Origin of the sequence: Sphingobium sp. 22B, from assembly GCF_001580035.1 — a bacterium.
Classification (GTDB): Bacteria; Pseudomonadota; Alphaproteobacteria; order Sphingomonadales; family Sphingomonadaceae; genus Sphingobium; species Sphingobium fuliginis.
Genome location: NZ_LTAB01000008.1, coordinates 166263 through 213430, shown reverse-complemented (window position 1 = coordinate 213430; position 47168 = coordinate 166263). Strand labels below are relative to the sequence as shown.

Annotated in this window: 52 protein-coding genes and 1 pseudogene; 35 read left to right on the top strand and 18 right to left on the bottom strand. The window is 65.5% G+C overall.

The genetic code is table 11. The features are described 5' to 3' along the window. The 5 genes from A0J57_RS10285 to A0J57_RS10265 all read left to right on the top strand — a co-directional run. Positions 1-188, top strand: a 188-nt coding sequence (locus tag A0J57_RS10285) for an HK97 family phage prohead protease (protein WP_201030931.1), incomplete at its 5' end; no start/stop codon positions are given. A 128-nt stretch (positions 189-316) separates the two neighbouring features. Then, the gene (locus A0J57_RS10280; protein WP_061935520.1) at positions 317-1429 is read left to right on the top strand and encodes a phage major capsid protein; all 1113 of its coding nucleotides are present in this window, start codon (positions 317-319) and stop codon (positions 1427-1429) included. Between the two features lie 124 nt (positions 1430-1553). Then, complete coding sequence (locus A0J57_RS10275) at positions 1554-2039, top strand: phage head-tail connector protein (protein WP_044662598.1); 486 nt, start codon at positions 1554-1556, stop codon at positions 2037-2039. 19 nt (positions 2040-2058) lie between these two features. Further along, complete coding sequence (locus tag A0J57_RS10270; protein WP_061935492.1) at positions 2059-2262, top strand: hypothetical protein; 204 nt, start codon at positions 2059-2061, stop codon at positions 2260-2262. Then, positions 2259-2654, top strand: coding sequence for a DUF3168 domain-containing protein (locus tag A0J57_RS10265; RefSeq protein WP_048578077.1), 396 nt, complete (start codon positions 2259-2261; stop codon positions 2652-2654). Before A0J57_RS10270 ends, A0J57_RS10265 begins: the two co-directional genes overlap by 4 nt. A 202-nt stretch (positions 2655-2856) precedes the next feature. Here the strand turns inward: A0J57_RS10265 and A0J57_RS10260 are convergent, their stop codons facing one another. Continuing rightward, complete coding sequence (locus tag A0J57_RS10260) at positions 2857-3186, bottom strand: hypothetical protein (RefSeq protein ID WP_025552306.1); 330 nt, start codon at positions 3184-3186, stop codon at positions 2857-2859. A gap of 58 nt (positions 3187-3244) precedes the next feature. On the opposite strand from A0J57_RS10260, the gene A0J57_RS10255 reads away from it, so the two are divergent. From A0J57_RS10255 to A0J57_RS10220, 8 genes and pseudogenes are all read left to right on the top strand, one after another. Next, positions 3245-3652, top strand: a complete 408-nt coding sequence (locus A0J57_RS10255; RefSeq protein WP_025552304.1) for a phage tail tube protein — start codon at positions 3245-3247, stop codon at positions 3650-3652. After that, a complete protein-coding gene (locus A0J57_RS10250) occupies positions 3649-3975 on the top strand; it encodes a gene transfer agent family protein (RefSeq protein ID WP_235600835.1) in 327 nt (108 codons plus the stop codon). Before A0J57_RS10255 ends, A0J57_RS10250 begins: the two co-directional genes overlap by 4 nt. Continuing rightward, positions 3972-4169, top strand: coding sequence for a phage tail assembly chaperone (locus A0J57_RS10245; protein ID WP_061935489.1), 198 nt, complete (start codon positions 3972-3974; stop codon positions 4167-4169). Before A0J57_RS10250 ends, A0J57_RS10245 begins: the two co-directional genes overlap by 4 nt. Before the next feature lie 82 nt (positions 4170-4251). Beyond that, positions 4252-4794, top strand: coding sequence for a hypothetical protein (locus A0J57_RS10240; RefSeq protein ID WP_061935486.1), 543 nt, complete (start codon positions 4252-4254; stop codon positions 4792-4794). Continuing rightward, positions 4791-5936: pseudogene (locus A0J57_RS10235) on the top strand (TIGR02217 family protein); the annotation flags it as partial. The gene A0J57_RS10240 and the pseudogene A0J57_RS10235, both read left to right, overlap by 4 nt. 19 nt (positions 5937-5955) lie before the next feature. Beyond that, positions 5956-6156, top strand: a complete 201-nt coding sequence (locus A0J57_RS10230; protein ID WP_235600834.1) for a hypothetical protein — start codon at positions 5956-5958, stop codon at positions 6154-6156. Positions 6157-6346: 190 nt separating this feature from the next. Beyond that, on the top strand, positions 6347-7369 hold the full coding sequence (locus A0J57_RS10225) for an OmpA family protein (RefSeq protein WP_061935483.1): 1023 nt from the start codon (positions 6347-6349) through the stop codon (positions 7367-7369). Between the two features lie 361 nt (positions 7370-7730). Next, the gene (locus tag A0J57_RS10220) at positions 7731-8279 is read left to right on the top strand and encodes a superoxide dismutase family protein (RefSeq protein ID WP_048578083.1); all 549 of its coding nucleotides are present in this window, start codon (positions 7731-7733) and stop codon (positions 8277-8279) included. A gap of 31 nt (positions 8280-8310) precedes the next feature. On the opposite strand, the gene thpR is transcribed toward A0J57_RS10220, so the two are convergent. Beyond that, positions 8311-8859 (bottom strand): RNA 2',3'-cyclic phosphodiesterase, encoded by a 549-nt coding sequence (gene thpR, locus A0J57_RS10215; protein ID WP_061935480.1) that lies wholly within the window; start codon positions 8857-8859, stop codon positions 8311-8313. 120 nt (positions 8860-8979) lie between these two features. On the opposite strand from thpR, the gene A0J57_RS10210 reads away from it, so the two are divergent. Beyond that, positions 8980-9717: a Bax inhibitor-1/YccA family protein gene (locus tag A0J57_RS10210; RefSeq protein ID WP_025548846.1), complete on the top strand. Its 738-nt coding sequence runs from the start codon at positions 8980-8982 to the stop codon at positions 9715-9717. Positions 9718-9788: 71 nt separating this feature from the next. Here the strand turns inward: A0J57_RS10210 and A0J57_RS10205 are convergent, their stop codons facing one another. From A0J57_RS10205 to A0J57_RS25270, 3 genes are all read right to left on the bottom strand, one after another. Then, positions 9789-10418, bottom strand: coding sequence for a glutathione S-transferase family protein (locus tag A0J57_RS10205; protein WP_061935478.1), 630 nt, complete (start codon positions 10416-10418; stop codon positions 9789-9791). A gap of 216 nt (positions 10419-10634) precedes the next feature. Next, the gene (gene clpA, locus A0J57_RS10200) at positions 10635-12953 is read right to left on the bottom strand and encodes an ATP-dependent Clp protease ATP-binding subunit ClpA (protein ID WP_044662585.1); all 2319 of its coding nucleotides are present in this window, start codon (positions 12951-12953) and stop codon (positions 10635-10637) included. Positions 12954-13110: 157 nt separating this feature from the next. Further along, the gene (locus A0J57_RS25270; protein ID WP_044662584.1) at positions 13111-13308 is read right to left on the bottom strand and encodes a DUF1192 domain-containing protein; all 198 of its coding nucleotides are present in this window, start codon (positions 13306-13308) and stop codon (positions 13111-13113) included. Positions 13309-13405: 97 nt separating this feature from the next. Here A0J57_RS25270 and A0J57_RS10190 point away from each other — a divergent pair, with 97 nt between their 5' ends. From A0J57_RS10190 to A0J57_RS10160, 7 genes are all read left to right on the top strand, one after another. Further along, positions 13406-14422, top strand: a complete 1017-nt coding sequence (locus A0J57_RS10190) for an NAD(P)H-quinone oxidoreductase (RefSeq protein ID WP_061935472.1) — start codon at positions 13406-13408, stop codon at positions 14420-14422. A 336-nt stretch (positions 14423-14758) separates the two neighbouring features. Continuing rightward, the gene (locus A0J57_RS10185; protein WP_025548852.1) at positions 14759-15622 is read left to right on the top strand and encodes a UDP-2,3-diacylglucosamine diphosphatase; all 864 of its coding nucleotides are present in this window, start codon (positions 14759-14761) and stop codon (positions 15620-15622) included. Between the two features lie 14 nt (positions 15623-15636). Further along, on the top strand, positions 15637-16665 hold the full coding sequence (locus tag A0J57_RS10180) for a glycosyltransferase family 1 protein (protein ID WP_061935455.1): 1029 nt from the start codon (positions 15637-15639) through the stop codon (positions 16663-16665). 126 nt (positions 16666-16791) lie between these two features. Beyond that, positions 16792-17475: a DUF1013 domain-containing protein gene (locus tag A0J57_RS10175; RefSeq protein ID WP_025548854.1), complete on the top strand. Its 684-nt coding sequence runs from the start codon at positions 16792-16794 to the stop codon at positions 17473-17475. Between the two features lie 137 nt (positions 17476-17612). After that, entirely contained in the window at positions 17613-19319 is a 1707-nt protein-coding gene (locus A0J57_RS10170; RefSeq protein ID WP_044662582.1) for a long-chain fatty acid--CoA ligase, read from the top strand. A gap of 43 nt (positions 19320-19362) precedes the next feature. Then, the gene (gene msrA, locus A0J57_RS10165) at positions 19363-19899 is read left to right on the top strand and encodes a peptide-methionine (S)-S-oxide reductase MsrA (protein ID WP_061935452.1); all 537 of its coding nucleotides are present in this window, start codon (positions 19363-19365) and stop codon (positions 19897-19899) included. 74 nt (positions 19900-19973) lie between these two features. After that, positions 19974-20240: a hypothetical protein gene (locus A0J57_RS10160; protein WP_061935449.1), complete on the top strand. Its 267-nt coding sequence runs from the start codon at positions 19974-19976 to the stop codon at positions 20238-20240. Positions 20241-20337: 97 nt separating this feature from the next. Here A0J57_RS10160 and A0J57_RS10155 read toward each other — a convergent pair whose 3' ends face one another. Beyond that, positions 20338-21294 carry an L-threonylcarbamoyladenylate synthase gene (locus tag A0J57_RS10155; protein ID WP_061935517.1) on the bottom strand — a complete coding sequence of 319 codons (957 nt, stop codon included), beginning with the start codon at positions 21292-21294 and terminating at the stop codon, positions 20338-20340. Between the two features lie 111 nt (positions 21295-21405). Here A0J57_RS10155 and A0J57_RS10150 point away from each other — a divergent pair, with 111 nt between their 5' ends. Further along, entirely contained in the window at positions 21406-22224 is an 819-nt protein-coding gene (locus A0J57_RS10150; RefSeq protein WP_025548859.1) for an ATP-binding protein, read from the top strand. Positions 22225-22452: 228 nt separating this feature from the next. Here the strand turns inward: A0J57_RS10150 and A0J57_RS10145 are convergent, their stop codons facing one another. After that, a complete protein-coding gene (locus tag A0J57_RS10145; protein ID WP_061935446.1) occupies positions 22453-23781 on the bottom strand; it encodes a sorbosone dehydrogenase family protein in 1329 nt (442 codons plus the stop codon). A gap of 60 nt (positions 23782-23841) precedes the next feature. Beyond that, complete coding sequence (locus tag A0J57_RS26585; protein ID WP_165363299.1) at positions 23842-24015, bottom strand: hypothetical protein; 174 nt, start codon at positions 24013-24015, stop codon at positions 23842-23844. Positions 24016-24242: 227 nt separating this feature from the next. On the opposite strand from A0J57_RS26585, the gene A0J57_RS10140 reads away from it, so the two are divergent. Then, the gene (locus tag A0J57_RS10140) at positions 24243-24446 is read left to right on the top strand and encodes a hypothetical protein (protein WP_037482318.1); all 204 of its coding nucleotides are present in this window, start codon (positions 24243-24245) and stop codon (positions 24444-24446) included. Between the two features lie 94 nt (positions 24447-24540). Here A0J57_RS10140 and argC read toward each other — a convergent pair whose 3' ends face one another. The 4 genes from argC to A0J57_RS10120 all read right to left on the bottom strand — a co-directional run bounded on the left by argC (position 24541) and on the right by A0J57_RS10120 (position 28216). Further along, positions 24541-25485: an N-acetyl-gamma-glutamyl-phosphate reductase gene (gene argC / locus A0J57_RS10135; protein ID WP_025548862.1), complete on the bottom strand. Its 945-nt coding sequence runs from the start codon at positions 25483-25485 to the stop codon at positions 24541-24543. Continuing rightward, positions 25482-26390 carry a C40 family peptidase gene (locus A0J57_RS10130; RefSeq protein ID WP_061935443.1) on the bottom strand — a complete coding sequence of 303 codons (909 nt, stop codon included), beginning with the start codon at positions 26388-26390 and terminating at the stop codon, positions 25482-25484. The genes argC and A0J57_RS10130 overlap by 4 nt, the downstream gene beginning before the upstream one ends. Then, the gene (locus A0J57_RS10125) at positions 26350-26757 is read right to left on the bottom strand and encodes a MarR family winged helix-turn-helix transcriptional regulator (RefSeq protein WP_025548865.1); all 408 of its coding nucleotides are present in this window, start codon (positions 26755-26757) and stop codon (positions 26350-26352) included. Before A0J57_RS10125 ends, A0J57_RS10130 begins: the two co-directional genes overlap by 41 nt. Before the next feature lie 61 nt (positions 26758-26818). After that, positions 26819-28216, bottom strand: a complete 1398-nt coding sequence (locus tag A0J57_RS10120; RefSeq protein WP_061935441.1) for a M17 family metallopeptidase — start codon at positions 28214-28216, stop codon at positions 26819-26821. A 139-nt stretch (positions 28217-28355) separates the two neighbouring features. Between A0J57_RS10120 and A0J57_RS10115 the strand changes: the two genes are divergently transcribed. Continuing rightward, the gene (locus tag A0J57_RS10115) at positions 28356-28559 is read left to right on the top strand and encodes a hypothetical protein (RefSeq protein ID WP_061935515.1); all 204 of its coding nucleotides are present in this window, start codon (positions 28356-28358) and stop codon (positions 28557-28559) included. Then, complete coding sequence (locus A0J57_RS10110) at positions 28559-29413, top strand: DUF4163 domain-containing protein (RefSeq protein ID WP_061935438.1); 855 nt, start codon at positions 28559-28561, stop codon at positions 29411-29413. The genes A0J57_RS10115 and A0J57_RS10110 overlap by 1 nt, the downstream gene beginning before the upstream one ends. A 95-nt stretch (positions 29414-29508) precedes the next feature. Here the strand turns inward: A0J57_RS10110 and rimO are convergent, their stop codons facing one another. The 4 genes from rimO to serS all read right to left on the bottom strand — a co-directional run bounded on the left by rimO (position 29509) and on the right by serS (position 34240). Next, positions 29509-30891: a 30S ribosomal protein S12 methylthiotransferase RimO gene (rimO, locus tag A0J57_RS10105; protein WP_170825621.1), complete on the bottom strand. Its 1383-nt coding sequence runs from the start codon at positions 30889-30891 to the stop codon at positions 29509-29511. 37 nt (positions 30892-30928) lie between these two features. After that, complete coding sequence (locus A0J57_RS10100; protein ID WP_061935436.1) at positions 30929-31987, bottom strand: TrkA family potassium uptake protein; 1059 nt, start codon at positions 31985-31987, stop codon at positions 30929-30931. 168 nt (positions 31988-32155) lie between these two features. Further along, positions 32156-32929, bottom strand: a complete 774-nt coding sequence (gene surE, locus A0J57_RS10095; protein ID WP_061935433.1) for a 5'/3'-nucleotidase SurE — start codon at positions 32927-32929, stop codon at positions 32156-32158. Positions 32930-32962: 33 nt separating this feature from the next. Continuing rightward, the gene (gene serS / locus A0J57_RS10090) at positions 32963-34240 is read right to left on the bottom strand and encodes a serine--tRNA ligase (RefSeq protein ID WP_061935430.1); all 1278 of its coding nucleotides are present in this window, start codon (positions 34238-34240) and stop codon (positions 32963-32965) included. 97 nt (positions 34241-34337) lie between these two features. Between serS and A0J57_RS10085 the strand changes: the two genes are divergently transcribed. Then, positions 34338-34778 carry a host attachment family protein gene (locus tag A0J57_RS10085; protein ID WP_025548877.1) on the top strand — a complete coding sequence of 147 codons (441 nt, stop codon included), beginning with the start codon at positions 34338-34340 and terminating at the stop codon, positions 34776-34778. A gap of 53 nt (positions 34779-34831) precedes the next feature. Here A0J57_RS10085 and A0J57_RS26580 read toward each other — a convergent pair whose 3' ends face one another. Then, positions 34832-35662: a PEP-CTERM sorting domain-containing protein gene (locus A0J57_RS26580; RefSeq protein ID WP_173664342.1), complete on the bottom strand. Its 831-nt coding sequence runs from the start codon at positions 35660-35662 to the stop codon at positions 34832-34834. A 429-nt stretch (positions 35663-36091) separates the two neighbouring features. Between A0J57_RS26580 and dksA the strand changes: the two genes are divergently transcribed. Together dksA and A0J57_RS10070 are read left to right on the top strand one after the other, a co-directional pair. Continuing rightward, positions 36092-36556 (top strand): RNA polymerase-binding protein DksA, encoded by a 465-nt coding sequence (gene dksA / locus A0J57_RS10075; protein ID WP_025160963.1) that lies wholly within the window; start codon positions 36092-36094, stop codon positions 36554-36556. A 65-nt stretch (positions 36557-36621) separates the two neighbouring features. Next, on the top strand, positions 36622-36987 hold the full coding sequence (locus tag A0J57_RS10070) for a PilZ domain-containing protein (protein ID WP_025548880.1): 366 nt from the start codon (positions 36622-36624) through the stop codon (positions 36985-36987). Between the two features lie 145 nt (positions 36988-37132). Here the strand turns inward: A0J57_RS10070 and A0J57_RS25045 are convergent, their stop codons facing one another. Beyond that, the gene (locus tag A0J57_RS25045; protein ID WP_007684009.1) at positions 37133-37291 is read right to left on the bottom strand and encodes a YdcH family protein; all 159 of its coding nucleotides are present in this window, start codon (positions 37289-37291) and stop codon (positions 37133-37135) included. A gap of 191 nt (positions 37292-37482) precedes the next feature. Here A0J57_RS25045 and A0J57_RS10065 point away from each other — a divergent pair, with 191 nt between their 5' ends. The 7 genes from A0J57_RS10065 to A0J57_RS10035 all read left to right on the top strand — a co-directional run bounded on the left by A0J57_RS10065 (position 37483) and on the right by A0J57_RS10035 (position 47159). Beyond that, positions 37483-37662, top strand: a complete 180-nt coding sequence (locus tag A0J57_RS10065) for a YdcH family protein (RefSeq protein WP_037482328.1) — start codon at positions 37483-37485, stop codon at positions 37660-37662. A 115-nt stretch (positions 37663-37777) separates the two neighbouring features. Then, entirely contained in the window at positions 37778-38248 is a 471-nt protein-coding gene (locus tag A0J57_RS10060; protein WP_061935424.1) for a DUF1465 family protein, read from the top strand. A 146-nt stretch (positions 38249-38394) separates the two neighbouring features. Continuing rightward, on the top strand, positions 38395-40458 hold the full coding sequence (locus A0J57_RS10055; protein WP_082718651.1) for an autotransporter assembly complex family protein: 2064 nt from the start codon (positions 38395-38397) through the stop codon (positions 40456-40458). Beyond that, positions 40458-44639 (top strand): translocation/assembly module TamB domain-containing protein, encoded by a 4182-nt coding sequence (locus A0J57_RS10050; protein ID WP_061935421.1) that lies wholly within the window; start codon positions 40458-40460, stop codon positions 44637-44639. Before A0J57_RS10055 ends, A0J57_RS10050 begins: the two co-directional genes overlap by 1 nt. 2 nt (positions 44640-44641) lie before the next feature. After that, positions 44642-45832 carry an L-serine ammonia-lyase, iron-sulfur-dependent, subunit alpha gene (locus A0J57_RS10045; RefSeq protein ID WP_062017076.1) on the top strand — a complete coding sequence of 397 codons (1191 nt, stop codon included), beginning with the start codon at positions 44642-44644 and terminating at the stop codon, positions 45830-45832. 172 nt (positions 45833-46004) lie between these two features. Beyond that, positions 46005-46658 (top strand): outer membrane protein, encoded by a 654-nt coding sequence (locus A0J57_RS10040; RefSeq protein WP_025548890.1) that lies wholly within the window; start codon positions 46005-46007, stop codon positions 46656-46658. A gap of 93 nt (positions 46659-46751) precedes the next feature. After that, the gene (locus A0J57_RS10035; protein ID WP_025548891.1) at positions 46752-47159 is read left to right on the top strand and encodes a thioesterase family protein; all 408 of its coding nucleotides are present in this window, start codon (positions 46752-46754) and stop codon (positions 47157-47159) included. The last annotated feature ends 9 nt before the right edge of the window (positions 47160-47168 follow it).

Sequence of the window (47168 nt, the reverse complement as noted above, 5' to 3'; positions counted from 1 at the left end):
ATAAGAGACAGGGGCGGGAGGCGGGTCGCGCGCTTCGGGAGAAGGCGGTGGACGGGTTGTCCTTTGGCTATCGGGTGCGGGAGGCGAGAGGGGTTTCGCCCCGGGAATTGCTGGAGCTGGAGGTGGTGGAGGTGAGCGTCGTCACGCATCCGATGCAGGATCTGGCTCGGGTGATTGCGGTGGAATAGGGGGCCTTACCCCTCATCCAACTTCGCCTAGGCGGCTTTGCCGCCAAGGCTTCGTATCCTTCTCCCACAAGGGGAGAAGGAGCTGTTCGGGCGGTCCGGTGGGCCGCCCTTTTTCGTGGGAGTGGTGGATGACGGATCAATTGGATGCGAGCTTTGACGTGATGGCGCAGGGTGAGCGCATCGCCGGGCTGGAAAGTGAGGTCGCGGCGTTGAGGGGGGCGCTGCTGGTTCAGCAGAGGCCCGCGCTGGATGGCGTGAAGGGCGGGGCGGTCGACCCGCATCGGGCCGCCTTCGTCGAGCGCTATGTGCGGCAGGGGCTGGAGGCCGGGGTCGAGCTCAAGAGCTTTTCCGGCGCTTCGGGCGCGGCGGGCGGCTATGCGGTGCCGCGGGAGATCGACCAGATCATCGGCGCGACGCAGAAGGCGATTTCGCCCATCCGGTCGATCGCCAATGTCGTGCGGACGGGGACGGCGGGCTATCGCAAGCTGGTGACGTCGGGCGGCATCGTGTCCGGCTGGGCCAGCGAGACGGGCGCGCGGGCGGAGACGGCGACGCCGAGCTTCAACGAGATCGTGCCGCCTTCGGGCGAGCTCTACGCCAATCCGGCGGCGAGCCAGGCGATGCTGGACGATGCGCAGTTCGACGTCGAGGGCTGGCTGGCCGGGGAGATCGCCCGCGAGTTCGCGGCGGCGGAGGGCGCGGCCTTCATCAACGGCAATGGGACGAACAAGCCCAAGGGCTTCCTGACCTATACGACGACCAATGAGGCGGACAGCGTGCGCGCCTTCGGGTCGCTGCAATATGTGGCGTCGGGGGCTTCGGGGGCCTTTGCCGCTTCGGGGCAGGACAGGCTGATCGACCTGGTGCAGGCGTTGCGCGCGCCCTATCGCCAGGGGGCCTGCTTCGTGATGAATTCGGCCACGCTGTCGGTCATCCGCAAGATGAAGACCAGCGACGGGGCGTTCATCTGGCAGCCTTCGCTGAGCGCGGGGCAGCCGGCGACGCTGTTGGGCTATCCGGTGGTCGAGGCCGAGGACATGCCGGACATTGCGGCGGGTTCGCTGTCGATCGCGTTCGGCAATTTCCAGGCGGGCTATGTGATTTCCGAACGCAGCGAGACCAGCATCCTGCGCGATCCGTTCAGCAACAAGCCGTTCGTGCATTTCTATGCGGTGAAGCGGATCGGCGGGGCCGTGGCCAATTCGGAGGCGATCAAGCTGATGAAGTTCGCGGCTTCCTGATCACCCCTCATCCAACTTCGCCTAAGCGGCCTTGCCGCTAAGGCTGCGTATCCTTCTCCCACAAGGGGAGAAGGAAAGACTGGGGGCGTCCTGCGGGGCGTCCCCTTTTTTGGTGGGAGGGGCCATGTTGGCGGATCTCAAGGCCTGGTTGCGGATCGGGTCGGATGATGAGGATGGCGTGCTGGAGCGGCTTTTGGGAAGCGCTTCGGGGCTTTGCGAGCAGTTTATCGGGCAGTGGCTGGTGGTGCGGGAGGCGTCGGAGACGGTCGTCGCGGACGGGAGCTGGCAGAGGCTGACGGCGCGGCCGGTGGTGGCGATCGAGGGGGTGGAGGCGGCCGGCGTGGCGCTGGCGCCGGAGGCCCATGCGATCGACATCGATGCTTCCGGCGATGGCTGGGTGCGGGCGCGGCCGGTCGATGGGCCGGGGGAGGTCGTGGTGCGCTATCGCGCGGGGCTGGCGGTCGATGAGGATGCGCTGCCCGAAGCGATCCGGCAGGGGATCGTGCGGCTGGCGGCGGAGCATTTCGCGGCGCGGGGCGGGGACGTGGCGACGCCGCCCGCCGTGGTGAGCGCGCTGTGGCGGCCATGGCGGCGGATGCGGCTGGCATGAGCATGAGGGGGCGGTGGGCATGAGGGGATGGCTGGGCGCGCTGGTCGAGGCGCGGATGGAGGCGCGGCGGCGGGGGATTGCCGCGGCTCTGGCGGCGGCCGGCGTGGAGGCGCAGGTCGAGGGTGAGGCGGTGCGGCTGTCCGGGCGCGGGCTGAAGGCGCGGTGGATGGGCGATCTGGCGCTGCGGGAAGCGGTGCGGCATTCGGGAAGGGGGCGGCGATGAGCGCGGAGGTGGCGGTGCGTGGAGCCGTGGTTGCGGCCCTGCGTGGGGATGCCGTCTTGATGGCGGGGGTGAACGGGCTGTTCGACGGCGCGCCGGGACGGGCCAGCGCGCCCTATGGGGTGGTGGGGGACTGCATCGCGCTGGATTGGGGCGCGAAGGATGTGGAGGGGCGGGAACTGACCGTGGCGGTCAGCCTGTTCGACGTGGGGGAGGCGCCTGCGCGGCTGGGCGGCCTGCTGGAGCGCGTGGATGCGGCGATGCGGGCGCTGGGGCCGGTGGAGGGCTGGCGGGTCGTTGGCGCGCGGCTGGTGCGGTCCCGCGTGGCGCGGACGGCGGCGCGGGACGGGTGGCAGGCCCTGGCGGATTATCGGGTGCGGGTGGTGCGGGCTTAGAGCCAATCGACATTCAGCCCTGACGGCCTGCAAATGACGCTTTTCCGTGCTTCCGGTGCTCACCTACTTTGAGTACGCTGCGCTCCGGGTCACGGAAAACCATCATTTTACCTTCGGTGGTCTTCGGCTCGGCTCGTCATCATCTGAATGTCGATTGGCTCTAGCCGAGGCGGCCCGTCGGCGTCGCGGGGAAGGGGTGGAGTTAGCTGCCCGGCTTCGAATAGTCTTCATATTCTCCGACGATCTTGTCCCGATATTCGCTGATCTGGTCGTCGGCGTCCGATTGCGCGTCCTTGTCCGACATGCCGCTCGACTTGTCGTCGGCGACGATGGCGGCGCGGAAGGCGGCTTCCTTGGCGCCGCATTCGCTCTTCAGCGCGGACTGGAAATCGCCGAGCGACAGTTTCTTGTCGATGGCGGGTTGAATCTGTTTCGACAGGCACTGCGAATAGTCCTTGCGGCCAGTGCCGACATCGACGCCGCCCTGCGGAGCGGCGGCCAGCAACAGCATCAGGGGGGCGGTGACGAACATAGGGGGCCTCTCTCCAAATCCCGAATCTTGCACGGTTTATCGTAGAGGAGAATGCGCCATGGGCGTGGAAAAAGGAAGCGCGTTTCTGTTGAAAATAGGCGATGGCGGGGCGCCTGCGGCCTATGCGACCGTGGCCGGGATGCGGACCACGCAACTGTCCGTCAACGGCGAGGCGGTGAACGTCACGCACAAGGGATCGGGCGGCTGGCGCGAGCTGCTGTCGGGTGCGGGCGTGCGATCCGTCAGCGTGTCGGCGGCGGGCATATTCACCGGATCGGCGGCGGAGGTGCGGCTGCGCAACCATGCGCTGGCCGGGACCATCGAGGATTATGAGCTGAGCTTCGAAAGCGGCGAGAAGATGCGCGGGCGCTTTCTGGTGACGCGGCTGGACTATGCCGGGGATTATAATGGCGAGCGCAACTATGCGCTGAGCCTGGAAAGTTCCGGGCCGGTGGTGTCGCTGTGAGCGGGGCGAATGGCGCCCCAGCTAACGGTGCCCGGGGCGAGGCTGCGCTGGAACTGGGTGGGGAGCGCCTTGTGCTGCGGCCCAGTTTCGCGGCTTTGGTGGCGGCTGAGGAGGAATTGGGGCCGTTGTTCGCGCTGGTGGAGCGGGCGGCGGACGGGAAGCTGTCGCTGGGCGAGATGGCCGGGCTGTTCTGGCATTGCCTGGCGGAGCCGCCGGCCGGCTTGACGCGGGAGGCTTTGGGCGAGGCGATCGTGGCGGCGGGGCTGGCGAAGCTGACGCCGGTTCTGCGCGGGATACTCGGGCAGATTTTGGGGGGACGATGAGCTTTTTCAAATCGGCGGCGCGGCTGGCAGGGGTCGCGGGGTGGTTGCTGGGGTGGCGGCCGGAGGAGTTCTGGCGGTCGACGCCTGCGGAACTGGAGAGCGTGTTGCGGGCGGCTCATGGGGATGAGGACGAGGCGCGCGTGGGGATGGATCGCGGGGAGTTGGAGAGGTTGCGGGCTGGGATGCCGGATTGAGGTTGGAATGTGGGGCTTTCCCCTCCCCCAAACCCCTCCCTGAAGGGAGGGGCTTTTTCTTTTCGGTTGCGAGGTGAGAGGGATGGACGAGGAGATCGACAATCTGGTCGTGCGGGTGCGGGCGGACAGGCAGGGTTTTGCGCGGGATGTCGAGGCCATGCGGGGGGAGCTGGAAGGGCCTCTTGCGACGGGAGCGGAGCGGGCCGGGCGGCGGATCGAGCAGGGGTTGTTGCGGGCGGTGCGGACCGGGCAGTTCGGTTTCGAGGAGCTGAAGGCCATTGCGCTGCGGGTGCTGGACGACATTGCGGCCAGCGCCTTGCGGGCCGGGATGAACGGCATCGGGGGCGATGGCGGGCTGATCGGGCTGGCGGCGTCCGTGTTGGGCTTGCCGGGACGCGCTACCGGCGGGCCGGTGGCGCCGGGGCGCGCCTATGTCGTGGGGGAGCGGGGGCCGGAGGTCTTTGTGCCCACCGCAAGCGGGCAGATTGTTCCCCATGGCGGTGGTGGCGCGCGGGATGTGCGGGTGAGCATCGCGGTGCAGGGGCAGGGGGCGGATAGCGCCCGATTGCTGGCGCGCAGCGCGCGGCAGGTGGCCCGGGCGGTCAGGGGGGCGATAAGCGGATGAGTAGACTGGCTTACTGGCTGGCCGATGCGCGGCGGGGGCAGGAGGCGCGGTTCATGAAGCGGTTCGCGCCGACGCACTGGACCGTCAATTTTCCCCGGCCGATGATGGCGGGTGTCGTCACCACCGCGCCGGACGCGCTTCGGGTGGATGCCGTCTTTTACGGGTCCGGGGATCTGGCGGGGCTGATCTGGGAGGCGGAGGACAAGTGGAGCCATGCCCTGCTGGCCTATGAGACGGATCGGGATTTTCGCGATTGCGTGCTGCGCTTCCGCTGGCGGAGCGGAGGGTTGCGGCGACTGGACCAGACGCATGGGCCGACGCTGACCATCGAGGGGAGGGACGCGGCGGGGCATGCGCGGGCCTGGTATGTGCGCTTGTGGAACTATGCGAGCGGCGGGCCGGAAGATGCTGTGATCACACTGGATTTTTCCGCGATCAGGAGCGGATTCCTGTTGAGCGAAGGGGAAGAGGTCTGGGCAGGCGATGTGGACCGGATGTTCATCTCGCTCGCCGCGCCCGGTTACGATGCGGGGAGCGCCGCCTTTGCCGGCGGGGTCGAGGGGTGGTGCGAGCTTTCCGACATGCGCTGCGACGGGGCCGGGTCGGTGCTGCGCGTGGGCGATGCGGTGCTGCCCGAACATGGGCTGTCGATGGCGACCGGCTATGACGACTGCTTCAACCAGACGCCGGAGCGGATCGTCGCGTCGATCCATGCGCTGGGCTATCGCGGGGACATCAACCATTATGTCGGGATGAGCCATTATTTCCGGCTGGAACCGCTGGGTGGCGGATTTTACATCAGTCTGGCCGGCGGGGTGCTGAACGCGCCATGCGCCGCCTGGCATGCCGATTTCGCGCGGCGGGCGAAGGCGCTGGGGCTGGGGGTGATCTGGTCGCTTTCCTATGAATTGTTCGACGCGCATTGCTGGAACGACTGGAAGCAGCGGGCGGAGGATGGGGCGCCCGCGCTGACGGACTGGTCGCCGCCCTCCACCCTGCTTTCCCCTGCGCATGACGGGGCGATGAGCTATTTGCGGCTGGTGGCAGGGGCCTTTGTTTCCATTGGGTTGGCGGCTGGACTTGAGATCGGATTTCAGGTGGGTGAGCCTTGGTGGTGGGTGATGCCCGCCGACGGGCGCATCCGGTTCAGCGATCCCTTCGATGACCGCAGTTGACGGCGCGCGCTGGGAGGATTCCGCCGTGCGGGCAGATGGCTTCTATGTCGGTGGGCAGCGGGTCGTGGGCGCGGCCGTGGCGGCCGTCGCCAATCCGGCGGGCGGCGCCATAGTCGACGTGGAGGCGCGTTCGGCCCTTGCCGCAATTCTGGGCGCGCTGCGGACACATGGACTGATCGCGAGCTGATCCTGCTGTGACTTTCGCTGTGTCCGCCTTTTACCAGAATTGCCCTTTCGAATTAGGAGCCAACGGAAGGCGACAGGGTTAACTGCGTTATTTTTGCAACAGTTTTGCCAATTGTGGACTTGCCATGAAACTTTCTACCCGATACAGGGTTTCAGCAGTCCTTCGTGACACTTTTGAAAGGGGAATTCAGATGCGGAAGCTTGCCCTCGCGGCTGTGCTTGCGACCAGCGCCCTGGCCACCCCGGCCCTGGCGCGTGACAATAGCTGGTATATCGGTATCGATTCCGGCGTTGTTCTCGTCGAAGATCAGGACATCACCTTCACCCCCGGCAATGGCGGCGCTGCCAGCAACACGGTTGCCGGCGTGGACTACCACAAGGGCTTCGATGGTGACGCCAATATCGGTTATGACTTCGGCGGTTTCCGTCTGGAGGCCGAGGCCGCTTACAAGCGCGCCAAGGTGGATCTGGACAAGAGCGGCTTCGGCGGTTCGGCTTCGGCTCTGTCGTTCATGCTGAACGGCTTGCTGGACTTCGGTCCCGATGACGGCCTGCAGGGCTTCGTCGGCGGCGGTGTCGGCGTTTCGCGCGGCAAGCTGGCCAACGATCTGGTGAACGATTCCGACACCGGCTTCGCCTGGCAGGCGCTGGCTGGCGTTCGCTATCCGCTGACCAACAATGTCGACGTCTCGCTGAAGTATCGCTTCTTCAACCAGGACGACATCAAGCTGATCCCGGCCTACACCACCATCGGTGGCCCCGCCGGCTCGTCGGTCGACACCAAGCTGCGCACCCACAGCCTGCTGCTGGGCCTGACCTACAACTTCGGTGGTGAACCGGCTGCTCCGCCGCCGGTGGCTGAGTGCAGCCCTGGGCCGTACATCGTCTTCTTCGAATGGGACAAGTCGGACATCACGCCTGACGCCGCCACCATTCTGGACAATGCGGTTTCGGCCTACAGCAACTGCGGCAGCGCGCAGGTCATGCTGGCGGGTTATGCGGACCGTTCGGGTTCGGCCTCGTACAACGTCGGTCTGTCCCAGCGTCGCGCCGATGCCGTCAAGGCATATATCTCGTCGAAGGGCATTCCTGACGGCGTGATCACGACCCAGGCGTTCGGTGAATCGAACCCCCGCGTCGAAACCGCCGACGGCGTCCGCGAACTGCAGAACCGTCGCGTGGAAATCACCTACGGTCCGGGTTCGGGTCAGTAAGATTTTCCATCCTTCGGGATGGGAAGGGATCGAGGGGCTGGTCGAGAGACCGGCCCCTTTTTCCATGCGGTTTGTACAGGGACGGCCGCGAACTCGCCTGTAGCGGGCTTCGGACCAAATCGGGGAAGGTGCTGTTCAGCCCGGCCAGCCTCTGGTGCTGCCAATGCAGTGCGGAAGTTGCGTGCAACGGATTGGCCCCTGGCGAACCCCTGTCTTGCTCGAGCGCCCTTGGAGGAGCGGCTTGTGCCCTCCGGCCCGGGGCATGATCGGGATGAAAAGCGGTGACATTTCGGATCGCTTAGGCAACAAAGACCGTCATGTTGCGTTCGCCTAGCAGCGTTCTTCTCGGAGTTGGTTCATCATGAAAATTGCCGCAATTCTTCTGGCATTGCCGATGGCTGCCCTGGCATCGGCCTGTGCGACCGGGTCGTCGGGGACGGCCCCTGCAAGCGACGCCGCCGCGCCCGTGGCCCATGCGAAGCTGCTGGCCGCGGACGGATCGCCGCGCGGAGAGGCGACGGTGACGCAGGCGACCGATGGCCTGCATGTGCTGGTGCGCGCGCAAGGGCTGACGCCGGGCATGCATGCCGTGCATATCCACGGCACCGGAACCTGCACGCCGCCCGATTTCACGAGCGCTGGCGGGCACTGGAATCCCACGGGTCACAAGCATGGCAAGGATAATCCTGCGGGCATGCACATGGGCGATATGCCGAACATGATCGCCGGCGCCGACGGTTCGGGCGAAATGGAATATGTCATCCCCGGCGGAACCATCAGCGGAGGCGCGACGCCGCTGCTGGACGGCGACGGCGCGGCGTTGGTGATCCATGCGCAGGCGGACGACAACAAGACCGATCCTGCCGGCAATGCGGGTGGACGGGTGGCCTGCGGCGCGCTGTCGACCTGAATTCGCCGGGAACGCTTGCGACAATCGCGTCTTATTCGGGATCGTTCCTGTCCGCCCGATAGCGTTCGATCAAATGATAGGTCGAGCCGTTCTGGCTGAGATGGCTTTCATAGAGGGCGAACTCATCGACGGTGAATGGGGCGCTTGCCAGGCCGGCATGAAGGGCGATGAAGGCGTCCATCGGGCCGGCCGTGCGTCCGAAGCGGGCGAGGGTGATATGCGGCAGATAGCTGCGATCGTCCGGCGGCAGGCCCGCGGCGATGCAGGCGCGGTCCACTTTCCGATGAAGCCGGGCGAGGGGTGCGCGTGGCTCCATGCCTGCCCAGAGCGCGTTGACATGGCCCTTGCGGTCGAAGCAGCCCACGCCGGACAGTGCGGTCCGGAAGGGCGAAAAGCGGATATTCGCCAGCGCGTCGGCGACGTCATTGGCCTGATGGTGGTCGACCTCTCCAATGAAGCGCAGGGTGATGTGCAACTGGTCGTCGTCCTGCCAGCGCGCTCCGTTGATCCCGTTCATCAGGGCGATGAGGCCGGCGCGGATGTCGGCGGGCGGGCGTATGGCGACGAACAGGCGGTGCATCGCCTTCCTATAGCTGTTTCGCGGCGATAAGTCAGATTGCGCTCGCCGCTTGAATTGGAAGCGCGATAAGCCGATAATGAGGGAACCGGCCGCATGGATGCCGGTGAAGGAGAATATCTCATGGCCAATTGGTCCGATCCGCGTTCCGACGTTGCGGGTTTTGGCGGCACGACCGTTGCGCGCGGGGAGGCGTATGACGCTGGCCTGCGCAGCTATATGCTGTCGGTTTACAATTATATGGCGAGCGGCGTGCTGCTGACGGGCGTCGTCGCCATGCTGTTCGCCTCCAGCGGGTTTGCTTACCAGATCCTGGCCGGACCCGGCATATTGAAATATGTCATCATGTTCGCGCCGCTGCTGTTCGTGATGACGATGAGCTTTGGCATCAACCGTCTGTCGACCTTCGCGATGCAGGCGATGTTCTGGGCCTATGCCGCGGTGATGGGCCTGTCGCTCTCGTCCATCCTGCTGGTCTATACCGGCACGTCCGTTGCCCAGACCTTCTTCGCGACGGCGGCTGCCTTTGCGGGGCTGAGCCTCTGGGGCTATACGACGAAGCGCGACCTTTCGGGTTTCGGCACCTTCCTCATCATGGGTGTTGTCGGTCTGCTGGTCGCCAGCCTCATCAACCTGTTCCTGCGGTCGAGCGCCATGAATCTGGTGATCAGCTTCGTCGGCGTGCTGCTGTTTGCGGGTCTGACCGCTTATGACACGCAGAAGATCAAGAGCATCTATGCCTATGTCGCCGGGACGGACATGATGGGCAAGTCGGTGGTGATGGGGGCGCTGAACCTCTATCTCGACTTCATCAACATGTTCCTGTTCCTGCTGCGCTTCATGGGCAATCAGCGCAACTGAAGACGGCTTTAGCTGAAATAAGGGAAGGCCCGGCGAAGTGGTTCGCCGGGCCTTTCGCTTTGGGGAGTGCTTCAGGCGGGCTTCTGCATCTTTGCGATCAGGGCGTTGTCCAGTTCCTTTTGCCGCTTATAGGCCGGGCGCTCGCGCAGGCGCGCCGCATAGGCTTCGAAGACGGGGCGGCTGGGGATCGAACCGAAGCTGAGGCCCCAATCGACCTGCGCTCCCACATAGACATCGGCGGCGGTGAACCGGTCGCCGCAAATCCAGGCTGGTCCGGAGACGGCGCGTTCCAGGGCATCGATCGCATGGTCGAACGTGCCATAGCCGGCCAGACGCTCGCGGCCTTCGGGAACGGCAAAACCGAGCGCCTTGTTGGTGATGGCGGCCTCCACCGGGCCGGCGGCGAAGAAGAGCCATCGATAATAGTCGGCGCGACCATCGGTGGCGGGCGCCAGGCCGGCGGCGGGAAAGGCATCGGCCAGATAGGCGCAGATGGCGGCGCATTCGGTCACCACCTTGCCTGCGTGGACGATGGCGGGAACCTTGCCCATCGGGTTGATCGCGAGGTAATCGGCCGACTTCATGCCGACGTCATAATCCAGCACGACGATGTCGTAGGGCTCTCCCACTTCCTCCAGCATCCAGCGGGCGATCTGCCCGCGCGACATCGGATTGGTGTAGAGGGTGATTTCGTTCGACATCGCGACTCTCCCGCATCTGGCGTGAGCCATCCTTGTGCCCGATGGAGAGCAATCCGCAAGTTCTCGCTTCGGCAGGCGGTCCAGCGGTTCGGGAGGCTTGATGCCGCAGGGAGGATCGGCCGCGCTGATCAGTGGCCGGTTTCTTCGGCAGGCCCGAATGATCAAGGGCGACCCCGAGGGGCCGCCCTTGTCATGATTGCCGATGATGGCGCTGTCTTACTTCGCCCGTTCCGCAGGCTTCGACTTGCCACCCTTCTTCCCCTTCTTGGGGGCGGCGGGGGTGATTTCGAAGGCGAGGGCGTCGTCCTTCAGCCGGACATGGACTTCGCCGCCATGCACCAGCTTGCCGAACAGCAGTTCCTCGGCCAGCGGCTGCTTGATCTTCTCCTGCATCAGGCGGCCCATCGGGCGGGCGCCATAGAGCTTGTCATAGCCGCGCTTGGTGAGCCAGGCCTTCGCCTCGTCGTCCAGGGTGATGTGGACGTCGCGGTCGGCCAGTTGCAGTTCCAGTTGCAGCACGAACTTGTCGATGACCCGCGCCACGATCTCCGGCGGCAGATAGCCGAAAGGTACAATGGCATCGAGGCGGTTGCGGAATTCGGGGGTGAAGAGCTTCTTCACCGCGTCCTCCTGCGCATCCTCGCGGGTCAGTTCGCCAAAGCCGATGCTTTCCTTCGCCATGTCCGACGCACCGGCATTGGTGGTCATGATGAGGATGGTGTTGCGGAAATCCACCGTCTTGCCGTGATGATCGGTGAGGCGGCCATTGTCCATCACCTGGAGCAGGATGTTGAACAGGTCTGGATGGGCCTTCTCGATCTCGTCCAGCAGCAGCACGCTATGCGGATTCTGGTCCACTGCATCGGTCAGCAGGCCGCCCTGGTCATAGCCGACATAGCCCGGAGGAGCGCCGATCAGGCGGCTGACCGAATGGCGTTCCATATATTCCGACATGTCGAACCGCTGGAGCGGAATGCCGAGCAGATGGGCGAGTTGCCGCGCAACCTCCGTCTTGCCGACGCCGGTGGGGCCGGAGAAGAGATAGTTGCCGATCGGCTTGTCGGGATCGCGCAGGCCCGCCCGCGACAGCTTGATCGCGGAGGACAGCACCTCGATCGCCCGGTTCTGGCCGAAGACGACGCGCTTGAGGTCGGTGTCGAGCGTTTCGAGAACCGACTTGTCGTCCGCCGAGACGGTCTTGGGAGGGATGCGGGCCATGGTTGCGATGACCTGCTCGATCTCCCTGGGGGTGATCGTCTTCTTGCGCTTGGACGGCACGACCAGCATCTGCATCGCGCCGACCTCATCGATCACGTCGATCGCCTTGTCCGGCAGCTTGCGGTCGTTGATGTAGCGCGCCGACAGTTCCACCGCCGCCTTGATCGCGTCGGGGGTGTATTTGACGTTGTGATGCTCCTCAAAGGCGCTGCGCAGCCCGGCGAGAATCTTGATCGTGTCCTCGACCGTGGGTTCGTTGACGTCGATCTTCTGGAACCGGCGCAGCAGGGCGCGGTCCTTCTCGAAATGGTTGCGGAACTCCTTGTAGGTGGTGGAGCCGATGCAGCGGATCGTGCCGCCCGACAGGGCAGGCTTCAGCAGGTTGGACGCATCCATCGCGCCGCCGCTGGTCGCGCCCGCGCCGATCACCGTGTGGATCTCATCGATGAAAAGAACTGCGTGCGGCATCTTCTCCAGCTCGGTGACGACCGCCTTCAGCCGCTCCTCGAAATCGCCGCGATAGCGGGTTCCGGCAAGCAGCGCGCCCATGTCGAGCGAGTAGATCACCGCTTCCTTGAGGACGTCGGGAACCTCGCCCTCCACGATCTTGCGCGCCAAGCCTTCCGCGATGGCGGTCTTGCCCACGCCCGGGTCGCCCACATAGAGCGGGTTGTTCTTCGACCGCCGGCACAGGATCTGGATGGTCCGGTCGACTTCGGAAGCGCGGCCGATCAGCGGGTCAACCTTGCCCCGCGCCGCCTTCTCATTGAGGTTGACGGTGAACTGCTCCAAGGCACTGTCCTTCTTGCCCTTGCTGTCCTGCGCCTTCTTCTCCTCCTCCTGAGCGCCCTTGGTTTCGCGCGGTTCAGGGGCGGCCGTGCCCTTGCCGACGCCGTGGCTGATGTAGCTGACGGCATCCAGGCGGCTCATATCCTGCTGCTGGAGGAAGTAGACGGCATAACTTTCCCGCTCGGAGAAAAGCGCGACGAGCACATTGGCTCCCGTCACTTCATCCTTTCCGGAGGATTGGACATGCAGGATCGCGCGCTGGACCACCCGCTGGAAGCCGCTGGTGGGGGAGGGGTCGCTTGCACCCTCCACCTTCAGGCTGTCGAGTTCGGTATCCAGATATTGCGTCACCGCGTCGGAAAGTTCGCCAAGCTCCACGCCGCAGGCCTGCATCACCTTCGACGCATGTTCGTCGTCGATCAGCGCGAGCAGCAGATGCTCCAGCGTCGCATATTCGTGACGACGCTCCGATGCGTGGGTCAGCGCATTATGCAGGGTGGTTTCAAGGGCGGGTGCGAAAGATGGCATGTCTCTTATACTCCTGACCCCCAATGAGGGGCTGTCTTGAACCATATGTCGGCATTGCTCGACGGCGGATCAAGATGGGCATCCTGACCGCCGGAATTGCCAGACTGCCCATGCCCGGTGAGACCCTTGTCGGAGTCGCGTGGGGCGGGGCGCGGGTTCATCGCTTGAATAACGCCTCGGCGCTTGCTTTGTGGTTAACGGCGTTTTCAATCCTGGATCGGGTGCGGGCGATTTCGCCCTGCAGCGCCGCGATGCGCGCTTCGAGATCGGCAACGGACAGCGGACCCAGATCCTGACGGATCAGCTGGGCCAGAGGATCATCGGCCTTTCGGGGCAGATCGTCTTCCATGTCCATGAATCGCAATGTTGACCCTGCGGGCCAGTCTGTCAATAAGGCCTGCATTCCGCCCGTCGATTTAGGTGCGGTGCAACATCTGCCGCGAGGGGCCGCAATGGCGATAGAGGGCGTGAAGCCGAACGACCTGCCGACGGAAATGACGGTGATCGGCATAGCGGTTCCCGGTGGGCCCGAGGCCCTGGTGCCGCAGCGGCGGCCGGTTCCTGTGCCCGGGCCCGACGAGGTGCTGATCAAGGTGGCGGCGGCCGGCGTCAACCGGCCCGACGTGATGCAGCGGCAGGGGAAATATCCGCCGCCGCCCGGCGCGCCCGACATTCCGGGGCTGGAGGTTTCCGGCATCATCGTCGCCGCGGGCGGGAGCGCGGAACTGTTGATCGGCCGGCGCGTCTGCGCGCTTTTGCCCGGCGGGGGCTATGCCGAATATGCGGTGGCGCCCGCCGGCCAGTGCCTGCCGGTGCCGGACGATTATGATCTGGTCGAGGCGGCGGCCCTGCCGGAAACCCTGTTCACCGTGTGGAGCAACCTGTTCGAGCGCGCCTATGTGGTGGAGGGCGATGTGGTGCTGGTCCATGGCGGCACGAGCGGCATCGGCACCATGGCGATCTCGCTCTGCAAGCTGTTCGACATCGGCGTCATCGTGACCTGTGGCAGCGATGAGAAATGCGAGCAGGCGAAGGCCTGGGGCGCCGATCATGCGATCAATTATCGCAGCCAGGATTTCGTCGAGGAAGTGAAGCGGATCACCGGCGGGCAGGGCGTGCAGGCGGTGCTGGACATGGTCGGCGGGGATTATCTGCCGCGCAACATCCAGTGTCTGGCGGAAGACGGGCGCCATGTGTCCATCGCGGTCATGGGCGGACCCAAGGCGGAGGTCTTCATTCCCGCGATCATGGGCAAGCGGCTGACGCTGACCGGATCGACGCTGCGCCCGCGCTCGGTGGCCTTCAAGAGCCTGGTGGCGGACGAGTTGATGCGGGTGGTGTGGGCTTTCATCGAGCAGGGCAGGCTGCGGCCGGCGATGGACATGCGCTTTCCGCTGGCGGAGGCGGCCGCCGCGCATGCGCGCATGGATGCGGGGGAGCATTTCGGGAAGATCGTGCTGACGGTTTGACGAGGGGGTGGGTCTGATTGGGGGTGGTAATCGAACACCCGCTTTATCCCTCTCCCCTGAGGGAGAGGGCTGCGCAGACTTGGCAGCTTGCTGCCTAGTCGCAGCGGGGTGAAGGCGTTGCGATCCATGGGATCACGCGGGCCGCAGGCCCGCTTCCCCCTCATCCAAATCAGCCTAGGCTCCTTCGTCGCCAAGGCTTCCTATCCTTCTCCCTCAAGGGAGAAGGAATGTCCTGCACTGGCCAAGACCGTAGCATTTCCGTCATATTCGCTGCGGAGTTGTAACATAGGGCGGCTATGGATTCGCTCCTGAGGGAAACAGCTCAGGGGTCGCATCATGAACGCCATCACTCGCCTGCCTTTCCTGGCGGAGTTGGACGATGGCGCCGACGACAAGTTCGCCATTCCCGAACGGGAAGGGAAGCGTCGCCGCTATCGCACGATCTGGATTTCGGACATTCACCTCGGCACGCGCGGCTGCAATGCGAGCATGCTGATCGACTTCCTCGACAGCGTCGACAGCGACACCATGTATCTGGTGGGCGACATCATCGACGGCTGGCGGCTGAAGAAGCGCTTCTATTGGCCCGCCGCGCATAATGATGTGGTCTGGCGGGTGATGAAGCGGGCCAAGCGCGGCACCCGCGTCGTCTACATCCCCGGCAATCATGACGAGATGTTCCGCCAGTTCACCGGCCTCAGCTTCGGCGGCGTCGAGATTCGGCGCAAGGCGATCCATGAGACCGCCGACGGCCGCAAGCTGCTGGTGCTGCACGGCGACGAGTTCGACACGATCATGCTTGCGCACCGCTGGCTGGCCTTTGTGGGCGACGCCGCCTATACCATGCTGATGCGCGTCAATGTCGTGGTGAACGCGGTGCGGCAACGCATGGGGCTGCCCTATTGGTCGCTCAGCAAGATGGCGAAGCACAAGGTCAAGAACGCCGTCGAGTTCATCTCCCGCTTCGAGGAGGTGGTGGCGCATGAGGCCGGTTCCCGCGGCGTCGACGGTGTCGTTTGCGGGCATATCCACAATGCGGAAATCCGCGAGATCGCGGGCGTCGAATATTATAATGACGGCGATTGGGTGGAGGGATGCACGGCGCTGGTCGAGCATTTCGACGGGCGCATGGAGGTGCTGCACTGGGCCGACGAGATCGCCGGGCGCGCCGCCGAAGAACCTTCCCGGATCGCGGCCTGACGGGAGGGCGAACGATGCGCGTGGCCATAGTCACCGACGCCTGGAGCCCGCAGGTGAACGGCGTCGTCCGCACGCTCCAGACCATGCAGGCGGAACTGGAGAAGATGGGGCATGAGGTGAAGCTGGTCTCGCCCGATCTCTTCGGCTCCATCCCCTGTCCGACCTATCCGGAAATCCGGCTGGCCTTCGCCCGTTCGAGCGTTGTGGGGCAGATGATCGCGGCTTTCCGTCCCGACGCGATCCATCTGGCGACGGAAGGGCCGCTTTGCCTGGCCGCACGGCGCTGGTGCCTGCGCAGCGGCATCCGCTTCACCACTGCCTATCATACGCATTTTCCGGATTATGTGGCGCAGCGCACCGGGCTGCCCGCGGCGTGGTTCTGGCGCTATATCCGCTGGTTCCATGGACCGGCCGAGGCGGTGCTGGTGTCGACCCGGTCCGTGCGGCGGCAATTGCGTGCCCATGGGCTGGCGCAGGTGCGTGCCTGGGGCAGGGGGGTGGACCTGGCCGCCTTCACGCCCATGGCGACGCCGCCCATCCTCTTTGCCGCTCTGCCGCGTCCGATCCAGCTCTATGTCGGCCGTGTCGCGGTCGAGAAGAATCTGGAAGCCTTCCTGGTCAGCGGCCATCCGGGCACGAAGGTCGTCGTCGGGGACGGTCCCGCCCGCGCCATGCTGGAAAGAACCTATCCGCAGGCGCATTTCCTGGGCCCCATGTTCGGGGCGGAACTGGCCGGCGCCTATGCCGGCGCCGACGTCTTCGTCTTTCCCAGCCGCACCGACACCTTCGGCCTGGTCATGATAGAGGCGCTGGCCTGCGGCACGCCGGTGGCGGCCTATCCCGTCACCGGCCCGGTCGACATCGTCACCCCGGAAAGCGGCGCCTTGTCGGACCGGCTGGAGGACGCCATCGCCGCAGCGCTCCTCTGCGACCGTCAGGCATGCGCCGCCTATGGCAAGAGCTTCAGTTGGGAACGCAGCGCGCGGGAATTCCTCACCGGTCTGCACAATATCGATCCCCAGGCGCTCGGCAGCGCGGCCTGACGCTTTTCCTTGCCCGGCGCGGCCGGATGCACTATCTCGGGTCGGGCGTGGCCGCCCTGCTTGGGCGGCCCTTGTCGTTTTTAAGCGCCGTTTCTATGCCGGAGAATTCCCGTGTCCCAGCCTCTCATGCCCCATGCGACAGCCAGTTGGCTGGTCGACAATACCGCGCTGAGCTTCGACCAGATTGCGGAGTTTTGCGGGCTGCATATCCTGGAAGTGCAGGCGATTGCCGACGATACCGCCGGCACCAAATATACCGGCCGCGATCCGGTGCGCGCCCATGAAATCACGATGGAGGAAATCCACAAGGGCGAGGCCAATCCGGACTATCGCCTGAAGATGCTGAAGGGCCCCGAGCCGGTCCGCCGCACCAAGGGACCGCGTTATACGCCGGTCAGCAAGCGTCAGGACAAGCCCGACGGCATCGCCTGGATCCTGCGCAACCATCCGGAAATTTCGGACGGCGCCATCGGCAAGCTGATCGGCACCACGCGCACCACCATCGCCGCGATCCGCGACCGCACGCACTGGAACATCTCCAACATCGTGCCCAAGGACCCGGTGACGCTGGGCCTCTGCTCGCAGCGGGAACTGGACGCGCTGGTGACGAAGGCGGCGAAGAAGGCGGGCATCGAGGCCCCCACCGATTCGCGTCTGGACGGCGATCGCGAGGCGCTGATCAACGAGCTGCGCCGGGAGCGCGAGGACGCCACCCGCCGCGCGGAAGAAGCGCTGAAGAGCGAGTCCGACCTGATTTCGGGCGCCGCGAAAATCCTCGATCCGTTCAGCGACAACAAGGGTCACGTCTGATGCCGTAACGTCAATCCGCCCCGTGCGGAGCGACGACGGCAGAGACCGGGAAAAGGGCCGCGCCTTGCCAAGGGCTGCGGCCCTTTTGCCGTGCTTTACGCTTGCGTAAAGGGAAGGCGTAACTTACACCTGTACAAATGGAGAGCAGCGAAAAAATCTGGAAAACCCGCTATAATCATCCCTCTGCCTGGGAGCAGACATTCCCGCCCCTGTCGATGGTGGAGATGGTGGCGAACAGCGCGGCGGCCAATCCGCAAGCGGTGATGATCGACTTCATGGGCCGCAAGACGAGCTATGGCGAAATGCTCCACAGCATCCGGCGGGTCGCCAGGGGATTGCAGGACATGGGCATAGAAAAGGGGGACCGGGTCGGTCTTTTCCTGCCCAATGTCCCTCATTATGTCGCGGCCTATTATGGCGCGATGATGGCCGGGGCGACGGTCGTCAACTATTCCCCCCTCTACACGGCCGCCGAGCTGGAACATCAGGTCGAGGATAGCGGGACGAAGATCCTCTTCACCCTGTCGGCCAAGGCATTGCTGCCCACCGCGCTGGAAGTGCTGGACAACAGCAGCCTGGAACGGCTGGTCGTCGGCTGCGTCGCGGAAGTCCTGCCGCCTGCCAAGTCGGTGCTGTTCCGGCTGTTCAAGCGCAAGGAGACGGTCGCGGTACCGCACGATCCGCGCCTTACCCATTATGCGGACCTGCTGCGCCATGGCGAAGACCCCGTGCCGGTCGCCATCGATCCGGAGCAGGACATCGCCCTGCTGCAATATACCGGCGGCACCACCGGCCGGCCCAAGGGCGCGATGCTGACCCATCAGAACCTGACCGCCAATGCGCGGCAGGTCCGCCTGATCGATCCGCATCCCGAAGCGCCCGACCGCATATTGGCGGTGCTGCCCTTCTTCCATGTCTTCGCCAATACATGCGTGCTCAACCGGACGGTGCTGAACGGCGGCGAGATGGTGATGCTGCCCCGTTTCGACGGCACGCAGGTTCTGGCTGCGCTGCAGCGGACCAGGGCGACCTCGCTGCCCGGCGTGCCCACCATGTACCAGGCTCTGCTGGATCATCCCGCGACGCCGAATATCGACTTCTCCTCCCTGCGCCTCTGCATTTCCGGCGGCGCGCCGCTGCCGCTGGAGGTCAAGCAGCGGTTCGAGGCGATGACGGGCTCCAAGCTGGTCGAGGGCTATGGCCTCACCGAAAGCAGCCCGGTCGTCTGCTCCAACCCCTATGAGGGCCTCAACAAGTCTGGCACGGTGGGGCAGCCGGTGCCCGGCACCCGCGTCAAGCTGGTCGACCGCGAGGACCCGACCCGTCCGCCGCCCGAGGGCGAACCGGGCGAACTGGTCTTTTCCGGGCCGCAGATCATGAAGGGCTATTGGCAGCGGCCGGACGCCGACGAGGAGGTTTTCGTCGACGGCTGGCTGCGCACAGGCGATGTCGGGCTGATCGACGAGGACGGCTATGTGAAGATCGTCGACCGGCTGAAGGACATGATCGCCGTCGGCGGGTTCAAGGTCTTCCCCAGCGAGGTCGAGAAGGTCCTCTACCACCATCCGGCGGTCAAGGAAGCGCTGGTGATCGGCATTCCCGACCATTATCGCGGCGAATGTCCGAAGGCCTTCGTCACCCTTCAGGAGGGCTCCGGGATCGACGGGGCCGCGCTCAAGGACTGGCTGAACCCGCAACTGGGCAAGCATGAGAAGGTGTGCGAGGTGGAGGTGCGCCTCAACCTGCCCAAGACGCTGGTCGGCAAGCTGTCCCGCAAGGAACTGGTGGCCGAGGAACGCGCCAAGGCGGAGGCGGCGATGCGGCAGACTGGAACCGCGGGCTGATCCTTCCTATCTCGGCGGCCAATTCAGGATAAGGACTCCCTATATGGCCGAAGAGATCGCAACCCTGGCTGGCGGCTGCTTCTGGTGCACGGAAGCGGTGTATCAGAATCTGAAGGGCGTGAAGGCCGTGGAAAGCGGCTATATCGGCGGTACGCTGCCGAACCCCAGCTATGAGCAGGTCTGCTCCGGCGCGACTGGTCATGCTGAGGCGATCCGCATCACCTATGATCCGGCGACGATCGGCTATGGCGACCTGCTGGACATTTTCTTCGCCACCCATGATCCGACGACGCTCAACCGGCAGGGCAATGACATCGGCACCCAGTATCGGTCGGCCATCTTTCCCCATTCGCCCGAACAGGCGGCGGAGGCGAAGGCCGGGATCGAGCGCGCCCAGGCGGATCAGGCGAACCCGATCGTCACCGCCATAGAGCCCGACGCGCCCTGGTATCCGGCGGAGGATTATCACCAGAAATATTGGGAGCGGGTGGGGGACCGGAACCCCTATTGCATGGCGGTGATCCCGCCCAAGCTCGCCAAGCTGCGCAAGGGCTTTGCCGAGCGGATCGAAGCGCCCTAACGGTTCGTCGCCCACGGCTTGCCCTGGCCGCCAGCGTCTTTAAGCTGGCGGACATGACAAGCCGGGGAAGAGATATGAACAAGATCGCATGGGTGGCCGCGCCGGCTTTGTTGCTGTTCCTGCCGGGCTGCATCGCGCGGACGGCGGCGAATATCGTGACGGCGCCGGTGCGCGCTGGCAGCCAAATGGTGGACTGGAGCACCACCAGCCAGGAAGAGGCCGACCGCAATTACGGCCGCAAGATGCGCAAGCAGGAGGCGCGCGAAGCCCGCGAGCGGAAGAAGGAGGAAGAACGCCGTCGCCGCGAATGCCGCGATGCGGGTTATGATAATTGCGGGTGAGTGATTTCTCGCCCTTTTATCCGGCCCATCCCCACGCGTCATGCTGAAACAAGTTCAGCATGACCATATTCATAGGCGGTCCGCATGAATGCGAATGTTAAGCCGCCGCCCGCCGCAACCGGTCATTGATGGCTACACCGATCCCTTCATTGGGTATCGGCGCCACCGCGATCCGCTCCGCCGCGCTGGCATCCGCGAGGTGCAGGGCCGCGAACAGATGCGCCGCCGCTTCCCGCATATCGGCGTCGGGGCTGAGATTCACATGACACGGCATCAGGCCGAAGCCGATCAGATATTCGTCCTTCTCCGCCTTCAGCGCGTTCAGCCGCACCGGCTTGGACGGCGCATAATGGCTTTCCAACTGCCCCGGCGCCTCGATCTTCGCATTGTCAGCGCCCGTCACCACCGGCAGCCTGCTTGCCTCCTCCAGCATGGCCGCCGTGATCGGGCCCGGTCGCAGCAGGCGGATGCAGTCGCTTTCCGGCGCGACGATGGTCGATTCCAGCCCTTCGCTGGTCGGCCCCTCATCCAGGATCATGCGGATCTTGCCGTTGAGGCTCGCCAGCACATGTTCGGCGCGCGTCGGGCTGATCGCGCCGCTGCGATTGGCCGAAGGCGCGGCGAGCGGACGCCCGCTCTCCCGGATCAGCGCCCGCATCGCCGGATGGGCGGGCAGGCGCAGCGCCACGGTCGGCAGTCCCGCCATGACCAGCGGGGACAGTCCGCTGTCGGCTCGCACAGGCAGAACCATGGTCAGCGCGCCGGGCCAGAACCGCTCCGCCAGCTTGTCGGCCACGGGCGAAAAATCGGCCAGACGCCCGGCCATCTCCCGATCGGCGACATGGACGATCAGCGGATTGAAGCTTGGCCGTCCCTTGGCGGTGTAGATCGCCGCCACCGCGTTGGAGTCCGTGGCGTCCGCCGCCAGGCCATAGACCGTCTCCGTCGGCACGGCGACCGGTTCGCCCGCACGGATCAGCAGCGCCGCCTCGCGCAGCGCTTCGCTGCCATAGCGGCTTATTCGGGTGGAAAAGACTGGATTTGGGATGGTCACGACCCCAGCGATATAAGCCCCGATTTCCGGGAGTAAAAGGCCATTGCTACAGAAGAATGACATGGGCGCCGCGCTTGCCCGTCATGCGGATGCGGGCTAAGCGAGGGCGCCATGAACGATGCCCTGCTGACCCGCATTGCCGAAGCGCTGGAACGGATCGCTCCGCCGCCCGCTTCTTCCGCCGATCTGGCCGCCGCGCCCGCCTATGTGTGGAACGGCGCCACGATCCGGGCGGTGGAGGCCTTCGCGCCGGTGGATTACGCCCTGTTGACCGGCATCGATGCGCAGAAGCAGGCGCTGCTTGAAAACAGCCGCCGCCATGCTGCCGGACATGCGGCGCATGACGTGCTGCTGTGGGGCGCACGCGGAACCGGAAAGTCCGCCGTCGTTGCCGCCGTCATCGGCAAGCTTCAGGCGGAGGGGCAGGACATCGCCCTGCTGCAATGCGCGATCGATGAACTGGCCAGCCTGCCGCAACTCTTCACCCTGTTGCGCGACACGCGCCGGCCCTTCATCCTGTTCCTCGACGATCTTGGCTTCGATGAAAATGGGGTGGGCGACGCCCGTGCGCTTCGGTCGCTGCTCCAGGGCGGAACCGCCGCCCGCCCGGCCAATGTTCGCCTCTATGTGACGTCCAACCGCCGTCACATCGTGCCCCGCCACCTGTCGGAGCAGGACGACCCCGTCAATCCCCGCGACGTGGTGGACGACAAGATGGCGCTTTCGGACCGCTTCGGGCTGTCCCTGGGTTTCCACGCGATCGACCAGGATGCCTATGTCGCTATTGTCAGCGGCTATGCGGCCAGCCTCGGCCTCAGCTTCCAGCCGCTGGACGCGATCCAGTGGGCGACCCAGCGGGGTAGCCGCTCAGGCCGCGTGGCCTGGCAATATGTGGTGGAACTGGCCGGGCGGCATGGCCTCAATATCTAGGCCGTAAACCCATCTGGGCGTCCTGCGGTTCGACCAGAAAGGCCCATCACGGCGTCGGCAGGGCTTGAAACATATTCCCGCGCCCTCTCTCCTTGTGCCGAGCCTTTTGCATCAAATCCTGAGCGCGCCATTCATGGGTTTGCGGCTGGGGTATTTTGGGGAGTGTCCCTCTCTGCCGACCCTCGACGGGAGAGGATCAAGGGCACACCCCGGCAAGAACCCATCACCTCACTTCGCCGCCGTCACCCGCCAGACGACCCCGCCGACATCGTCGCTGACCAGCAACGCGCCCCTGGCGTCCGCCGTCACATCGACCGGGCGCCCATGCGCCTCGCCCTTGCTTCCCAGGAAGCCCGTCAGCACATCGACCGGCTTGGCCTTGCCCGCCTCCCCATTGTCGCCAAAGGGCACGAACACGACCTTGTAGCCCGCGGCAGGCTTGCGATTCCAACTGCCGTGCAGCCCGACAAAGGCGCCGTTGGCATAGGGCGCGCCCAGCGTCACCTTGTCGGCGAAGCTGAGGCCCAGCGGCGCCACATGATTGCCCAGCGCATAGTCCGGCCGCTTGGTATATTCGCGAACCTCCGGCCGCTGCGGCTGGACACGGCGATCCTCATAACCGCCCCAATAATTCCACGGCCAGCCATAGAAGGCGCCGAATTCCACCCGCGTCAGATAATCGGGCACCAGATCGCTGCCCAGCATGTCGCGCTCGTTCACCACGCCCCACAAGGCGCCGCTCCTGGGCTCGAAAGCCAGCCCCACGGGGTTGCGCAGGCCCGAAGCGTAGATGCGATAGGCGCCCGTATCGGGATTGACCTCCAGCACGGCGGCGCGATTGGCCTCCGTCTCCAGGTCATTTTCCCCGATATTGCTGTTGGAGCCGACGCCCACATAAAGCAGCCCCTGCGGGCTTGCGGCCAGGCTGCGCGTCCAGTGCATGTTGGGCGCCTGCGCGGGAAGGTTCAGGATCTTGCGCCCCCTGGCCGTGATCCTGCTGTCCCCTTCCTTGTAGGGAAAGGCCATCAAGGCATCGGTATTGGCGACGTAGAGCGTGTTCCCCACCAGCGCCATGCCATAGGGGGAGTTGAGCCCGGTGAGGAAAGCGGTCTTGGTTTCCGCCCGCCCGTCGCCATCGGCGTCGCGCAGCAGGGTGATGCGGTTGGCGGACGGCACGCCGGCGCCTGCCTTGTTCATCAGATAGTTCATCACCCGGTTGACGATGCCGCCCGTCGGGCGTGACGGGCTGTTGGTTTCGGCCACCAGCACATCGCCATTGGGCAGGCGCAGCAGCGAGCGGGGATGGTCCAGCCCATCCGCGAAGCGATCGACGTTCAGCCCCTTTGCGGGAACCGGCTTTTCCCCACCCTTCCACGGCACGGCATCCGCGACGTTCATCGTCGGGATCATTTCGCTGCGGGGGCTGGTGAAAACCGGCTCCTTGCCCACATCCGCGCCGGCCGGAAGCCGCGCCGTGTCTCCCCGCGCGAAATAGAAGAAAAGGCCGATGAGAACGGCCAGCGTGAGGAGGGTGAGCGCGATCAGATGCTTCTTCATGGCTATCCGTTTATGCTGGCCCACAGATGGTGGCAAGGCGCGCAAGTGCCGGGTGCGGAGCTATTTTCCCCGATCCCGCACCCATAGCAGCACCGCGATCACGATGCCCAGCGCGGTGCCGCCCAGCAGGCCGGCACTCGGCTGGCCCATCAGGCCGCCGACGATTGTTCCGCCCAAAATGGTGAGCGCCAAAATGGCGCCTGCGCCGATCGGTTCTTTTCTGGCATTGGTCATTTCCCGGTCCTTGCCACGCGCGGGGATGCATGGCCAGCGCTTTCCCGCCTGCGCCTTTTCAGGACAGGTCTGTGCCGCAACGGGATGTTTGTGCCATGGCGGGACTTGGCTAACCGGCCGTTCACCCTTCCAGGCCGCGCTGCTCCGTCGATGGCCATGGTTGGCATGGGGATTGAACCATGATCCTTACCGTCAGGGTGGGGACTTTGGGGGGCTTCGTCATGAACATGCCATATCTTTCCAATCGAAAGAGCTATGAGGACGCAGCTGAGCTGATGTCGCTGTTTGGCGACAATGCAGGCTATGAAGCCGCGGCGCGCGCCGACCGAAGCCGCGATCTGGGCAACCATATCCGCTTCTGCCATTGGCGGCAGATCGAGCGGCTGATCGTGCTGCTGACCCATGAAGGGCCGCTGGGCACGATCCATTGATCCAGCGCATCTCCGAAGCTTCGCTCGCCCCGACTTCCCATCCGTCATGCTGAAACGAGTCCGGCATGACGGATGGAGCAGATCGAATGTCGGCCTATAGCCGCAGGCCAGCCGTTTCCGGCAGTCCCGCCAATATGTTGAGGTTCTGCACGGCGGCTCCGGCCGCGCCCTTGCCGAGATTGTCGAGCGCCGCCACCAGCCGCGCCTGACCGGCCGCCTCATTGCCGAAGACGAACAGCGCCAGCCGGTCGGTCGCGCCGACATGCTCCAGCCGGACCTGAGTCATCGCCGCGCTGTCCTCCAGCGCTTCCACGCTGACGATGGGCGATCCCGCATAGGCGGCGGCCAACACGCCATGCACATCGGCCACCGAAGGCGCGCCGGGCAGGGCGCGCAACTGCAACGGCACCTCCACGATCATGCCGCGATAGGCATTGGCGACGGCCGGGGCGAACAGGGGCGGGTGCTGCAAGCCGGAATAGCGCAGCATTTCCGGCACATGCTTGTGGGCCAGCCCCAGTCCATAGGGCCGGAACGCGCTCGGCGCGCCCTCCGCGCCTTCATATTCCGCGATCATCGACTTGCCGCCGCCCGAATAGCCGGACGCGCCGGATACCGTCACCGGCCAGTCGCCCGGCAGCAGACCGGCGAGCACCAGCGGTCTCACCAGCGCCAGGAAGCCTGTCGGCCAGCAGCCCGGATTGGCGACGAACCGCGAATTTGCAAGCCTGTCCCGATGCCCCGGTTCCAGTTCGGCAAAGCCATAGGTCCAGCCGTCCGCCACCCGATGGGCCGTCGACGCGTCGATCACCCGCGTCCGGCCATTGTCGATCAGGGCCACCGCCTCCCGCGCCGCATCGTCGGGCAGGCAGAGGATGACGATGTCCGCCGCGTTCAGCGCCTCCCTGCGCGCCGACGCGTCCTTGCGCCTGTCCTCGTCGAGCGTGATGATCGACAGTTCGGGACGACCCGCCAGCCGCTCGTTGATTTCCAGACCCGTGGTGCCGACGCCGCCGTCGATGAATATCCGATGTGTCATGTGCCGATTCTCCGCCTCGCCGTCACGGGTTCCGCGTGGTCCGCCGCCAACCGTCCGACGACGTCGGCCAGTGGCTCGATCACCACGCTCATCCAATGGGCGTTGGCATGTATCATGTTGCGCTCGTCGGTCATGATGCCGACATGGCCGGGGAAGAAGACAAAGTCCCCTCGTCGGAGCGGCGCATCCGGCGCGATGAGGGAACCGATCCCCTCCCGCTGCAGATCGGTGTCGCGGGGCGCCTTGATCCCGCACTGGCCGAGCGATACCTGCACCAGGCCGGAACAGTCGACGCCGCGATGCCCGCGCCCGCCCCAGACATAGGGCTGGCCCAGATAACGCTCCGCCACCGAAACCCAGTCGCTTTCCAGCGCCTCGATCTCCGCGACATGGCGCCGATGCACGAAGCCTTCCGCACAGGCGAAGAAATCGCCCTGCGCCTCTGCCGCGAACTGCGCGCCGCGCGGCCAGTAATCGGCAATGGGCGACTTGATGTCGGCGGCGCTGAAGAGCGGCGCCGTGCCGGTGATCACGCGGCTGTTCACCACCTCCCGCACGTCCAGCGCTTCCCGCCGGACATAGCCGACATAGCCGTCATGCCCGCAAAAGCCCCAGGCCCAGTCCGCCGTCACGTCCAGCGCGTGGAAGCTCTCGCCCCGCAGCAATTCGCTGACCGCCTGCGCCTTGGGCGTGTCGGACGCCAGCACCGGTGCGCCGGCGGCGACGCAGGTCAGTTCGACGGCACGGGCATAATGGGCGGAAAACAGCACGCCGGCCAGCGCCAGGTCGGCCAGGTCGCCGCGCGCCGCGTGGACGCGCGTGTCGAGCCTGACCGATCGGCCGTCCAGCTTGAATCGGATGCGTTCAGGCGGTGCGTTCCGCAGGGGAGAAGTTGAGGCGTTCATCGCGGCCGGTTCCTGCGATGAAATGGTGAAAGGCGTCAAGAAATTCCGCCCCTTTTGGGGTTCGGGTGATGAAAATATTGCGTCGGTCGGTGGAGTCCCGTTCCCGCCGCAGATAGCCAAGCGCCGATAATTTGTTGAGTGCGCGGGTGATGACCGGCTTGGAGACGTTCAGCGCCTCCGCGAGTCCCCGCACCGTATGCGGCCCCGCGCCGATGTAGACGGTCAGCATCAGCGCCATCTGCCGGTTGGTGAGGTCGGGTTTGCCGGACCGCACATAATCGACCAATGTGCGCATCCATTGGCTGAGCGGCTTCAGGCCGGGACGGTTCAGCTCTGCGGCTTCAGTCTGTGCGGAATGGGCATCCATGACCCCGTAACGCACGATAGCCAATCCGGTTGCGTAACGGCCTCGGACAATCGCTTTCTTTTTACTTTTTACGGCCGTAGCGCGCTTGCAGCATATGGAAGGCGGCGCGCAGTCCCAGCGCCTCGCCCCCCTTGGGCCGCCCCGGCCGGGAGGCGGGACGCCAGGCAAAGGTGTCGAGATGCAGCCAGGGCACGGCGTCGGGCACGAACCGCCTGAGGAACAGCGCGGCGGTGATCGCCCCGGCAAAGCCGCCTTCGCCCGCATTGTTGATGTCGGCCACATCGGACTTCAGCATTTCCGCATAGCCGTCCCACAGGGGCAGGCGCCAGGTCGGATCGTCGACGGCGGTCCCGGCCGCATCCATGTCTGCGGCGAGCGCCTCGTCATTGGCGAACAGGGCGGGGAGGTCCGGTCCCACGGCCACCCGCGCCGCGCCGGTGAGCGTCGCATAGTCGATGATCAGGTCCGGCTTGTCCTCTCCCGCCAGCGTCAGCGCGTCGCCCAGCACCAGCCGCCCCTCGGCATCGGTATTGCCGATCTCGACCGTCAGCCCCTTGCGCGACCGCAATATGTCGCCGGGCCGGAAGGCATTGCCGGACACCGCATTCTCCGCCGCCGGGATCAGCAGGTGAAGCCTAACCGGCAGGCGCGCGTCCATGACAAGCTGCGCCAGCGCCAGCGCATGGGCCGCGCCGCCCATGTCCTTCTTCATCAGGCGCATGGCGGAAGACGGCTTGATGTCCAGGCCGCCGCTGTCGAAGCAAATGCCCTTGCCGACGACCGCGACCTTCGGATGCCCGGGATCGCCCCAGCGCAATTCGATGAGGCGCGGCGCGAAGCCCTTGTCCGCGGCCTTGCCCACGGCATGGATCATCGGGAAGCCATGTTCCAGCGCATCCCCCTTCGTCACCTTGCAGTCGGCGCCGAAGCGTTCCGCCACCTTGCGGGTTGCGGCTTCCAGTTCGGCCGGCCCCATGTCGGCGGCGGGCGTGTTGACCAGATCGCGCACCAGCGCCACCGCTTCCGCCAGGCGCGTGGCCGCATCGATCTGCGCCACTTCCGCGGTCAGCAGGACGCGCGCTCCCGATCCATTTTCTTCGCTGCGATAGCGGTCGAAGCGATATTGCGCGGTCAGCCATCCCAGCATCGCCGCGCCGGCCGCGCCTTCGACCAACCGATAAGTCCCCTCGGGCAAGGCCTCGGCCAGCCTGGCAAGGCACCATGGTCCCAGCTTCGTGGCGGAAGCGACGCCCGCCACTACCGACCAGTCCGCCGGATCTTCGCCAGGCAGAATGGCGAATTCATGCGCCTTGCCCTTGAATTTCTGCGCGGCGGTCAGCGCGCGCACACGCTCCGGCTGGCTTCCCAGCCAGCTTTCCAGCCCTGGCGCATCCACGATCAGGATCGAACGGGCAGGTTGATTGTTGTCGGCTTTCAGCAGGTCGGAAAAATCGCTCATGCCCTATGTTCTGGAGAAAGGCGGCGGGTAAGAAAAGCCCAATCTTTCGTCGTCCGCGCGCCTCCTTCGACCGCGCTATCATTTGCGTCGGACGGAGCGCAGGCATAGATTGAACGAAGTTAAAAGAAGGAGAGACATGATGATGCACAGCGACGATGGCCGCCTTCAGGCCCTGCGCGCCCGTGCCTATGTGCTGGCGGAAAGCGGGCGTTTCGACGGCGCGCATGCGGTGGAGCAGGCATTGATCGCGGAAGGCTGGCCCAATGCCGGCGCGGCGCTCCAGAGCAGCTATGCGCGCAAGGCGATCAGCGAACGGTGCATGGCGGCAGCCAAGGCCCATTGATGCGCCGGATCAAGGGGAGAGGACTGGCGGGACTGCCCCTGGGGGCGGTCCTGCTGCTTTGCGCCTGTTCGCCGTCGAAAGATGCCCGGAATGCGGGCGAAGCGGCTCTGCCGGGCAGCGACGTCGCGGCCAGCAATTTCGCGAACCGCATGTCCGGCCAGCCGGAGCCGCCGCCGCCCGCCCAACCCTTCGAGCAGAAGGAGAAGACCGATCTGCTCGAATTCGCCTATGGCTACCCTGCCCAGGCCGCGCAGATACCCGCCCTGGCGGAGAAGTTCGGCAACGCGCTGAAGGTCGGCAAGGCGGATGCGTTGAAAATGGCGCGCGAAGACCAGAAGGCCGCCAGCGCGTCCGGCTATCCCTTCCGCGCCCATGCGCTTGACGTCCATTGGACGGTCGCCGCCGATACGCCGCGTTTCCTTGCGCTCCAATCGGAAAGCTATGTCTATACCGGCGGGGCGCATGGCATGACCGGCTATGACGCATTGCTGTGGGACAAGGCGCGCAAGCGGGAGACGGCGGTCACGGCGTTGATGACTTCGCCTGCCGCCTTCGCGGCCGCCATCCATGACCGCTTCTGCGACGCACTGGACAAGGCTCGCGCCGAAAAGCGCGGCGAGCCGGTGAAGCGGAGCGATGACGACGACTTCACCAAATGCATCGATCCGATGCAGCAGGTGCTGGTGCCGACGTCGAAGGACGGCAAGCTGATCGACGGCGTCACCGTGGTCGTCGGTCCCTACAGCGCCGGGCCCTATGCCGAGGGAAGCTATGAGATCGCGCTGCCTGTGGACGGGGCCATGCGCAAGGCGATCAGGACGGAATATCAGGACGCCTTTGCGGCGGCAGAATGACGCTGCCCCCCCCACAATGCGCCGTGCCCCTGCGAAGGCGGGCGTTCCGTTCTGACGTCGGAACTGGGTTCCTGCCCTCGCAGGAACATGGTGCCCTAAACCGACGGCACTCCGTAAAGGTCATGCTCGTCGGCATCCTCGATCAGCACGTTCAGGATGCTGCCCGGCTGCAAGCCTTCGCCCACGTCGCGCAGGAAGACATTGCCGTCGATTTCCGGTGCGTCGGCCTGACTGCGCGCGGTCGCGCCGATGGAGCCGTCCTCGTCCGCTTCGCCCACCTCGTCGATGATGACGGGCAGCACGCGGCCGACCTTCGCCTGTAACCGTGCGGCGGAAATGGCGGCGGTCTTCTCCATGATCCGCTGATAGCGTTCTTCCTTGACCTCTTCCGGCACGGCGCCGGGCAGGTCGTTGGCCGCCGCGCCCTCCACGGGTTCGAAGCGGAAGGCTCCCACGCGGTCGAGCTGCGCCTCGTCCAGCCACTGGAGAAGATAGTCGAAATCCGCCTCCGTCTCGCCGGGAAAGCCGACGACGAAGGAGGAACGGATCGCGATGTCCGGGCAGATGTCCCGCCATTTGCGGATGCGGTCCAGCACCTTCGCTTCGTTCGCCGGGCGCTTCATGGCCTTGAGGACAGAAGGCGCGGCGTGCTGGAAGGGAATGTCGAGATAGGGGGTCAGCAGCCCATCGGCCATCAGCGGGATCACCTGATCCACATGGGGATAGGGATAGACATAGTGCAGACGGACCCAGGGCGGTGTGCCATCGGCGGTGCGAAGCTGCCCCAGTTCCCGCGCCAGATCGGTCATGTGCGCGCGAACCTCGCGCCCCTTCCACTGGCGCGCCTCATGCCGGGTGTCGACCCCGTAAGCGGAGGTGTCCTGGCTGATGATCAGCAGTTCCCGGGTTCCGGCATGCACCAGCTTTTCCGCCTCGCGCAGCACGGCGTCTATGCGCCGGCTGACCAGATCGCCGCGCAGCGAGGGGATGATGCAGAAGGAGCAGCGATGGTTGCAGCCCTCCGAAATCTTCAGATAGCTGTAGTGGCGCGGGGTCAGCTTGAGCCCACCCTCCGGCACCAGATCGACGAAGGCGTTGGGGATGGGCGGCGAAGCCTCATGCACCGCGTTCACCACTGCCTCATATTGATGCGCGCCGGTGACGGCCAGCACCTGCGGGAATTTCTGACGGATCAGTTCCGCTTCATTGCCCATGCAGCCGGTGACGATGACCCGGCCATTCTCCGCAATCGCCTCTCCAATGGCTTCCAGCGATTCTTCCTTGGCCGAATCGAGGAATCCGCAGGTGTTGACCAGCACGACGTCGGCGCCGGCATAGTCGGCGGACATCTGATAGCCGTCGGAACGCAGCTTGGTCAGGATGCGCTCGCTGTCGACCAGCGCCTTGGGACAGCCCAGCGACACCATGCCGACCTTCGGCGCTTCGGGAATTTTGGTTGCCATGATCGGCGCGCACATAGGGATTTTTGAGCGCAATGTCACGGGGGGCAGGAAATCAGGGCAGGGACCGGGCTTCCCCGGCGGCCGCGCCCTGCACGATTTCTATGATCAGGTCGCCGGTCTGGAGCCGCCCCGCGCCCTCTTCCCAGAAGCCGATGGCCCGCCCATCACGGTAGATGCGTACCCCCAGACCAGTGGCGATGGCGGAAAGCGGTTGCCCGATCTCCTCCGGCAGAACGAAGCGCTCGTTCAGCTTCACCTGACCGCCCGAAGCGGCAAGGTCCGACATATAGTCGGCAATATGCTGGCCGCTGGTGCTGCCCGCCAGCAGCAGCCCGGCGAAGCTGACCGGGTTGATCACGGTGGTCGCGCCCGCCTGCCGCGCGGGCAGTTCGTTATCCTCGTTGCGCACGACGATGCTGATGGGCAGGCGAGGGGCCAGATGCCGCGCCGTCAGGGTGATGAGGATCGAGGTGTCGTCCCGACCCGCCGACACGATCAGCGTCCGCGCCCGGTGGATCGCGACATCGTTCAGCGTCCGGTCCCGCGTCGAATCGCCGCACAATATGTTGCAGCCCAGCGCTTCGGCCTCGGCCAGCGCCTTCTCTATCGGATCGACCACCACGATCTCGCGCGGATCGACGCCCCGCGCCAGCAGCTCGCGCACCGCCTCGGCCCCGCTGGTGCCGAAGCCGGTCACGACGATATGATTGTGCAGATCGGCCTGAATGCGAGCCATGCGCCACCTGTAGAGGATGTTGCGGAAAAAGAGATTATAGGCCGTGCCGAGGAAGATCAGCCAGACGAACAGGCGGATCGGCGTCACCAGCAATGCCTCGAACAGCCGGGCTTCCGGGCTGACCGGCACGATGTCGCCATAGCCGACCGTCGTCACGGTGACGGTGGTGAAATAGAGCACGTCGACGAAGCTGATCCTGTCGTCGAGATTGTCCTTCAATCCATCCCGGCCGACCCAGTGGATCAGCAACACCAGCCCGATCAGGCCGAACACCAGCCCCACCCGCCAGGTGAGATCGGCCCAGATCGGCAGCGAAGACCGCCGCCGCAAAAACCCCGCCGCGCTGGACGGCGGCCTTACCGGAACGATCCTCATCGGATCTTTTCTTCGATGATGCGGAGGGGAAGCATCGTGGGAATGGTGAAGGCAGGAAGAAGGAATGCGCGCGACATCGCCATGTCTTTAACGCGCTGGTCCCGCCATGGCCAGATTCCGTTCCGGTCGACTGCAAAACCATATCCCCGCCTGGGCAGGAACATGCCGTCAGCCGATCTGTCCTCCGAAGGCCTGCGCCGTCGCCGCGATCGCACTGTCCTGCGTCAGGTCGTAATGCAGCGGCGTCACCGTCACATAGCCTTCGGCAATGGCGGCCAGATCGCTGCCTTCCGGCACGGAGTCGCTCTTGCCCAGGCCGAACCAGTAATAATCATAGCCGCGCGGATCGGTGCCATGGATGATCTTCGTCCGGTCCACATCGTGAAAGCCCTGCCGCACCACGCGGATGCCCTTGACGGCTTCGGGTTCGACGGCCGGGAAGTTCACGTTGAACAGCAGCCGGGGGCTGGCCGGCATGGCGATCAGCGGGCGCAGCACCCGCTCGCCCCAGGCCCGCGCCGCCGCGAAGGGCACGGCGTCGCCCATCCCCTCCCGCACATAGACCTGGCTGAGCGCGATCGATCTGATGCCGGAGATCGCGCCCTCCATCGCGGCCGATACCGTGCCCGAATAGGTCACGTCCTCCGCCAGGTTGGCGCCGCGATTGACGCCTGACAGCACCAGATCGGGCTTCGCATCCTTCATCAGATGGCCGACCGCCATCATCACCGCGTCGGTCGGCGTTCCCGACACGCTGAAATGCCTCTCGCCATGCTGCCGGACGCGCAACGGCCGCGTCAGCGTCAGGCTGTGGCCGGCGCCCGACTGCTCCTCGCTCGGCGCGACGATCCAGATGTCGTCCGACAGCGTCCGGGCGATCTCCTCCAGCACGGTCAGGCCCGGCGCATGGACCCCGTCGTCATTGGTGAGCAGGATGCGCATATGTCTGGAATCCTTCGCTTGGGGGCCGGCAGCCTACCGGGGCCGCAACCGCGTCACCCCGCCCATATAGGGGGCCAGCACTTCCGGCACGATCACGCTGCCGTCCTCCTGCTGGTAATTTTCCAGAACCGCCACCAGCGTCCGTCCCACGGCCAGTCCCGACCCGTTCAGCGTATGGAGGAAGCGCGTCTGCTTCTCCCCCTCCGGCTTGTAGCGAGCGTTCATCCGCCGCGCCTGGAAATCGCCGCAATTGGAGACGGAACTGATCTCGCGATAGGTCTGCTGGCTAGGCAGCCAGACTTCCAGATCCCATGTCTTGCGGGCGCCAAAGCCCATGTCGCCGGTGCACAGCAGCACCTTCCGATAGGGCAGGCCAAGCGCCTGCAAAACCCCCTCAGCCGCGGCGCACATGCGCTCATGCTCGGCTTCGGATTCCTCGGGCCTGCAGATCGCCACCAGTTCGACCTTCTCGAACTGGTGCTGGCGGATGAAGCCGCGCGTGTCGCGCCCGGCCGATCCGGCTTCCGACCGGAAACAAGGTGTCAGCGCCGTCAGCCGCAGCGGCAGGCTTTCCACCGCCACGATCTGTTCGCGCACCAGATTGGTGAGGGAAACCTCCGCCGTGGGAATCAGCCAGCGCCCATCGGTGGTCCTGAACAGGTCCTCCGCGAATTTCGGCAACTGTCCCGTGCCGAACAGGGCCTCATCCTTCACCAGCAGCGGCGGGTTGACCTCCTCATAGCCGTTTTCGCCCGACTGGCGGTCCAGCATGAACTGCGCCAGCGCGCGGTGCAGCCGCGCCATCTGCCCGCGCAGCGCGGTAAAGCGCGCCCCGGAAAGCGCCGCGCCGCCTTCGAAATCCAGCCCCAACGCCGGGCCGAAATCGGCATGATCCTGCGGCGTGAAGGGGAAGCTCCGCGGTTCGCCCCACCGTGCCACCTCGACATTCTGGACCTCGTCCTCCCCCGTCGGCACGTCGTCCGCCGGCAGGTTGGGGATCGCCGCCAGCCGCGCCGCCAACGCTTCGGCAATCTCGCGATCCTCCGCCTCCAGGGCGGGCAGACTCTCCTTGAGCGCCGCGACTTCGGTCTTCAGCGCGTCGGCCGTCGCCATGTCCTTCTGCGCCATCGCCTGGCCGATGGCCTTGCTCGCCTCATTGCGGCGCGCCTGACCCTGTTGCAGCGCGGTCTTGATCGCGCGGCTCCGTTCGTCCAGCGCCAGCAACTCCGCGCTCAGCGGTTCAAGCCCGCGCCGGGCCAGCCCCGCGTCGAAAGCGGCGGGATTTTCGCGAATGAAACGAATGTCGTGCATGGGTCAGCCCTATGCCGTTCTGCGACCAGCCGCGCAACCCTGCACACCGCCGTCCGTTGGTGGTAAAATCAGGCGTTGAGAAAAGAGGAACGGGACGATGCAGATAGACCATGACGCGATGGTGCTGGTGGCCGATGGGCGCAAGATGCTGTTCTTTCGCAACAAGGGCAGCCCGGCCTTTCCCAATCTGGAAACGGAAGAGGTGAAGGAGCAGGATAATCCCCCCGATCGCGAGCAGGCCTCCGACGGCACGGGACGCGGGCCCAATTCGGTCGCGAGCCATCGCGGCTCCGTCGAGCAGACCAATTTCCACGATCTGGAGGAAGCGCGCTTCGCCGCGGAAGCGGCAGAATTGCTGAAGCGCCGCGCGCTCGCCAATGATTTCGAAAAGCTGATCGTCGTCGCGCCGCCCGCCGCCCTGGGCGAAATGCGCAAACATTATCACAAGGAAGTGCAGAGCCGGCTGGTGGGTGAGATCGCCAAGGACCTGTCGAACCACCCGGTGCCGGAAATCGAGCGGATCATCGCGACGAGTTGAAACCCGACCCGGCCGGCGCTCCCCCCGGATGCGCCGGCCGGATCGCCCCGCGGTTAACCTTCGGCGCCCGCCTTGGCGCGCGCGAAACGCTTGCGCGCCAGCAGGGCCGCCGCGCCCGCCCCGAACAGCAGCACCATCGGCGGCGCCGGCACGTCGGTCGGCGGCGGCGGATGATGATGGTCGCCGCCCGACGAACTGGACGAAGAGGAAGTCGAGGACGAAGACGACGTCGAACTGCTGGTCGAGGAACTGGTCGAAGAGGAGCTGGACGTGGAGCTCGACGTCGAGGAGCTGCTGGTCACATTGCCGCTGGAGGTCGAGACGTTGCCCGAAGAGGTCGACACATTCCCGGAGGATGTCGACACATTGCCGGATGAGGTGGAAACCCCGCCCGTGGACGTCGAAACGCCGCCGGTCGAGGTGGACACGCCGCCCGTGGTCGAACTGGTGGAACTGGTGATGCCGCCGGTCGAGCTGCTGGTGGAGGAGATCACCACCGATCCGCCCGAACCGCCGCTGCTGCCGCCGAAGAAGCCGCCGAAAAACCCGCCGCCGCCAAAGCCGGGGCCACCCGCCAGCACCACCGGCGCGCCGCCGCCACCGCCGGACATGACCGGCATTTCCGCGGCCGCGACCGGGGCCGGCAGGGGGATAGGCGCCGCCTGGGTGGTCACCGTCACCGTCTGCGGGGCGCAGGAAACCGTCTTCACCACGCGCTGCACCTTGCGCACCGCATAATGCTTGCGGGGCGCCGCCTTGACGCTCTTCGTGCTCTGAACCCCTGCCGGACGCGCGCTTTCCGCGACATGGACGGCGCCGCCGCCGATGATCGCGCCGCCGGCGGCGCAAGCGCATAATTTAGCCAATGCCATCCGTACCGACATAGGTTCCACTCTTGTTTGTCTTCGGCCTGACGATCTCGTCACCGCGTTGCGCAGTAACGGATGCGGGGCCGTTCCCTATTGCTAACAACGCAAAACAAAGCGTTAACTTCAATGGCGTTAACTCTGAATATCGGGGTCAAGTCGAGGAAAAAACTAACAAATTATGAACTCATATGGTTAATGTCCCATTGTGATACGGCGGCCGGCCGCTTGGGCGATACGGCTGGTCTATTTTCTTTTATGATCTGCCGATGGCCGGGAATCGCGAATTTTCTGGGGATAAGCGCGCCGCAATGCGCGGCCGGCGCGCCGGACGACCGATTGCCCGCTTGTCTCAGGCCTTGGCGCTGGCTATTAGGCGCCGTCAACCACAAGTCACGGATACCCCGGCACTTTCAGCATCGGGGGTCCCGCGAGTCGGAGAGCCAGATGGCATCGGTCCTGAATTCCGATAAAGACGGCCAAAATCCGCCGAAATCGGCTGTAACACTCCCACCCGACTATCGTCCTTCCGCAGACGAAGAGTTCATGAACCCGCTTCAGTTGGAATATTTCCGGCAGCGCCTGTGGGACTGGAAGAAGCAGATCCTGGCCGAAGCGGAAGGGACATTGGCCGTCCTGCAGAACGAACCGCTCCGCGAACCCGACCTCAACGATCGCGCATCGAGCGAGACCGACTGGTCGATCGAACTGCGCACCCGCGACCGCCAGCGCAAGCTCATCTCCAAGATCGACGCCGCGCTCCGCCGCATCGACGAGGGCGAATATGGCTATTGCGAAGTGACCGGCGAACCGATTTCGCTGGGCCGTCTGGAAGCCCGCCCGATCGCGACCATGACGGTCGAAGCGCAGGAACGGCACGAGCGGCAGGAAAAAGTCTCTCGCGACGATTAACCTTTTATCCATGCCGCCATGGCAGGGTCGCCGGGAAATTCCAGTGATCTTGCAGGGCGTTGTCGATGGATAGCAATCAGGATGATGGTGATCGTGGTCCGGCGCGTTCCGGCCCGCGCGACAGCCTTTTCCTGCTCACCAATCTAAGCTCGGCCGACGGGGTTCCGCTCGGCCGCGCCCGCGTCCGCAATCTTTCCGCCACCGGCCTCATGGCCGATTGTGAGCGCGCCGTGCCCAATGGCATCCGCATTCGCTTCGACCTGCGCGGCATCGGCCAGGTCCATGGTTCGGTCGTCTGGTCACGGGAGGATCGCATCGGCATCGCGTTCGACGTGCCGATCGATCCCCAACTCGCGCGCCGCCGGGTTTCCGCGCCGGAAGGACAGCTTGCGGTGCCCGATTATCTGCGCCAGCGCCGCTTCATGCGCTGAGCATCCAAAATGGATTACAGGGTGGCTCGATTGCCGCCGCCCACAAAAAAGCCCCGCAAGGCATGGCCCCGGAGCTTCTCCCGGAAGGGCAGGATCAGCGGCAAGGGACCGCCGATCCATGCCTTTCACACAGGCGTCACCGCTGTCAGTGTTGCGCCTCCATTTCCTCCTTCAGCCGAAGCTTCTGCTTCTTGAGCGAGGCCACCAGGATCGCGTCAGGCATGGGACGACTCGTCTCCGCCTTGATTCGAGCCTCAAGCCCGGCATGCTTGGCCGAAAGAGCTGAAATGTGGCTGTTTTCCATGACATTCTCCTTACGAGGGCAATGGATGAACGAGTAGATCACGATTCGCTGGCCGTGTCTTCGGGCGATTCGCGCTTTGCGACGGGCCGCTTTGAAATTTGCGATGGTTCGTGCCGGCCCGCCGGGCTATCAAGGGGCGATGGGACGGCAATGGGTGCGAAAGTAGGTGTATGGTGAGCCGCGAAGACATCATGCGTCGGCTGGAATTGTTGCGAATCGAGCATCGCGACCTGGACAGCGCCATCAGCGCGCTGGTGGACTCCGGTTCGGGCGACCAGATGCAGGTCGCGCGTCTCAAGAAGCGGAAATTGCGCCTGCGCGACGAAATGGCGCTGCTGGAGGATCAGCTCGTCCCCGACATCATCGCCTGAACGGTTGAACGGATTATGGCCAATGCGGTCCCGACTGATCCCGAATGACACAATTCGGGGTTAACGGGCCCGCATCGGGACTGACAAGGCGCCCGCTCTATGGCACATATCGGCCATGAAACTCGCCGCTTCTCTTGAACAGGGCCTGCATCGCCGCCTTGTCGACGGTCTCTATGTCGAAGCCATGGTGATGGCGGATGAAGCGCGCGCCTATTTCGATGTGCGGGATGGAGGCGATCCGGAGACGGACGATCCGCTTCGCCGCGTCGCCTTCGCCTGCGAATCGCTCAAGGTCACGACGCGCCTCATGCACATCATCGCCTGGTTGCTGAGCCAGCGCGCCTGGCAACGGGGGGAACTCAGCGATGCGGAGATGCTGGACGAGAAATACCGCCTCGGCCATGCCGCGACCACCGATCCTTCGGTGGCCGGCAACTTCCCCTTCGCCGCCCGCGCATTGATAGAGGCAAGCCAGGACCTTTACGAAAGGGTCGCCCGCCTTCAGGATCGCATGGCGCGTCCGCGGGCGCAGGCGGAACCCAATCCGGCCCGGGCATTGATGGATCGGCTCAACGCCGCCTTCTGACAGGCGGGTTCGCTGGGGCATGTCGGCAGGAGCGGGGTTACATATCTCCACGCCATCCAGCCTTTCAGCCCAAATCCCCGCACAGCCTGTCCCGCCATCATCTTGGGGGCTGGCCATCCGCCCGATTTCTGGTCTAGATCAGCGCTATGAATACCGGTTTGCGGACCTGCCGCCGCATTTCAGGCCTGCCGCAAGCTGCTCTTCTCGTGCCGCTGCTTCTGCTCGCGCCTGTCGCTCATGCGCAGGCGGCGGCGCAGGCCGGCGCCCAGCCGGTTCCCGATCAGCCCGATCTGGATCCCAATCTGGCCCCCATGCCCGACATCGGCGTCGACTGGCCGGACATGGGACAGCCCGACATCGTCACGCCCATGGTCGAACTGCCGCCCCAGTCTTCCGACGTGCCGCAGCAGGCGGTCGCGCCCGAAGCGGCCGAGGAACAGGCTGAGGAGGCCGTCACCTTTGCGGATACGGGCGCGGATACGGGTGAGGAGCGCCGCTACACCGTCGCGCTGACCGGCGTGGAGGAGATTGCCGACGCCCAGTTCACCATCCGCTTCAACGAACTGTCGGTGCTGCATCAGGGCGAGGGGAAGCCCGCAAATCTCGCCCAGATCAACCGCCGGATCAAGGAGGACAGCGACCTGCTCGACCGGTTGCTGCGCGCCAAGGGCTATTATGCCGCGCGCATTCGCGGCGCCGTGACGCCGCCGGCGGCGGGCAGCGACAGGCTGGCGGTCACCTTCCGGATCGTGCCGGGCGCGCGCTATCTGCTGTCGTCCGTCGACCTGAAGGGCCTGGAGAGCACCGGCGAGCGCGAACCGGAATTACGGTCCGCCTTTCCGCCCAGGGCGGGCGATCCGGTCGATGCCGACGCCATCCTCGCCGGCCAGCAATCCCTGGCCGTCGCGCTGCTCGAGAACGGATTTCCCTTCGGCAAGGTCGAGGAACCGGAAGTCCGCATCGACCATGAGGAGCGCAAGGGCGATCTGGACATCGTCGTCAATCCCGGCGCCTACCGCACCTTCGGCAGGATCGTCATGGCCAATGATGCGCTGTTCAGCGCCCGCCATGTCCAGCGCATCGCCCGCTTCCGTCCCGGCGACACCTATATGGCATCCGATGTCGAAGACCTGCGGCAGGCGCTGATCGCCACCGGGCTGGTTTCATCCCTGACCATGACCCCCAGGGATGCGGGAGACGGCGAGCATGTCGACCTGGCCATCGACGCCCGCCCGGCGCCGCTGCGCACCATAGCGGGCGAACTGGGCTATGGCACCGGGGAGGGTTATCGCGCAGAGGTGAGCTGGGCGCACCGCAATTTCTTCCCGCCGGAAGGGGCGGTGACTGTGCGCGGGGTGATCGGCACGCAGGAGCAGACGGCGTCCTTCACCTATCGCCGCAACAATTTCCGCCGTCGCGACAATGTGCTGACGGGCCTGCTCTCCGTCAGCAACATCAAGCGGGACGCCTATGACGCGCGCACCATAACCCTGTCGGGCGCGCTGGAGCGGCAGACCAACATATTGTTCCAGAAGAAATGGGTCTGGCGCATCGGCGGCGAACTGATCGCGTCGGACGAAGCGGATGCGTTCAGCAACGGCAGCCGGCGCACCTTCCTGATCGGCGCCATTCCATTGAGCCTCACCTATGACGGCAGCGACGACCTGCTGAACCCCAGCCGGGGGTTCCGCCTGGGCGGCCGGCTCAGCCCCGAACTGTCCTTCCAGAACAGCACCTTCGGCTATGCCCGCGTGCAGCTTGACGGCAGCGTCTATCAGCCGATGAACGACCGGATCGTGCTCGCGGCCCGTGCGCGTTTCGGCACCATATTGGGGTCCACGGTCGACCGGATCGCGCCCTCGCGGCGCTTCTATGCCGGCGGCGGCGCTTCGGTGCGCGGCTATGGCTATCAGGCGATCGGCCCGCGCTACGGCCCGAACGACGATCCGGTCGGCGGCAAGAGCCTGGCGGAATTCTCGCTGGAATCCCGCATCCGCTTCGGCAATTTCGGCGTCGTGCCCTTTGTCGACGCCGGCAACATCTCGACCAGTTTCCTGCCGCGCTTCCGCGACCTGCGCATCGGCGCGGGGCTGGGCGTGCGCTATTACAGCAGCTTCGGCCCGATCCGCATCGATGTCGGCACACCGCTCAATCCGCAGTCGGGCGATCCGAAGATCGCCGTCTATGTCTCGCTGGGGCAAGCCTTCTGATGGCCGGGGAGACGCCCGCCGCGCCGCCGCCGCCGCGCCGCCGCCGCGCCTGGGACGGCCGCTGGCAGCGTTGGGTCGCCGGCATTCTCGCCACGCTGCTGCTGATCGCCGCCGGCGCGCTGGCCTGGCTCGACACCGTGCCGGGCCATCGCTTCCTCGTCTCCCGCATTGCGAAGATCAGTCCGCCTTCGGGCCTGCGCATCCATGTCGACCGGATCGACGGCAGCATCTACCGCAAGGCCGTTCTCCATGGCCTGACCCTGTCCGATCCCAAGGGCGCGTTCCTTGACGCCCCGCGCGTGGAACTGGACTGGTGGCCCTTCGCCTGGCTCTCCAACCGGCTTGATATAGACCGCCTGGTCATTCCGCAGGCGACGCTGCACAAGCTGCCCAGGCTCAATCCCAGCGAGCGGGAGGGGCCGATCCTTCCCGGCTTCGACATCCGGCTGATGCAATTTTCGGTCGGGCGCCTCATCATGGAGCGGGGCATCACGGGCAAGGTGCAGCAGGCGACGCTTTCCGGCGATGCGGACATTCGCGGCGGCCGCGCCATTATCGATCTTTCCGCCCGGGTGTTGAACGGAGAGGATGCGCTCAACATCGCGCTCGACAGCCGGCCCGACGATGACAAGTTCGACCTCGACGTCACGGTGAACGCACCCAGGGGCGGCGTCCTGGGAATCATGGCCGGGTTGAAGCAGGACGCCAATCTCCGCATCCAGGGGCAGGGAAGCTGGACCCGCTGGAACGGCCGCCTGGCGGGCACGCTGGACAGCGAACCCGCCATAGACCTGAAGCTGGCGGCCCGCAGCGGCACCTATACGGCCGCCGGCACCGTCGAGGGAGCCGCCATGGCGGGACAGGGCCTCGTCCAGCGCCTTTCCGCGCCGCGCCTCGCCATCCAGGCGAGCGGATCGATGGCCGACCGGGTGATCGACGGCAAGCTGTTGCTCCGCTCCGCCGCGATCGACCTCAGCGCGGACGGCGCCATCGACCTGCGCAACAATGCGCTCGACAATCTGCTGGTCGATGTGAAGCTCGCCCGCCCGCAGGCTTTGCTCAAGTCGATGGGCGGCCGGGATATTGCGGCGCGCATCCGGCTGGATGGCCCGCTCTCGGCCTTCGGCTATGAATATCTGCTCACTGCCAGGCAACTCGCCTTTGGCAAGACCGTGATCCACGATGTCCGCGCCGACGGCAAGGGACGCAGGGCGAAAGGCGGCCCGGCGCTGATCCCCGTCCATCTGCGCGCCCGGCGCCTCGACGGCCAGGGGCCGCTGGTAGAGGGGATCATCCGCAATTTCGACCTGAACGGCGTGTTGCAGCTCAGGAACCAGCAGGTCGTCAGCAATCCGATGACGGTCCGTTCCGACAAGCTGCACGGCAGGCTGCTCTTCCTCGCCGACCTGAAGTCCGGGCGCTACGACATCGGCCTGGACGGCCAGATCAGCGGCTTGGCCATTCGCGGCCTGGGCATCGTCGACCTGACGTCGAAGCTGCGCGCCGTGCCTGGCCCCCGGGGCGCCTTCACCTTGAGCGGCAATGCGATGGCGCGGATGCGGCGGCTGGACAACAGCTTCCTGCGGTCGCTGGGCGGCGGCCTTCCAGTGTTGCGCAGCGGTCTGTCGCTCGGACCGGACGGGCAGCTTCAGTTCACCGGCCTCCGCCTGGAGGCGCCGCTGCTGACGCTGTCGGCCAAGGGCTATCGCCGCCGCGACGGCACGTTCCATTTCGAAGGAAATGGCCAGCATGGAAGCTATGGTCCGCTGCGCCTGATCCTGGATGGCAGGATCGACCGTCCGACCGTCGATGTCGTACTGCAAAGCCCGCTGAAGGCGCTTGGCGTCACGGACATGCACGCCCATCTGGTTCCCGATGCGGGGGGTTACGCCTTCACGGCGGAGGGGGGATCGACGCTGGGTCCCTTCACCGGCAACGGCGCGATCCTGCTGCCGCCCGGCGGCCAGGCGATCGTGCGCATTGCCCGCGTGGCCGCATCGGGCGTCAGCGCCAGCGGCGACCTGCGCCCGGTGACCGGCGGGCTGGACGGCGTGCTGAACGTCAGCGGCCCTGTGACCGGCACTGTCGCCTTTGCCCCTGTAAACGGCGTTCAGCAGCTGAAGCTCGCCCTCACCGCCACCGACGCCAGTTTCGACGGCCCGACCAGCATCGCCGTGCGCCGGGGCAGGCTGGATGCCACGATCCTGCTCGACCCTTCCGGCACGACGGTCGGCGCTACGGCGCAGGCGCGGGGCCTGCGCATCGGTGCGATCCAGATCGGCCGCCTTGCGGCCAATGCCGATCTGGTCGACGGCAGCGGCAAGGTGACGGCCAGCCTCTCCGGCCAGCGCGGCCGCCTCTTCGACCTCAGCGGCGAGGCGCAGGTCACGCCCGATCGCATCCAGCTTCAGGCTGGCGGCACCATCGACAAGCGGCCGATCAAGCTCAATCGCCCCGCCATATTCACCCGCACCCAGGACGGCTGGCGCCTGGACCCCGCATCGATAGGCTTTGCGGGCGGATCGCTCCAGCTTGGCGGCGAACTCAGCGGCCAGACCACCAGCATAGAGGCGCGGCTGCAGAAACTGCCGCTTTCGCTGCTGGACATCGCCTATGACGATCTGGGCCTTGGCGGCACGGCGACCGGCTCGCTCAGCTATGTGCATACGCGCGGCGGCATGCCGACAGGGAAGGCCGAACTGCGCGTGCGCGGCCTTTCCCGCTCCGGCCTGTCGCTGAGTTCCCGTCCCGTGGATGCGGGCGTCAACGCGGTCCTTAGCCATGACCGTCTGGCCACCCGCATGATCTTCGTTGCGAACGGCCAGACCATCGGCCGGGCGCAGGCGCTGCTCATGCCGCTCGGCACCGAAGGCACTCTGGTCGAGCGGCTCAACCGCGCGTCCCTGTTTGCGCAGCTTCGCTACAATGGCACCGCCGACACGCTCTGGCGCCTCACGGGGGTGGAGATCGTGGACATATCCGGCCCGGTCAGCGTCACCGCCGACGCGCGCGGCACGCTAGGCGACCCCGTCATCGCGGGATCTCTCGCGACGGACAATGCCGCGATCAACAGCCCCGTCACGGGCATGCGGCTGCACGGCGTCAAGGCGCGGGGCCGCTTCTCCGGCGCGCAACTCGTCATGACCGGCTTCAGCGCCGCCGCGCAAAATGGCGGCACGGTCACCGGGACGGGCAGCTTCACCTTCAACGGCATAGCGGGGGTCGGCATGGACCTGCGCCTCCAGGCGGAGAATGCCGCGCTCCTCGAACGGGACGACATCGCCGCCACCGTCACCGGCCCGATCACCATCGCCTCCACCGGCAAGGGCGGCACCATCGGCGGCGACCTGATCCTCAACCGCAGCCGCTTCACCATGGGGCGCGCCGCCGCCGTGGCGCAGATTCCCGAACTGCGCGTGATCGAGATCAACCGTCGCGGCGATGAGATAGAGCGGCCCCGCACCAGCATTCCCTGGGACCTTGCGATCAAGGCGCGCGCCCGCAACCGCCTGACCGTCACGGGCCTTGGCCTTGAGAGCGAGTGGCGCGCCAATCTGGACATCGGCGGCACGGTCACGAGCCCGGCCATTGCGGGCACCGCCGATCTCGTCCGCGGCACCTACGACTTTGCCGGCCGCCGCTTCGACCTCAAGGAAGGCAAGATCCAGTTCGACGGCCGCACCCCCGTCAACCCGACGCTCGACATCGATGCGGAAGCGGATGTCAGCGACCTCACCGCCACCATTCATGTCGGCGGCACGGGCCTCAAGCCCGTGATCAGCTTCACCAGCGTGCCCGCGCTGCCGCAGGACGAACTGCTGTCCCGCATCCTCTTCGGCACGTCGATCACCAACCTGTCCGCGCCCGAAGCGCTGCAACTCGCCTCGGCCGTGGGTTCGCTTCAGGGGCAGGGCGGCCTCGACCCGATCAACGCCGTGCGCAAGGCGGCAGGGCTCGACCGGCTGCGCATCATCGCCGCCGATCCGACGCAGGGGCAGGGCACCTCCATCGCGGCGGGCAAATATCTGACCCGCAAGACCTATGTGGAACTGATCACCGACGGGCAGGGCTATTCCGCGACCCGCATCGAATATCAGGTCACGCGCTGGCTCTCGCTGCTCGGCGCCATCTCCACCCTTGGCCGCGAAAGCGCCAACGTCCGTGTCTCAAAGGATTATTGAACGTGACCAAATCCCGCATCGATGCGGCCGCCGCGATCAGCGTGATGGACCTGTTCACCATCGGCATCGGGCCGTCCAGTTCGCACACGGTCGGGCCGATGCGCGCCGCGCTGATGTTCATTGACTCGCTGCCCGCCATCCCGGCCCGCGTGCAATGCGAACTCTATGGATCGCTCGCCCTGACGGGCAGGGGCCACGCTACCGACATGGCGATCCTGCTCGGCCTCTCCGGCCAGCGTCCCGACAGCGTCGATCCCGACGCCATTGCCGACATCCTCGCCACCATCCGCAGCGAGCGCCGCATCCGTGCGGGCAGCGTGGAGGACCGCTTCGTTCCCTTCGACGAAACGACCGACCTCCTCTTCCGCATGGGAGAGTTTCTGGAGGCGCACAGCAACGGCATGCGCTTTTCAGCCTGGTTCGACGGGCAGGAGGAGCCGCTGGTCCGCGATTATTATTCGGTCGGCGGCGGCGCGGTCCTGCCGGGCGCGGAGGCGATCGCCGCCGACGCGCCGCTCGGCCATAATGTCGTCCAGCCCTATCCCTTCTCCTCCGGCGCGGAAATGCTGGCGCTGGGGGAGAGCACCGGCCTCAGCATCGCCACGCTGGTCCTGCGCAACGAGGGGGCCTGGCGCGCGCCGCGGGAAACCGAAGCCTTCCTCGACAGCGTGATCGACGCGATGAGCCCGGCGGCATTTTCCTCATTCACCGCCGTATTGCATTATTATCGCCGCTTCGTCCCCGGCGCCGACCGGGAGGGGGAGCGCCGCTTCCTGTTGACCGCGGCGGCCATGGGCTTCCTCTACAAGAAGCGCGCCTCCATCTCAGCCGCCGAAATGGGCTGCCAGGGGGAGGTGGGCGTCGCCTGCTCCATGGCCGCCGCAGGTCTTGCCGCCGTGTTGGGCGGCACCAACCAGCAGGTCGAAAATGCCGCGGAGATCGGCATGGAGCATAATCTCGGCCTCACCTGCGATCCCATCGGCGGGCTGGTGCAGATCCCTTGTATCGAGCGCAACACCATGGGCGCCGTGAAGGCGATCAACGCGGCCTATCTCGCGCTCCAGGGCGATGGCCGCCACATCGTCAGCCTGGACGCGGTCATAGAAACCATGCGTCAGACCGGCGAGGACATGGCGAGCCGCTACAAGGAAACGAGCCTTGGCGGACTGGCCGTCAATGTCGTGGAATGTTGATCAACTCACCGCCTGCACGCCTCAGCTACGCGGCGAACCGAGCTGGTTTTGTGGCATAAAGGACACAAATTCAGTTGTTTATCTGAGGTTCATGCAACCTCCAGGGACTTCCATGACTTCACCGTCTCCCCGGCTGACAGGGGATTGAGAAGATAAAGTGGAGTACCCGAATATGCGTAAGATCCTGGCCGCAACCCTCCTGACCGGTGCAGCGGTCGCAAGCCCCGCTCTGGCGCAGGACGTCAATCCTACCTTCACCGGCCCGCGCGTCGAGGCGATACTGGGCTACGACCATACCGGCGCCGGCAGCAGCGTGGACAATGACAATGGCCGCGACGACCAGTCGATCGATGGCCTGCTCTACGGCGTGGGCGCCGGCTATGACGTGAACCTTGGCAGCGCGGTCGTCGGTGTCGAGGGCGAATATACCGACTCCACCTCGAAGAGCGGCCGATCGGACCCCACCGACCAGTTCGGCTTCGGCCGCGTCAAGCAGGGCCGCGACCTCTATATCGGTGCGCGGGCGGGCATATTGGCCAGCCCGAACACGCTGGTCTATGTGAAGGGCGGCTACACCAACACGAAGCTGGACGTGCTGGCCGGCAACACCAATGTCGAAACCGACACCAATTTCAAGCTGGACGGCTGGCGCATCGGTGCGGGCGTGGAGCGCGCCATCAACGCCAATACCTTCGCCAAGCTCGAATATCGCTATTCCAAATATGAGGATGCGCATATCGACTTCGCCAACGGCACGACGACCGACGAATTCGGCATCGACACCGACCGGCACCAGATCGTCGCGAGCCTGGGCTGGCGCTTCTGACGGGAGGGAGGGGCCGGTCGTTCCGGCCCCTTCGCCCCACGGCATGGCGCGCCGTCCTGTCGCCCTGCCTTCGAACCTGCTATGACGCTGTCCGTGCACAACGCCATTCCCCATCTTTATCCCGTCGGCATAGAGCCGGACGACATCGACTTCATGGGTCATGTCAACAATGCGAGCTATCTGAAATGGGTTCAGGCGGCCGTACTCGACCATTGGCGGGCGCTCGCTCCCACCGAGGCGGTCGCCCAGCATCTATGGGTCGCGCTCAAGCATGAGATCACCTATCGCAAGCCGACCTTCCTCAACGACGACGTCATCGCGACCGTCCTGCTGGAAAAGGTGCAGGGCGCGCGCGCCTTCTACGAAACGGTGATCCGCCGTGGCGAGGAAGTGCTGGCGGAGGTGAAGTCGAGCTGGTGCTGCCTCGACGCCTCTACGCTGCGTCCGGCGCGCCTGGCGCGGGAGGTGATCCAGCATTTCTTCGCGCCGGACGGAACGTGACGTTTCGAC

What these genes read in the sequence shown, in the direction of transcription:
- A0J57_RS10160 (WP_061935449.1), top strand. Translation starts at nt 19,974, where the DNA reads ATGAACAAGATCGCATGGGTGGCCGCGCCGGCTTTGTTGCTGTTCCTG.
- A0J57_RS10130 (WP_061935443.1), bottom strand. Translation starts at nt 26,390, where the DNA reads ATGAACGCCTCAACTTCTCCCCTGCGGAACGCACCGCCTGAACGCATC.
- thpR (WP_061935480.1), bottom strand. Translation starts at nt 8,859, where the DNA reads ATGCACCGCCTGTTCGTCGCCATACGCCCGCCCGCCGACATCCGCGCC.
- A0J57_RS10205 (WP_061935478.1), bottom strand. Translation starts at nt 10,418, where the DNA reads ATGTCGAACGAAATCACCCTCTACACCAATCCGATGTCGCGCGGGCAG.
- A0J57_RS10110 (WP_061935438.1), top strand. Translation starts at nt 28,559, where the DNA reads ATGCGCCGGATCAAGGGGAGAGGACTGGCGGGACTGCCCCTGGGGGCG.
- A0J57_RS10050 (WP_061935421.1), top strand. Translation starts at nt 40,458, where the DNA reads ATGGCCGGGGAGACGCCCGCCGCGCCGCCGCCGCCGCGCCGCCGCCGC.
- A0J57_RS26585 (WP_165363299.1), bottom strand. Translation starts at nt 24,015, where the DNA reads ATGACCAATGCCAGAAAAGAACCGATCGGCGCAGGCGCCATTTTGGCG.
- A0J57_RS26580 (WP_173664342.1), bottom strand. Translation starts at nt 35,662, where the DNA reads ATGTCGGTACGGATGGCATTGGCTAAATTATGCGCTTGCGCCGCCGGC.
- A0J57_RS10230 (WP_235600834.1), top strand. Translation starts at nt 5,956, where the DNA reads ATGACCGCAGTTGACGGCGCGCGCTGGGAGGATTCCGCCGTGCGGGCA.
- A0J57_RS25270 (WP_044662584.1), bottom strand. Translation starts at nt 13,308, where the DNA reads ATGGACATGGAAGACGATCTGCCCCGAAAGGCCGATGATCCTCTGGCC.
- A0J57_RS10085 (WP_025548877.1), top strand. Translation starts at nt 34,338, where the DNA reads ATGCAGATAGACCATGACGCGATGGTGCTGGTGGCCGATGGGCGCAAG.
- A0J57_RS10220 (WP_048578083.1), top strand. Translation starts at nt 7,731, where the DNA reads ATGAAAATTGCCGCAATTCTTCTGGCATTGCCGATGGCTGCCCTGGCA.
- A0J57_RS10175 (WP_025548854.1), top strand. Translation starts at nt 16,792, where the DNA reads ATGCCCCATGCGACAGCCAGTTGGCTGGTCGACAATACCGCGCTGAGC.
- A0J57_RS10185 (WP_025548852.1), top strand. Translation starts at nt 14,759, where the DNA reads ATGAACGCCATCACTCGCCTGCCTTTCCTGGCGGAGTTGGACGATGGC.
- clpA (WP_044662585.1), bottom strand. Translation starts at nt 12,953, where the DNA reads ATGCCATCTTTCGCACCCGCCCTTGAAACCACCCTGCATAATGCGCTG.
- A0J57_RS10210 (WP_025548846.1), top strand. Translation starts at nt 8,980, where the DNA reads ATGGCCAATTGGTCCGATCCGCGTTCCGACGTTGCGGGTTTTGGCGGC.
- serS (WP_061935430.1), bottom strand. Translation starts at nt 34,240, where the DNA reads ATGCACGACATTCGTTTCATTCGCGAAAATCCCGCCGCTTTCGACGCG.
- A0J57_RS10260 (WP_025552306.1), bottom strand. Translation starts at nt 3,186, where the DNA reads ATGTTCGTCACCGCCCCCCTGATGCTGTTGCTGGCCGCCGCTCCGCAG.
- A0J57_RS10265 (WP_048578077.1), top strand. Translation starts at nt 2,259, where the DNA reads ATGAGCGCGGAGGTGGCGGTGCGTGGAGCCGTGGTTGCGGCCCTGCGT.
- argC (WP_025548862.1), bottom strand. Translation starts at nt 25,485, where the DNA reads ATGACACATCGGATATTCATCGACGGCGGCGTCGGCACCACGGGTCTG.
- A0J57_RS10100 (WP_061935436.1), bottom strand. Translation starts at nt 31,987, where the DNA reads ATGAGGATCGTTCCGGTAAGGCCGCCGTCCAGCGCGGCGGGGTTTTTG.
- A0J57_RS10190 (WP_061935472.1), top strand. Translation starts at nt 13,406, where the DNA reads ATGGCGATAGAGGGCGTGAAGCCGAACGACCTGCCGACGGAAATGACG.
- dksA (WP_025160963.1), top strand. Translation starts at nt 36,092, where the DNA reads ATGGCATCGGTCCTGAATTCCGATAAAGACGGCCAAAATCCGCCGAAA.
- msrA (WP_061935452.1), top strand. Translation starts at nt 19,363, where the DNA reads ATGGCCGAAGAGATCGCAACCCTGGCTGGCGGCTGCTTCTGGTGCACG.
- surE (WP_061935433.1), bottom strand. Translation starts at nt 32,929, where the DNA reads ATGCGCATCCTGCTCACCAATGACGACGGGGTCCATGCGCCGGGCCTG.
- A0J57_RS10275 (WP_044662598.1), top strand. Translation starts at nt 1,554, where the DNA reads ATGTTGGCGGATCTCAAGGCCTGGTTGCGGATCGGGTCGGATGATGAG.
- A0J57_RS10225 (WP_061935483.1), top strand. Translation starts at nt 6,347, where the DNA reads ATGCGGAAGCTTGCCCTCGCGGCTGTGCTTGCGACCAGCGCCCTGGCC.
- rimO (WP_170825621.1), bottom strand. Translation starts at nt 30,891, where the DNA reads ATGTGCGCGCCGATCATGGCAACCAAAATTCCCGAAGCGCCGAAGGTC.
- A0J57_RS10065 (WP_037482328.1), top strand. Translation starts at nt 37,483, where the DNA reads ATGCGTCGGCTGGAATTGTTGCGAATCGAGCATCGCGACCTGGACAGC.
- A0J57_RS10180 (WP_061935455.1), top strand. Translation starts at nt 15,637, where the DNA reads ATGCGCGTGGCCATAGTCACCGACGCCTGGAGCCCGCAGGTGAACGGC.
- A0J57_RS10070 (WP_025548880.1), top strand. Translation starts at nt 36,622, where the DNA reads ATGGATAGCAATCAGGATGATGGTGATCGTGGTCCGGCGCGTTCCGGC.
- A0J57_RS25045 (WP_007684009.1), bottom strand. Translation starts at nt 37,291, where the DNA reads ATGGAAAACAGCCACATTTCAGCTCTTTCGGCCAAGCATGCCGGGCTT.
- A0J57_RS10145 (WP_061935446.1), bottom strand. Translation starts at nt 23,781, where the DNA reads ATGAAGAAGCATCTGATCGCGCTCACCCTCCTCACGCTGGCCGTTCTC.
- A0J57_RS10140 (WP_037482318.1), top strand. Translation starts at nt 24,243, where the DNA reads ATGCCATATCTTTCCAATCGAAAGAGCTATGAGGACGCAGCTGAGCTG.
- A0J57_RS10170 (WP_044662582.1), top strand. Translation starts at nt 17,613, where the DNA reads ATGGAGAGCAGCGAAAAAATCTGGAAAACCCGCTATAATCATCCCTCT.
- A0J57_RS10055 (WP_082718651.1), top strand. Translation starts at nt 38,395, where the DNA reads ATGAATACCGGTTTGCGGACCTGCCGCCGCATTTCAGGCCTGCCGCAA.
- A0J57_RS10040 (WP_025548890.1), top strand. Translation starts at nt 46,005, where the DNA reads ATGCGTAAGATCCTGGCCGCAACCCTCCTGACCGGTGCAGCGGTCGCA.
- A0J57_RS10150 (WP_025548859.1), top strand. Translation starts at nt 21,406, where the DNA reads ATGAACGATGCCCTGCTGACCCGCATTGCCGAAGCGCTGGAACGGATC.
- A0J57_RS10125 (WP_025548865.1), bottom strand. Translation starts at nt 26,757, where the DNA reads ATGGATGCCCATTCCGCACAGACTGAAGCCGCAGAGCTGAACCGTCCC.
- A0J57_RS10280 (WP_061935520.1), top strand. Translation starts at nt 317, where the DNA reads ATGACGGATCAATTGGATGCGAGCTTTGACGTGATGGCGCAGGGTGAG.
- A0J57_RS10060 (WP_061935424.1), top strand. Translation starts at nt 37,778, where the DNA reads ATGAAACTCGCCGCTTCTCTTGAACAGGGCCTGCATCGCCGCCTTGTC.
- A0J57_RS10120 (WP_061935441.1), bottom strand. Translation starts at nt 28,216, where the DNA reads ATGAGCGATTTTTCCGACCTGCTGAAAGCCGACAACAATCAACCTGCC.
- A0J57_RS10115 (WP_061935515.1), top strand. Translation starts at nt 28,356, where the DNA reads ATGATGCACAGCGACGATGGCCGCCTTCAGGCCCTGCGCGCCCGTGCC.
- A0J57_RS10240 (WP_061935486.1), top strand. Translation starts at nt 4,252, where the DNA reads ATGGACGAGGAGATCGACAATCTGGTCGTGCGGGTGCGGGCGGACAGG.
- A0J57_RS10270 (WP_061935492.1), top strand. Translation starts at nt 2,059, where the DNA reads ATGAGGGGATGGCTGGGCGCGCTGGTCGAGGCGCGGATGGAGGCGCGG.
- A0J57_RS10255 (WP_025552304.1), top strand. Translation starts at nt 3,245, where the DNA reads ATGGGCGTGGAAAAAGGAAGCGCGTTTCTGTTGAAAATAGGCGATGGC.
- A0J57_RS10245 (WP_061935489.1), top strand. Translation starts at nt 3,972, where the DNA reads ATGAGCTTTTTCAAATCGGCGGCGCGGCTGGCAGGGGTCGCGGGGTGG.